We start from the raw sequence: 57,671 nt of genomic DNA on the forward strand, positions 1-57,671 counted from the left end.
TTAATAAAGCTAATGTTAATGACGCTGGTGTTAATGACGCTGGTGTTAATGAAGTAGATGCTACTGACATAAACCTTAAAGCAGATGAAGCAGTCACAGAGGCCGCAGCCAATATCGTGTCCTTTAGCCTGTATCATCGACAATGCCAAGGAGGCGCCAATGCAAGTCAGTTTATTGCAATGTCAAAGCAGCACAGATGTCAAAGCCAATCTGGCCTTTATCGACTCGCAGCTTAGTGTATTACCTCGAAAGGCTAATGAACCGCAACTGGTAGTACTGCCTGAGTGCAGTTTGCTATTTGGTGGTCACGAGCAGCAGCAATTAGCTGTTGCTGCTGTGGAAGAATCCAGCAAACTTAAACAGCAACTGGCCGCATTAGCTCAGCGTCATCATGTTTATATGGTGGCCGGAACTATCCCGATTTCTGCAGATGCAGCTAGGGTCTATAGTCGCAGTTACTTATTTGATGATGAAGGCAATACCTTAGGCAGCTATGATAAGTTACACTTATTTGATGTTGAGGTTGCCGATAAAACGCAATCCTATCGAGAAAGTGATACTTTTTGCCCAGGGGATCGTATCACTGTCATTGACACCCCATTTGGCAAGATAGGCTTAGCCATTTGCTACGATATACGTTTTGCTGACTTATTCAGGGCATTAAGGTTAGCGGGGGCAGAAATTATTGCCTTGCCATCTGCATTTACTAAGGTAACAGGCGCAGCCCATTGGCAAACCTTGATCCAAGCAAGGGCGATTGAAACCCAGTGTTATTTTCTGGCTGCCGATCAATGGGGTCAGCATAACCAAGGTAGCCGAGAAACCTGGGGCCAAAGTATGATAGTAGACCCTTGGGGCAAGATTATCGCTGAGAAAAAGACCGGTCTAGGTTGGGTGCAAGCCCAGCTTGATTTAGCCGCCTTAGCGACCATAAGACAACAAATTCCAGTGGCGGCGCACAATCGCTTTATTGCGCCCCAATTAAAATAAATACTGAATTAGCTAACATACCGAGCGATGAATTAAGTTCGGTGAGACAAGAATCCACATACAGGCCATGGGGCTTAAAGAGAGAATTAATGCCATTTTTAGCTCAAGTAGAACAAAGTTTATTACAAGGCGCACTCACCCTTGACGGGCTGCAAGATTATCTGAACATTATTCATCAGCATAATATTGATTTTTCAGATTTATATTTTCAAGGCAGCCGCCATGAAACCTGGGCGCTTGAAGATGGCATTATCAAAGAAGGTAGCTTTCATATTGAGCGCGGAGTCGGTGTTCGTGCCATTACTGGCGAGAAAACCGGTTTCGCTTATGCTGATGAAATTAATCCAGCAGCATTACGCGCAGCAGCAGAAGCGGCAAGAGGCATTGCCTTGGCGGGCCAAGAGCACAAAGTACATGCCTTTAAACGTCATGACACCCATAAGCTTTACAGTAGTGATGACCCAATAGCGGCCATGGAAGAAGCGCCAAAAATTAATTTGCTCAAGCAAACTGATGCCTATATTCGTAGCCTAGATAGCCGCATTATTCAAGTGGTAGTGAGCTTGTCTGGCGTACATGAAGAAATTTTAGTGGCTGCCAGTGATGGCACCTTAGCGGCGGATATTCGTCCGTTAGTGCGCTTTAATTGTAGTGTTATTTTAGAAGATAACGGTAAGCGTGAGCGCGGCAGTGCCGGTGGCGGCGGTCGTCATGATTACAGCGTATTTATGGCAACTGATGACGCCGGTTTACCTGTGTGTTTTGACTTTGCCCGTGAAGCGGTGCGTCAAGCCCAAGTGAATATCAATGCTATTGATGCCCCAGCAGGTGAAATGGCCGTAGTACTGGGTAACGGCTGGCCTGGCGTATTGCTGCATGAAGCAGTAGGTCACGGTTTAGAAGGTGACTTTAACCGTAAAGGCAGCAGTGCCTTTAGCGGTAAAGTCGGTCAGCAAGTAGCCTCAGAATTAGTTACCGTAGTGGATGATGGCACCATTGTTAATCGCCGTGGTTCATTAAGTATTGATGATGAAGGGGTGCCAACCCAAAAGACCACCTTAATCGAAAATGGTATTTTAAAGGGCTATATGCAAGATAAGCTTAATGCGCGTCTAATGGGCGAGCCGACAACCGGTAACGGCCGCCGTGAATCTTATGCGCACCTGCCAATGCCACGTATGACTAATACCTATATGGAAGCTGGCACTTCAACGCCTGAAGAAATGATCAAGTCAGTAGAGAAAGGCATTTATGCGCCTAATTTTGGTGGCGGCCAAGTGGATATTACCTCAGGCAAATTTGTGTTCTCAGCCTCAGAAGCCTACCTGATTGAAAATGGCGAAGTCACCCAAGCAATTAAAGGGGCTACGCTTATTGGCAACGGTCCAGAAGCCATGAGCCAAATATCTATGGTGGGTAATGATCTGGCCTTAGATCAAGGTGTCGGCGTGTGCGGTAAAGATGGTCAAAGTGTACCAGTTGGGGTGGGGCAACCTACCTTGAAGTTAGACAGTTTAACCGTTGGCGGCACTGCTTAACAATGAAACCAAGGTGCCTTAATAGCACCTTAGTTATTTAGGCCATTCTAATCGACATTGCTTTATATTTAGCTACACTTAACTAACTGTTGTTGATGTAAAAAGTAAAGTTAGTCACGACTTGCTAATAACATAGAGTAAAAAATCTAATCAGGGTGGTGTAATGGGCTATTTGGTCATTTGTAATCGTATTATGTGCAGTCGTTTTGCCGCATTTTTAGTTGTGGGGATCAGCGTTATTAGCGCAGCTCAGGCTGAGCCCTTGGCTTTTAATCAGGCTTGGCAACAACTGCTAACGGTCAGTGATAAGTTAAAGGCGCAATCTCAAGAAGTCAGCCGCGCTGAAGCGGAGCAAGATGCGGGCAAAGACTTAAGTTTGCCCTCGCTTGATCTATCAGGAAGTTATACCCGCTTAGAAAAACCCGTAGAACTTGATTTACGGGATCTTAATCCCATTGCATCATTAGATCCCGCTGCTCTGCCGCCAGCCCTTGGCAATATCATTGGTGCGATCCCCGGCTCACTGTTTGTGACCCCGTTTACCGAGCAAGACGTTTTTCGAGCCAGTTTAAAAGCCATGTGGCCAATTTATACTGGTGGACAAATTACTGCGGCTCAAGGTATTCAAGCCGCCCAAGTGGAAGAAAAAAAGCATCAGTACGCCTTAGTCAGCCGCGAGCTGTTTACCCAGCTTGTCGATCGCTACTTTGCAGTAGCAGTGACCAAAACCTTAGTGCAAACGAATCAACAGTTGGTTGATTCGTTAACCGAGCACGCGTCACACGCGCAGAAATTAGAGCGCGAAGGGCAGATTGCCAAAGTTGAGCGCTTAAATGCCCAAGTGGCGCTAGAAAATGCCAAAGTTAATTTAGGCAGCTCCCAACGCCAATATGAAATGTCGACCATTGCTTTATCGAGAATGTTGCAGCTGAGCAATGCTACTCCTACATCGGGGTTATTCTCACTGGCGCAGCCGCCATCATTGCCGCGCTTAAGCCAGTTAACCATCAGCCAGCACCCTGCGCTAAAACTGCTGGAGGCTAAAGAAACCCAAGCGAATGGGCTAATTAAACTCGAAAAGGGTAAGTATCATCCCACCGTATTTTTATACGGTAATTACACCCTTTACGAGGACGATAGTTTATTTTCGCAAATTGAACCCGACTGGATGGTTGGATTAGGCGTAAATGTGCCAATATTTAGCCGTGATGGCCGCAGCGGTAAAGTCAAAGCCGCCCAAAGCGCCTTGTTGCAAGCTAAGCATACTAAGGCGCAAACTCAGCAAGACTTAAGCCTGCTGGTGGATCAAAGCTATCGCCAACTCCAGCAAGCAGATGAAGAAGTTAACGCCCTTAATGCCTCTTTAGCTCTCGCTACCGAAAACCTGAGATTACGTGAACTTGCCTTTAATCAAGGTCTATCAACCTCAATCGATCGGGTGGATGCAGAGCTTAAACTCAGCGCTGTTAAAACCCAGCAACTGGGGGCGCAATATCGCTATGTACAAGCATATGCCAGATTAATGGCCATCAGCGGTCAAGTGGATGAATTTATCGGTCGAACCCAATTACAGGAGAGCCAGCATGCGGGCTAATAAGATTATTGCAGTTATCGCCATTATTTTTTTGGTGGGCATATTAGCTAACGGCTTGAGATTGGCATTTGAGCCTAAACCCAGTGTATTGCAGGGGCAAATAGAGGCCAGAGAATACAATATCTCCTCTAAAGTGCCCGGCCGCGTTGAGCAAGTCATGGTTAGGCGCGGCGACGAAGTGGCCATTGGCGACTTATTATTTGCCATTAATAGCCCGGAATTAGCCGCTAAATTAATGCAAGCGGAGGGCGGTCGTGACGCCGCCAATGCCATGCAACAAGAGGCGGATAACGGCGCAAGACAACAGCAAGTTACCGCAGCAAAGGAGCAATGGCTCAAAGCTAAGGCGGCGACAGAGTTAATGCAAACCACCTATCAGCGAGTTGAAAACTTGTTTAATGAAGGAGTGGTTGCCAGACAAAAGCGCGATGAAGCCTTTACCCAATGGCAAGCAGCTAAATACACTGAGCAAGCGGCGTTAGCTATGTATGAAATGGCCGATGAAGGCGCGCGAGTCGAGACTAAAGCTGCTGCGGCGGGTAATGCCCGTATGGCAGAAGGTGCAGTCAAAGAAGTGAATGCCATTTTAGCCGACAGCCAAATGCGCTCGCCTAAAGTGGCTGAGGTCAGTGACGTGTTATTACAAGCTGGCGAGTTAGCCCCAAGTGGTTTTCCTGTGGTCAGTTTAATTGATATGTCGGATGCCTGGGCCGTATTGCAACTACGTGAAGACCAATTGGCTGAGTTTAAAGTGGGCAATGTTGTGTCGCTAACCATTCCGGCATTAAAACTGACCACGGACTTTACAGTGGCGCACATCAGTGTGATGGGAAGCTTTGCGACTTGGCGCTCCACTGAAAGTGGTCACGACTTTGATATGCGTACTTTTCAAGTCGAGCTGCGCCCCAATGAAGCCATTGATGATCTTAGAGTGGGCATGTCAGTATTACTGACATTAGATTAATCTCAGCATTTACAAGCCAGTAGAGGCTAGAGGCGCTCATGGGAGCTTTATTACAGAAAGAACTCAAGACACTGTGGAACTCACCTTGGCAATTAGCCTTGGTGACTTACATTCCCATCATCAGCATGTTGTGTTTATGGTGGCTATTTAGTGCAGGTTTACCACGACAATTACCCGTAGCAGTGGTTGATTTAGATAACAGCCAGCTAACGCGAACATTGACTCGCAACCTCAGTGCTAACTCCGTTATCAGCCCTAAAACTTATCCTAATCTGGCACTGGCTCAAGAAGCTATGAGTACTGCAGAGGTCTATGCGCTGGTAGTGTACCCCCATCAGTTTAAGCATGGCTTATTAACAGGCGCTAGCCCGACCATAGATATTCGTTATAACAGCCAGTTCTTATTAGTCGGTAAGTTGTTATCCAGTCAATTACAATTAAGCCTTGGCTCAGGGTTAATGCAAGTGGCGGGGCTAAAACAACTTTTAGGCGGTGCCAATAAAGCATCTGTTGCAGTAAATTTATCCCCAGTGACCAGTCAAACCACGGCTTTATTTAATCGTAATAATAACTACGTCGGATTTTTAGTGCCGCCAGTATTAATTGCATTGCTGCAGTTATTATCAATGATGGTGTTCGTGAATAGCTTAAATGCTAGTTTGATCAAAGGTGAAGATAAATGCTTATTGCCTGATAATTTTTGGCAATTAGTGGCCACTAAAGTCATGCTCTACACGCCAATCATGTTGCTCCATGGCGGCTTTATTTTAGTTTGGTTATATGGCTATTTAGGCTTACCCATTGCTGGCAGCTTAGGCTTGTTAGTACTGACTCAGGCCATGATGCTAGGGGCCTTGTGGCTATTGGTCATATTAGTGGTGGTGGTTATGCGCGAGCCTGCTGGCAGTATCAGTATGGGCTCGGCGATGTTTGCGCCAGCATTTGCCTTTATGGGGATTACATTTCCAGTTAATGATATGCCGCAATTGGCGCAGTGGTGGCGATTGTTAATGCCTTCAAGTCATTATATGGACACCCATGTGACTGTGGTCAGCTATGGCGCCGAGGCTGGGCAGGTATTATTGCAATCTAGCTCCTTGTTATATTTTCTCGTGTTACTGCCTATTGCTTGGCTATTAGTAAAAATTATTCGTCAAAAACAAGCGCCGGTAAATAGTGCTGAGTCGTTAGCTGTTGTGAGCCAACAGCAGGAGGCTCGATGAATTGGTTGCAACTTGTTATCGCTGATTTTAAAGCGCTGTTAAGTGATAAAGATATTGTACTGACGGTTTTTGGCGGCTTACTGTTTTACTCGGTGTTATACCCTCTGCCTTATTTACATCAAGTCCCTACCGAGCAAAAAATTGTCGTGGTAGATCATGATAACTCTTCATTGAGCAGACAGTTAGTGCGTCATGCCGATGCCAGCCCCAAAATCAAAATAGTCAGCCAAGTGGCCAGCATCAATGAGGCGCAGCAGTGGATTGCTAACGGCGATGCCTTTGGTTTATTGGTTATTCCAGAAGGCTTTAGGCGTAACCTACTGCTGGGTAAAGGGGCAACCTTAAGTTACGGTGGTGATGCCAGTTACTTCTTAATTTATTCTGCGGTAGCAGAAGGGTTAGTGGCAGCAGGCATGGATGCCAGTAAACAAGTGAAAATGATAGGCTTACTGGCGCGGGGCGAGAATCCGCAGCAAATTCAACAAGATCTTAATTCAGTCAATTTAAATAGTGTGCCGGCATTTAATCCAAGTTTAGGCTATACCCCTTATGTGGTGCCGGGATTATTTTTACTGATCTTGCATCAAACCCTCTTGATAGGTGCCAGTATTTTAGGCGCAGGCCAATGGCGTAAACAGGGCTATTGGCAGCAGGTATCGCCACTGGCGTTGATCACCGCACGAATAGCCGTTTTCAGTTTAATTTATAGCTTTTTTTCATGTTTTTATTTGGGCTATTGCTACTACTTTTACGGCGTTAGTGTGCAAGCGAGTTTAGGCCAAGTGTTGCTGTTTATGGTGCCATTTATATTATCGACTGCGGCGTGCGGGGTTGCATTAAGCTGTTTGTTTGTCAGGCGTGACTTACCCACTCAAGTATTATTATTGGTCTCAATGCCGATTTTATTTGTCTCAGGCTTTGTGTGGCCGCTGGCATTAATTCCTGAGCCGTTAGTGCAAGCTTCGCAAATTATCCCTGCTGTACCTGCCATTATGGGTATGTTGCAGTTAAATCAAATGGGCGCCTCATGGGATGCCATCATGCCAATGTGGCTGCAAATGTGGGGCTTATTTTTACTGTTTAGCTTGCTGGCTTATATTGGCGTAAGACGTCGATTATTTAGTAAGGAAGGGGCCAGTGTTTAGTTTTGAGTGGCGGCCTTTAGGGCTGTGAATTAGCTGGTTAATCATGGCGTATTGAGCTTAATTATCCAGTGATCGTGATATTGATATTTTTTTGATAAATAAAAATAGGTATATTCAGATGAAATATACCTATTTTGTTTTTCATGTCTTTGAGCTTAATCATTAAGCTTTGCTGTCGCTGTTGATCGTCTTCCAAATTATAACGTTCCTGTTTCAGAGCGACTTAATTCCGCTTCTAAGCGACTTAAGTTATGTTGGTAAATTGGCTCATGGTTGGCTTTTGCTGCTTTCTTAAAATCAGCCAGTGCGCCTAGATTATCATTAGCCATTAACTTCATAACACCACGGTTATTGTAGGCATAAGCTCGCATTTGCATTGAGGGTAACTTAGCAGCCTTATTGGCCATTTCTACCGCTTCAGTACAAGCTGTTTCAGCAATATCAAACTTTGAAAGCTTAGTGTAGCCAACACAAAGACTCAAACTGCGAGTGTATTTGTCAATGACAGTGGCGGTGGCAGCTTCTGTTAGGGCGATGCCTTCACTGATGTCACCAGATTGAATGGCATCAACTCCAGGTGTGTCTTCAATAAGTACCATTTTATATTTGCTCGTTTCGATGGCATTGGCCATCACAGCAGAGCTTGAAAGTAATAGGCCTGCAGCGGTGATAATAGAGAGTGTTGATTTTTTCATGGTTATATTCCTTTATAGGTAGTAGCTAGTTGCTACAGGGCTAATTTAGGAAAAAAGCCTGAGGCTGACAAACGAGATAAATCAATTTGATAAGTGAGATTTATTCACTCATGCAGTGGTTAACCTATTAGTCAGCCCTGGTGAGGTGGTTTAAAAATGGAAGCGGGCGACAACCCAATCAATAAGTAACTGCACTTCAGGCTTGGTGACATTGTTATGGTTGATCAGATAATAGCGGTCGTGACTGGTTAAAGATTGCTCAAACAATGAAATTAACTGATTGTTTTCAAACCATGATTTACTGATAGGCAGCGGGATTAATGCGATGCCTAAACCTTGCTCAGCAGCTCTTGCGACGCTAAACATACTATCTAATTGAATTATTTGTTTGGGTTTGAAATGATCAAGGCCAACACTTTCAGCCCATTGATGCCAGGCATAGGGTCTTGCCTGATGCATGATTAACGGGACTTCTAACAGGGCGCTAAAGCCTTTATGTTCAAGCCTGTTAAACAGTGCTGGGTTACAGGCTGGAACATAATTAAGCGGAAATAAATCATACGATTTATCAGGGTCTTGGCGACTACCAGATAACACGATCGACAGATCTGTATTGGCCGTTTGTTTGGCGCGGGTTTTAACGGTTTCGAGCTTTAAATTAATATTAGGGTATTCGTTTGACCAACCCACCAGTTGCGGTACAAACAGCTCACTGGCAAAAAATTCTGGCATGGAAATACTGACTTCATGCATGGTGTGGGCATTATTGAAGTTATTGACTGTTTCGGTCAGCTGCAGCATTAACGGGGTAATTTGTTGATAAAAGCGCATTCCTGTTTCTGTCAAAGTGATTGAGCGAGTTTGGCGAATAAATAATTGCTGTTGTAGGTTTTCTTCTAGCTGTTTAATTTGATGGCTCACCGCTGAAGGGGTGAGAAATAATTTTTGAGCAGTCTCTTTAAAACTGAGACATTCGGCTGCAACACAAAAACAACGCAAACCTCGTAATGAGGTATGTAAAGGTAGCATTTAAAATCCTTTTTACTAAAGTCGATGCAGGCTAAGCAAAGACTAGACCAACTAAATATTGTAAATAAAACAGATATTTAAAAGTTTAATTATGAGTCGCAGTTACCAATAGTGCTTCTTTAAGCACTTATTTGGTGCATTAGCTTGATGTGCTAACTCTTCCTGAATAAGGCTAAGGGAACATAAAATTAAGGCCTGCATTAGCAGGCCTTAATAGTTTCAGATCGTAATGGGGTTTTAGCAGTGCTACTGCACTGTAACCGTAATTGATGCTTCTGTCTTAATTCCGCGCGGAGTGGTAACGGTTAAGGTAATTATGTCTTCACCAGTTTCATCTGCTGCGGTATAGCTAAACTGAGTCGCTTCTACATCACATGACAATGGAGGCGTAATACTTTTGTAACTGAAACAAGTCGCATTGGGTACGGCGTAGCCACTAAAGGTGATAGATCCATTGACTGCTGCAACCGTTAAAGTTGAACCTGCTGGCATCATTTGATTGGCACTGTCATACAGTTCAACTTTCACCGTAGTCATGCTCTCAGGTGAGACGGTGAGTTTTGTGAATGGTGTGCGATCAGTATCAGTGGTGATAATGGTCGCTTTAGAACCTGATAGCGTTAATACCGTTGCGGCACGAATGTAAGTTTTATTGGCTTGTTCGATTCCGCAAAACTTATCATCTTCACCTTCAGAAGTATCATCACACTGTGGGCCATTGAACATACCATCACCGCTGAAGGGATTTTCACAGTCAATCTCATCACAATGTGAGTTATATGACTTTCCTGATGTATTGAAATAAGGTTCACCATCACGGCGAATACCAGTTTCATCATCATCCCTAAAGGCATCGCCTAAGTCACTAAAACCACCTTGATGATAGGTTTCTTTGTCCATACCGTTACCAGTACAAGCTGTTTTTACGCCTTCGGTATCTAAACACGCCTCTGCGATTGCGCCGCCATCGGCATCATCATAGATATTATTACCATTGGTATCAAAGAAGGTCTCATGACCTAAGGCATAAGCCAATACGGTCACGCGATGATCTGTAGGACGTGGGTCGGTTGAAGTCCAAACCACTGAACAGCTGCCATTTACAGTTAAACAAGATGGCTGAATTTGGCCACCTTCTGTGGTGAAGTTAATGGTGGTGTCATCGGGCGCAGGATTGCCAAAGCTATCAGAGGCATAGGCGGTCATGGTGACTTCAACACCATTAACATCAGCAGCTTCTGGGTTGAACAAAGAAGGGGAAATGTTAAAGCCCAGTTGTTGAGGCAGGCCTGTGTTAACCGTTAACTGCTCTGATTGAGTGGTAATGATGATGCCCGAATCTGTATCTTCTGCAGATGCTGACACTCTCACTGGTGTAGGCACTGTGCCTGATTGCACTGTAACGCTAACTAATCCGTTGGCATTACTAATAGCCTCATCACCATTGGCAAACTTTAAGCCGCCGATAACGGTGTCTAAACCAAAGGTCACCTTTTGCTGCGCTGCAGGTTGACCATTAGCGCTACTGATTAAGAAAGTCACTAATGAGCTTTCAGTAGAACCTGTACCGCCAGCGCCTTTAATGCGAATTTGGTTTGGCTCTGCAGAGATAAAGCTCAAGCTACCTAAAGTTTGGCGCTCTAAAGAGAAATCGAAGTTGGCGTTGTAGGTGTCATTACCAATAACGGCTGCAGCGATAATTCGTTGGCTGCGAATACTGTTGCCACTGCAACTGCTATCTTGAAAGGTTGAGTTGGCTCTGCCTGAGGATGTCGTAACCGGGGTATCAAGACTCGCATCGCCATTGGCGACACAATCAGAACTAAACGATACGCTTACGGGGGTCTGTAATGGCTCGAATGTACCGTCAGCCGCTTCAATAATCACATCAGCATAAACGCCAAAACTTGCCCCTGCACCGATGGTGTAGGTTAGAGGATCTGCGTCGGGGTCATCAGCGATTAAGGTTGAACCAAGCTTACTTTCAATGAATGTCTCAGGGTCAACAATATAACCAAACTTAATTGTACCTTCAGGGATTACTTCATCGCCACTTAGCACTTCATAAGCACTGCTGCCTGAAATCGTGGTGCCATCAAAGTCGGTGCTGGCAATTAAGTTATAAGCGCCAAGTTCACTGCTGGTTGGGGTATAACTGACACTGGCAATACCATCAGCAGAGGTTAAGGCGGTATTTGGCGATAAACTGGCGCTGCCAGCCTGGAAGCTCACTAATTGATTAGCTAATGGTTGATTGCTGCCATCTAAAACTGCTGCCGTAAGCAACACGGCTTGATCAATCTTAAAACGGGTAACCGTTTGCCCTGCCTGGGTAATACTGGCATTGACTGTGATAGTTTCAGGTGTTGGCGTGGTCGCTGAATTGATAAATTCAAAATTACGCGAGGCAGAAACACTGTCATCAGTTTCGGTTTCAGTATCTGTAGGGGTATGAGACACCACTAAGGTACCTGCGCCGACAGTATTATCTGTGGTGCTGATGAATACGCTGGCGATACCACTGCTGTTTGTTAGTGTGCTATCGACACTGGCTTGACCAAAACTTGGGGCAAAGCTGACAATGGCGCCACTGACATTACTATTGGATTGCTTTAACTGGGCTACTGCGCAAAAACTCTCAGTTACATCAAAGCGTAATTCATCAGTGGTTTCAGCGCATTGACCATTAACAACGCTTTGGTAGCTTAGGCTAATGCTGTAACTGCCTTCGCCTCCACTGCCAGTATCGTTATCATCAGAAGGCCCATTACAAGCGGTCATTAAAAATAGAGAAGCAATAGAAAAAGGCAGTGCGCGTATTATTGTTTTTAGCAGCATCAGCAACATCCTTGTAAGTGGTGTTTATTCGGTTATTCCAGCACGTAAATATTTAAACAACTCGATAAATGATTTTGAGTCAGGGCCTTTAGCGAGTTCTTTATTGGTTTGTCTGATTAATTGACGTAACTTTTGACGCTCAAAACTTGCGTATTCAGCCAGTAAAGCTTCAACTTCTTCGTTTGGATTTTCCAATAAGCGTGCACGTAATTTCTCAATTTTATGAACCTGTGCAGATTCATTATTGTTTTTATTCAATACATTATCGATTGATTTAATGATTGGCTCATGATCATAGCCACGCATTAGTTTGCCAATGTATTGTAAATGACGACGATAGGCTTCTGTTTTTTGCTTAATATTTTTGGCTTTTAATACTGCATCGTATAAAAACTCTTCTAGCTCGACTTTATCAAGCTGCGTTTTACTTAATGCAATTAAGCGCATGCCAAGCTCTTGAGCTTCTTCGCTTTCTTTTTTAAATTCTGTTCTGCTGACGTATTCATCGTCATTGTCGTATGGCTGTTTAAAGTGATCTGAATCGCCGACAATTTTCATAGTAATAAACCTCTCATAAATATCGGCGAATAATAGCACTTTCAGGGTGGTGTAGGCCACTGTATAACGGGTTTTCAAGCTTAAGCCGATGAATATTTTTTAAATATGTTAAGGCTGGTCAATCTTTGATGCTTACCATCGTCTTCAGCTTGCCAAAAGAGCAAGCCTGTAGAGACCGATTTATCAACCAGCTTCATAGAATCAATCTGCGAGAATTCAATATGATACTCACTGATTAACTTAAGGTTAGTTTATTTAGCGCCATTGTGGTGGGTAAATCCTTGTTTTGATGGTTATCAATACAGTTTTGAATTTGATATGCTAAGCCTAACAATGGAAACTAAAGAGTAAATTTGTGTCTACCAATAATATTGATACTGAATTAACGGCGTTACAAGATGCCGTTGCTGTCGCATTAGAGCATGCAAAAAAGTTAGGCACGAGTGCGGCTGAAGTTGCCATTAGCAAACAACAAGGTTTGTCGGTTTCAACCCGTGAAAAAGAAGTTGAAACCGTTGAATTTAATAAAGATGGTGCTTTAGGTATTACGGTTTATCGTGATGGTTGTAAGGGCAGCTCTTCAACTTCTGACCTTAGTCCTGAAGCCATTGCCGTTGCCGTTAAAGCCGCTGATGATATTGCCCGTTATACTTCATCAGACCCTTTTAGTGGCCTTGCTGATAAAGCGTTAATGGCGCAAACCATCCGCGATTTAGATTTATACCATCCTCAAGATATTACTCCTGATGAACTAGCTCAATTAGCCATTCGCGCCGAAGAAGCCAGTTTGTCAGTAGACAGTCGGGTGCAGCATTCTGATGGCGCGACCGCTAATGCTCATACTGCAGCCAAGGTCTATGGCAATAGTCACGGATTTTTAAAAGGCTATTGCAGCTCACGCTATAGCTTAAGTTGTGTGGTGATCGGTGAAGAAGACGATGGCAACATGCAGCGTGACTATGATTACACCATTGCACGTAAATATAATGAGTTAATGACGCCTGAGTCAGTGGGGATTTTAGCCGCTAACAAAACGGCTAGTCGTCTCAATGCCCGTAAAATTCCCACGGCTAAACTGCCTGTACTATTTTCGCCTGAAATCGCCACTGGTTTAATGGGTCATTTGATCGGTGCGATAAGTGGTAGCAGTCTGTACCGTAAATCGAGTTTTTTACAAGATTCGATTAATACGCAGCTGTTTCCTGAATGGTTTAACATCGAGGAAAACCCACATCTTATTGGCGCTTTAGCCAGTGCAAATTATGATAGTGAAGGTGTGGCTACCCAGCAGCGTAATATTATCGATGCTGGCCATTTATCCACTTACCTGCTAACCAGTTATTCAGCGCGCAAGTTAGATTTAGTCAATACAGGTCATGCTGGTGGCATTTATAACTGGACCTTAAGTCATAGCGGCCAAACCTTTGATGAATTAGTAAAAGCCATGGGCACAGGTCTTATCGTCACAGAAGTGATGGGCCAAGGTGTCAATATGGTCACAGGCGATTACTCTCGCGGCGCTGCTGGATTTTATGTTGAGAACGGTGAAATTCAGTTCCCAGTAGAAGAAATCACCATTGCAGGCAATTTAAGAGACATGTTCATGGGCATTCAAGGTGTGGCTAAGGATAGAGACTTACGTTCATCTATTCGCACTGGCGGTATCTTACTGAGTGAAATGAAAATAGCCGGTAGCTAAGCGCTGCACTGCAGTAATAAGTTTACTGTCTTAACCTTTAAAACACCGACTTGTCGGTGTTTTTTTGTTTTTGTCAGAGTAATGGAACCCTCTAATTTACATAGTCTTTATGAGCTTTACACTTCTTGACAATCGATTACGCTCAAGCTTAGTCCTATCCATTAATATGTAGTTAAATCGTTAATGGAGTTGTTATGTTTGATAAAAAAATGTGTGGATTAATGATGTTGGGACTGAGCTCCTTAACTCTGATGGGCTGTGATTCTTCTGATAGTGATGATAACAGTGAAACTGATAGTGCTTATATCCAGTTTTATAATGCGTCGGCTAACAGCACAGCCACATCATTGGTGATGGACGAGTATGAATACACTTCGGTGGCGTTTAGCGACAGTATGCCCCGCTATAGTTACGCTACTGGTAGTGTCACCATGGAGATCTATGGTTCAGATGAAAATGGTGATTCAAGCAGTATTTATTCTGAGGACATGGATCTAGATAAAGAAGAGAATCATTTATTTGTCCTTTATGGTGATTATCACTCGCCGGAGCTACTCAAGGTTATTTATGACCGCGCGGATATGGATGACCTCAATAGCGATGAAGATAATGAATACAGTAAAATGCAGGTGCTGGTTGCCAATGTTACTGCAGAGGAAATGGCATTTGATGCTTACATTTCCCTCGACACTGACTCATACGCCGATGCCACTATGATTGGTAGTGTCGATTACCGTGGGGTCACCTCAGAATTGATGCTCGACACTGATGACTATATTGTTTATCTCACCGACAAGGGTACAGATAATGTGGTCTACACCACAAGCAGTATGAGCTTAACCACAGAAACTGTTTATAAATTTATGATTAGAAACAGTTTTGGTTCAGGTGATTTAAAAGTGGTGATCGACAGTGTCGATTCAACCACAACGCCAACGTCTTACACTAACATCGATGCTACTGCAGATTTTCGGGTCTTTAACGGGCTAGAGCAACGTAGTTTAGATGTCGATGTGATCAGTAAAGCTGAGTCGCATTACTTACTGGATATCGCTCCTTTTACTGTAAGCGATTACCAACAAACCGGTTTTAATGATTATGGCGTCAGTGTCACAGATTCAGCCACTGCAGAAATACTGTTAGACAATGTACTAGTGACCTTTAATCAAGATGATGTCCGTACCTTATTGCTATACCAAGATGACACAATTAAAGGCATGGTCATTGAACATGATTTGCGCCCAAGAGCCTTTGAAAACAACGTTGATATCGTGAATTTATCGCAGGATTATGATGATTTAAGCGTGTATTTTGTTCGCAGCTCGGAGACGATTGAGTCGGCAGAATATAGCATCACGGATTTGGATTTTACCGATCAAGATAGCTTAGTATTACTCCATGATAATTATGAAGTTAATGTGGTTTATGAGTCAGATAACGGTACTAAAACCTTATTATATCAATCTGATTTTATTAGCTTTGACGGTGAAAGTAATTACAGCTTTGTATTAATGCCAGATAGCAGCAGCTCTTTTGGGTATAACTTGGTACAGCTTTAGTTATTGAGAGTCATAAAAACAGTAAATCAATCAAAATGCCGATAAATATTATCGGCATTTTTTTAAATTTGAGTCTCGCTGCGAGCTTTAACAGCAATTAATTATGTCGTTCAAGTTGCCGTTAACGCCATATTAAACAATCGCTTAAAGGCATTTTTAAAGGCCGTTTGTAAGTCTTGAATATGCTGCTGCGGCAAATGATTAATCATCTGGGCGTATGAGACTGCTTGATGGGCATAGCAAACGAATTTAGCGATATTCCATGCGTCATGTCATTGCTCTATTGAGAGTAAATGGCGCCATTGTGATAAGTACTGATGAACTACAGCCTGTTGTTCATTAGTGGCTTTCATTCGATATAAGTAAGTGCCAGGTTTGCTTTGCCACAGCGGCTTTAGCTGTGGTTATTTAATTGGTTAATTGCTTGGCTAAATCAGCGGTAGTGGGCTGGGTGGAGGGTGACATTATCTTATTCATTGTTATGGGGTTTTGTTTTTAGGGTAGCATGTGTCGCGGTTAAATAAAGGTGTACGTTTAGTTACGATTTATATAGATGTTAAAGTGCTTAATAAACAATTGCTTACCTTGGTTGTAACGAAAAGGCACAACTGTAATGTTGCACTTTAGCTGATATGTTAATTAAATAGGCTCCAATAATAAGATTTATGCTCTTTTTGCTTAAACAGAATGACGTGCAATAAAGCAAAGCCTAGCTTAAACCGAATGAGGTGCAGCTAAGCAAAATTTAGCTTAAACCGAATGACGTATAGCAAAGTAAAATCGTAAATCGTAAATCGTAAATCGTAAATCGTAAATCCTAAGTCCTCAATCTAGAACATTAATAATAAGAGAGAAGCTATGAACACCGCCAGTCGAACAGGCATTCTTGCCGCATTGTTATTTTGCTCTGTTTCCACCGCCGCGATTGCTGAAGAGCCCGTAGCGAGTAAAAAAACAGATTATGACCGTAACATTGCAGTGGATAGCACAGTGGTGACCAACCATAAAACCAAGGTGAACGGCAATAGCTTCTCCTATACCGCAACGGTTGGCACTCAGCCTGTATGGAATAAAAAAGGCGAGGCGGTTGCCACTTTAAGTTATACCTATTATCAGAGAGATAATGTAAAAGATACCGCCAAACGACCGCTGTTAATCTCTTTCAACGGTGGCCCAGGCTCAGCTTCTGTGTGGATGGATATTGGTTATACCGGCCCGCGTGCAATTAATGTTGATGATGAAGGTTACCCGCTACAACCTTATGGGGTGAAAACCAATCCATACTCGATTTTAGATATTGCCGACATTGTTTATGTAAACCCGGTCAATACCGGCTATTCAAGGGTATTAGCTAATAAAGACGGTGAAATGCCAAGCAAAGATGAGCAACAAGAGATGTTCTTTGGGGTTAACGCTGACATCAAATATTTAGCTGAATGGGTCAATACCTTTGTCAGTCGTACTGAACGCTGGCGCTCACCTAAATATCTGATTGGTGAAAGCTATGGCACCACCCGAGTTGCTGGGTTGGCACTTGAGTTACAAAATCGCCAATGGATGTATGTGAATGGGGTTATTTTAGTCTCACCGACTGACATGGGTATTGAGCGCAAAGGCCCGGTTAAATCAGCTAACCGCTTACCGTATTTCGCAGCAGCGGCTTGGTATCACAAAGCCTTAACTGCTGAACTTCAACAAGCCGACCTTGCTGATTTTTTGCCTGAAGTTGAAGCCTTTACCATTAATGAATATATCCCTGCACTAGCTATGGGCGGCTTTATCGCTCCAGATCATAAACAAAAAATTGCAGAGAAAGTGGCGCTGTATTCAGGCCTCAGTGTTGATGTTATTTTGAAATCAAACCTTGATGTGTCAACTCGATACTTTTGGAAAGAGTTACTGCGTGAGCGTGGGCAAACCATTGGCCGTTTAGACTCACGTTATATCGGCATAGATAAACAAGATGTCGGTGATAGCCCAGACTTTAACGCTGAACTTATGTCTTGGTTACACTCCTTTACCCCTGCAATTAATGCTTACATGCGTGAAGAGCTAAATTACAAAACCGATGTAAAATATTACATGCTGGGTGATGTACACCCGTGGGATCGCACCGAAAATAAAACCGGTGAAAACCTACGTCAGGCGATGGCGCAAAACCCATATTTAAATGTGTTATTTCAAGCGGGTTACTATGACGGCGCGACGAACTACTTCGATGCCAAATATAGCATGTGGCAATTAGATCCGAGCAGCAAAATGAAACAACGCCTTAGCTTTAAAGGCTACCGCAGCGGTCATATGATGTATTTACGTGCCGAAGATTTAAAGCAATCAAATCAAGACTTACGTGAGTTTATTGAGAACAGTTTGCCAAAAGAAGATGCGGCAGCAAAATATTAACTGCTAATGTTTAAAAATAGCAAAGTCGCACTCATTTTAGGTGGCTGAGCTATTGATTAAAGAGGAGCTTCGGCTCCTTTTTCGATATTAAACTCAGCGAAATGAATGCGAATAAATAGCTGTGTGCACAATGCCATTTTAAGATTGTAATTTAACCAATTAGCGATTAAATAGTCCGTTGTAATATGGCTTCAATAAGCATAAGAATAATAATTTGGAGTGTTAAATGAGAGTAAGCAAGTTATCTGCAATATCGTTAGCCATCACATTGGTTATGAGTATGCAGGCACAGGCCAAAGCCTTAACGACACAAGACGTGACAGCGAATGAGTTTTCATGTGAAGGCAAAACCACTGTTCCTATCTATGAGATCCAAGGCGCTGGTGAGATGAGTCCATTTATCGCTGCAGGCGCGGATGAATCCATTCATGAAGTGACCACTAAAGGTGTGGTTACTGCGCGGGCAGAAAGATTATATAAAGGTTTTTTTATTCAAGATCCCCAAGGTGACGGCTCGCCTTTGACATCTGATGGTATTTTTGTCCATTGGGGAGACACTGCGCCAGCAGAAATTGTCCCGGGGATGCAGATTTGCGTCACTGGTAAAGTACAAGAATATGCAGGCTTTACCCAAATCAATATTGCACAGCAGCAACAATTTCACTTAGGTAACTATGTTGGTGAGTTGCCCGCGACCCCGTTACATATTGCTGATGGTCAATCACTTGCCGAAGCGCTGGAGCGTGTTGAAGGCATGAAAGTGCTATTAGACACTGCAAGTGACATGAAAGTTACCCGTTCATTTAGCCTAGATTATGACTCATATCGCAACAACATGGTGTTATCACATAAAGCGCCACTGATGAAAGCCACGCAGGTTTATGCACCATTATCAGCAGAGGCGATAGCATTGAATCGCGCCAATATCGCCAACCAGCTGGTGGTTGAGTCAGACTATAAAGCTGAACATGGCGAGGTGCCGTATTTCCCAAGCTTTAATGCCGATAACGGCTATATTCGGGTTGGCGATCAGTTGACCAATATTGAAGGTGTGATTGGCTATAGTTATGAGCAATATCGCTTTATGCCAACCAATGACATTAGTGCCAGTGATTTTATTCGCCATCATGATCGCACCGTAGCGCCAGCCATTGCGGCCCAAGGTGACTTACGGGTAGCAAGTTTTAATGTACTGAACTTCTTTAATAGTGAGTTTGGCGGTGATAAAAACCCATTAGGCCACAATCGCGGGGCAAAGCTTGAGTCTGAAATGCTGCTGCAGCGCACAAAAATCGTGAATGCGATGGCGGCGATGAATGCCGATATTATTGGCTTAATGGAAGTTGAAAATAATGGCTTTGGTAAGTTAAGTGCCATTCAAAATCTAGTTGATGCCCTTAATGCCAAGCTGGCACCTGAGCAGGCTTATCAATTTGTTAAAGTCACTGACAATGACGGTTTCATCGGCACTGATGCTATCGCAGTTGGCATATTATATCGACCCGCCGTTGTTGCTTTAGCTGACGCAGCTCAAATAATCGCGACCCCTGAGCAACACGTGGCAGAAGGAGCGCTAACCCGTATCAATGAGGGCGTAACAGAAACAAATCCCGCCTACCATAAATATCAGCGCCACAGCCTAATGCAAAGCTTTAGCATTAATGGTAACAAGCTGACGATTGTGGTTAATCATTTTAAATCTAAAGGCTCAGGCTGTTTAGAAGATTGGTTAAGCTTTAATGAAGATTCAGAGCCTGTAGATTTACAGGGCAAGTGTAATGCCTTTCGCGTTTCTGCTGCTAAAGTGATCGGTGAGTCGGTAACCGGCTTAGACGGTGATGTGCTGGTGATTGGCGATTTAAATGCCTATGGCAAAGAAGATCCGTTAGCAGTACTCACTGACTATGATGCCAGCCTAACTGAACATGTGATAAAAATCGCCTCACACACCAGCTTAAATGGCGCAGAGCATGATGCACAAGGACGTGTGATTGATAAGGGCTATGGGCTAATCAACTTAAACACCCAAGCACATGGGCCTGCTACATACTCGTACAGTTATGGTGGTGAGTTAGGTAATTTAGACCATGCTTTAGGTAATACAAGCTTAGCGGCTCGGGTAGTGGCGATTGAAGACTGGCATATCAATGCGGTTGAATCGAGCTTGTTTGAATACAGTAGCAAATACACCGGCGATTTAGTTAAGTCTGACAATGGCTATTCATCATCAGATCACGATCCGGTGATCATCGCCCTGGCATATCCCGAAGTACAGGATACTAAAGATGCAGATGTTATAATGACAGCCAAAGATGATGGCGGTAGCTTAGGTTACTTAGGCTTATTGCTCTTGTCTGCTTTAGGTTTTCGCCCTAAAGCCTAATCGATGTATTATTTAATAGAAATTATTATCATTTAAAATCGGTGGTGGTTTGTAAATTTTTTGAGCGTATTTTATTGCGCTTTGTGCTTGCTTTACAGGCAATTTACTTTAAATCACCGTGATAAAAAAAACGCCTGTTATAGTGTTGTGCTAGTAATTGCACCATTTAATGGCTGTGTTTTTTGAGTGTTAAAGAGAGTCGAAAAGTTGAATACCGTAACCGCTCCAATGTTAAAAAAGCGAATTGATAGTATCGATATTATGCGCGGCATTGTAATGCTTATCATGCTGCTGGATCATGTTAGAGAGCGGTTTTTCTTTCATGAGCAAGTCACCGATCCGATGACACTGGATAGCACCAGTACCGGATTATTTATAAGCCGATTTGCTGCGCATTTTTGTGCGCCTACTTTTGTGTTTTTAACCGGAGTATCAGCGTGGTTATATAGCCATCCGCAATTTGGCCCACAGCGCTCCGCAAGGTCATTTTTAATCAAGCGTGGCCTGTTTATTATCGCATTAGAGTGCACAGTGATTACGTTTCAGTGGATGGGCAATTACGAGATGATTTGGCTGCAAGTCATGTGGGCAATTGGCATCAGTATGTTGGCGCTAGCGTTATTAATCGGCTTACCAAGATTTTGGCTTGGGCTTATTGGCTTAGTGATCGTATTTGGTCATAACATGCTTACGCCCATTAGCTTCTCGCCAGGGGAGTGGGGTTATACGTTATGGGCCATATTGCATGACCGCGGCAATATCTTAACCAATGACTTTATCGGCATTAGAGCCAGTTATCCGGTACTACCTTGGATTGGGGTGATTTTGTTAGGCTATGTGATAGCACCGATTTACAGTGCAAGCTTTGATGATAACAAACGTCATAACCTGCTCATTGGGCTTGGCTTAAGCTGCTTTGCGATTTTTGCAGTCTTACGCGGTTTTAATATTTACGGCGAAACACTTGATTGGCAGCAAGGTGAAACCCTAGTAATGACATTAAAGTCGGTATTTAACTTAACCAAATATCCACCTTCATTGGACTTTTTACTGGTGACTCTTGGCGGCACATTATTGTGTTTACGGACGCTTGAAAAGCTGAACCCGCGCTATGGTAAAGTGTTATCAACCTTTGGATCAGCGCCAATGTTTTTCTATATTGTGCACTTATATTTATTACTGTTTATGTACCGCTTTGCCGTTAATGTCATTGGGCCTAACTATGGCGATTTATATGGCTTTACCGATATAAGCTGGGTGTGGGCGGTGACGGTGATATTGGCGCTGCTGTTGTACTTTCCAACTAAGTGGTTTAGTCAGTACAAGCATCAAAGTAAACAGGGCTGGATTAAGTATTTCTAGACAATGGCGTTAACCAAAATGTTGTGGTTAATCAGTAGATAGTAAAAAGGCGCATTAAGCGCCTTTTTCGTTTTATGTGTGGATTTAGGATTAGTCGATTAAGTCATATTGCTCGGCTAAAACGTTAATAATATCCGCTTTTGGGTTGTCAGGTAGCGAGATGCTAGTGCCGGTTACCTTTTCTGCCACGCCAGTGTATGTGCGAGAGACATTCATCATCGCATCTAATGGTAAGTCGTTATCACGGGCGAGGGCTTCACGCTCAGGCATTCTATCTTTGTTAAGCAGAATATCGGCATCGTCAAAATGATTGAGCAGAAATTGACGAAAGCCTTCTTTGGAGTTTTCAACAATCTTGCTATCACGATACGCTGCGCCATCCCAAATACGTGACGAGTCTGGTGTGCCCACTTCATCCATGTAAATCAGTTTGGAGTTACCGTCTTTGTCATTGACGTAGCCAAATTCAAATTTAGTATCGACAAACATTTGGTCGTGGGTGGCTAGCGCATCTGAGATGACCTTAAAGCCTTGCTTTAATAATACTTCATATAAGTCGATATCGGCTGGTTTTTCAAAGCCAAAGGCTTGGTAGTTGGCTTCAATATCGGCGCGGCTAATGTTGACATCATCTTGCTCAGGCACACCTGGAATACCGGTTAAAATGCCTTTGGTTGAAGGGGTTATCAATAACTCTGGTAGTTTTTGATCTTTGGTTAACCCTTCAGGCAGTGTGATACCGCAAAATACGCGTTCGCCTTTGGCATAAGCGCGCCACATTGAACCGGTAATGTATTGACGACAAATCGCTTCAACTTTAATTGGACGCGCTTTTTGCACAATCCATACAAATGGGTGTGGGATATCAAGAATATGGCTATCGGCTAAACCATTTTCAGCAAACAACTTAAACCAATGATTAGAGATAGCGTTAAGTGCCGCCCCTTTACCTGGAATGCCCTGTAAATTACCTTCACCATGAAAAATACAATCAAATGCTGAAATGCGATCGCTGATCACCATTATCGCTAATGGGGTATCAGCTGGCACGTTATAGCCTTTATCGGCAATTAAGCGGCGGCTATCAGCCTCAGTTAACCAATATACACTGCGAACTTTACCGCTGTGTACTGGCTTATCGGTTCGGATCGGCAAATCGTTATTGATAGCGAGAACTGAATCAGCAAGACTCATGGCCAGTATTCCTTAAGAAATTGAGTGTAGGGAGATATCCTTTATTGATAAGGATAGTTAGGTATTTTTATGGCGGCTATTTTACCTGTATTAAGGCAGATTTCCATGCTTATCAGGCGGCTAAACTCTTAATCCTGTATAGCGAATACTGAGGCAAATTAAACTCGCTATTCGCCATTGGCTTTATTGGCATAGCTCTTTAGAATGAATTTTCTGCAGCTTTACCATTAAAGAGCGAATATCTTGTGAGCCATACCCGTTTAGGTCTTATGTTTGTCAGCGTTGCCGTTGTGTTTTGGGGGATATTACCCATAGCGCTTAAGTTATCCGGAGGGTTTATTGATCCGGTTACGTTAACTTGGTTTAGGTTTTTAGTGGCCTTTGTGGTGACCTTTATTCTGCTATGGCGCTTTGGTAATTTGAAGCAATTTAGTCAACTGCAGGGGGGTGATTGGCTAAAGCTTGCTGCTGCAGGTATTTTACTGATGCTCAATTACACCTCTTTTGTGTATTCACTGGATTACTTATCACCAGGTACTGCGCAACTTAACTTTCAAACTGCACCGTTCTTTTTAGCCTTTGGTGGCGCACTGTTTTTTAAAGAGCGGCTCACGGCGGTGCAGCTAAGCTGTTTTGCAGCTCTGGCATTAGGGGTGTTGCTGTTCTTTCACCCAAGCCTTGATGTGTCGGCAGAAAATAGCAGTCAAATTCTATTTGGGGTGCTGATTGTGCAGTTTTCAGTGTTGTCGTGGACGAGTTATGCCTTACTGCAAAAGTCATTGTTTACTAAGCTAACACCCAATAATGTGTTGCTATGTATCTATGGCTTAGGGATCCTTGTGATGGCGCCTTTTAGCGAGTTTAGTCACTTTGGGCTTATGGATAGCAGCCATTGGTTGATCGTCGGTTTTTGTGCCATCAATACCTTAATTGCTTATGGCTGTTTTGGTCAGGCGATGAAGTACTGGCCCACGGCGCAAGTGAGTGCCATGCTCGCGCTGACGCCAGTGCTCAGTTTTAGCGTTAACGCTTTAGTGGTGTATTTAGGCTGGTGGCCTGAGGTGTTTAAGGTTGATGTGATTGATCTGTGGTCGCTGCTGGGGATTGTATTGATTGTTGGCGCTGTGTTTACCATGCAACTATGGCCCTTGTATGTGGGCAACAAGCAAAAGCGGCAAGCCCATGTCGAAGGCGAAAGCGTTTAAGACCAAAGCGTTTATCGCAATAACTTTAGCGTTATTAGTGCTTGTAGGATGAGTTTTATTTCAGCCATAAAAAATGGAGCCACAAGGCTCCATTTTTATGCGTTAAACCAACGTTAGTTGGACTGCAAGTATTTACTCGCTGTCACGTGGCTTACGTGGACGGTCGCTACGAGGGCGGTCACTACGTGGACGATCACCACGAGGGCGGTCGCTACGAGGACGGTCACTACGTGGACGACGTGGTGCTTCAGCTGGGAAAGAGGCATCACTCGCTTCACGAATGTTTAATGCTTTACCACAAACACGTACTTTTCTTAAGTGGCCTAGTACATCTTTTGGCATGCCGTCTGGCAAGTCAATTGAAGTAACTTGATCAAATAATTGAATTTGACCAATGAACTGGCTGTCAATGTTTGCTTCGTTAGCGATGGCGCCAACGATATTACCTACACCAACACCGTTATCACGACCTACATCGATTACGTAACGGCACATTTTAACATCAGGCTTATCTTTCAGGCCTTCAGCGCTACCAAAGCTTGTTGGCAATGGACGGCTGCCGCGTGAATCACGACGAGGACGCTCACGACCAGCGTCGCGAGGACCACGATCATCACGGTCACGTGAATCACGTTGACGCTCTTGAATCGCAGGAAGTTGTAATGGACGCTCAGCCTGTACTTGTTGAAGTAATGCTGCTGCGAGTAAGTCAGTGTCAATTTCAAGCTGCTGACATAACTGAGCCACTGCATTTTTCATGAAATCTAAGTCACCGTTAACGGTTTCTTGGATTTGCTCACCTAAGCGTGATAAACGACGCTCAGCAACAGTTTCAGGGCTAGGTACTTTCATTGGCGAGATACGGCTGTTCGTTGCACGTTCGATAGTGCGAAGCATACGCATTTCACGGTTGGTAACGAAAAGAATTGCCATACCTGTACGACCAGCACGACCTGTACGGCCAATACGGTGTACATAAGCTTCTGAATCATATGGGATATCGTAGTTAACTACGTGACCAATACGTTCAACGTCAAGACCACGGGCCGCAACGTCAGTAGCAATTAGGATGTCTAACTTGCCGCGTTTAAGTTGGTCAACAGCACGTTCACGAGCTTGTTGGTTCATATCACCGTGTAATGGTGAAGATGCATAGCCACGCGCTTCAAGTTTTTCAGCAAGTTCAACACAGCTGTTACGGGTACGTACGAAGATGATAATACCTTCAGTATTTTCAACTTCTAAAACACGTACTAACGCTTCAAGTTTGTTGTGTTGTGATACTTGAACATAACGCTGATCAATTGACTCAACAGTAGTATGGCTAGCAGCAATACTAATGTGAACAGGGTTGTTTAAGTGCTTGTTCGCAACGCGCTTGATTTGCTCTGGCATAGTCGCAGAGAAAAGGGCAAGTTGACTGTCTTTTGGTTTGTGCTCAAGAACCCATTCGATATCATCGATGAAGCCCATTTTTAGCATTTCATCAGCTTCATCAAGAACAAGTGCTTGTAGTGCATCAAGTTTAAGAGTGCCACGACGCATGTGGTCCATTACACGACCTGGCGTACCAACAACAACTTGTGGGCCACGACGTAGCGCACTTAATTGTTGATGCATGCTTTGACCACCATAAATAGGTAGTACATGGAAGCCTTTCATGTGTTTAGCGTAGCTACCAAATGCTTCAGCAACCTGAACAGCAAGTTCACGTGTTGGTGCAAGCACTAGGATTTGAGGAGCATTCAGCTTTTGGTCAACATTACTTAGTAAAGGCAGTGCGAAAGCACCTGTTTTACCTGTACCTGTTTGAGCTTGGCCTAAAATATCTTTACCTTCCATTAAAGGATCGATACTAGCAGACTGAATTGGAGTTGGTTTTTCGTAACCTAGATCGTCAAGGGCACGAAGCAAATTCTCGGATAAACCAAGTTCGCGGAAAGTTCTTTCATCGGATGACATTGAGTTGTAGCCTTGTGGATGCGTACGAAGTTATTGGCATTCGTACTAGAGTTTCACAGACAGAAAATCAACCCCGTGTCGATTTCCCGCGTCAAAGGGGCGATATTATAGCAAGCTTTGGCCTCGTTGACTATCTAATTTTAACAAATAACTAAAATTGGCCTGATTATTGTAGCGCTTACTGAGCGATTAACTAAGTAACTTTTGACGTAATTAAATCAGAAACGGTTATTTTATGGCCGTGATTCATTTAATCCATTTTTTTATAGCGGATAAACAGCCTTTTCGCAAATGCAGTTGCAGTAATCGCCTTAGTGCTCAATTTCTAGCGCTTTACAATGATGCGCTGTTTATCCAGTTTAAGTAGCGTGAATGCCGTTTCAGTGACTGCTGCTAAAAAGTTAATATCGATAGTATCTAAGGTGTCTTCAACAGTGTGATATTGCTTATGGGTTGGCACGCCTAAATAGAGCCAAGGAATACCAGCTTTGTGGAACGGGTAATGATCTGATGCTCGCAGCCAATTAATTTTGAGCATACTGCCATCATTTAGCCTTGAACGACTCTGTCTCACACATAGATTATTATAGTCTTGGAGCTGGTGTTTTATCTGCTTAAATTGAGATACATTTTGCTCCCCTTCAATATAAATGGCTTTGGGTCTAGAAGGGTGGCCAATCATGTCTAAGTTTAGCGACATTTCTAGCTGCATATCTGGCAGTGTTAACAGTTGCTGAACTAGCGCGTATGAGCCAAATAACCCCGGCTCTTCAGCATCGGTGGCAACTAGCATTAAGTTAACCGCCGGATCGCCATCTTGCTGCCATTGCTTTGCAATCGCTAACATTGCAGCAATGCCTGAAGCATTATCATCAGCCCCAGCAAAGACTTTACTGCCACGACTGCCTAAATGGTCATAGTGGGCGGTAATAATGCGCCAGCGCTGGGATGCTTGCTTTGATTTAATCGTGGCAATGAGGTTAATACCCTGTTTATCAGCAAAGTTTTGCCGATAAACAAATGGCAGCATAAATTCTTTTTGCCAAGGTGATAACCCCAGTTCAATAAAGCGCGCACTTAGGTATTGGCGGGTTTTTTCTGCACCTATGGTATTGGTTTTACGGCCAGCCAAATCATCACTGGTTAATATGCGAATATCTTCGATGAGTTGATTTTTATCAGCCCATTGACTGGAAGTGTCATTTCCACAGTTTTGCGAAGCGCAGCCGCTTAGCAAAAAACACAATGCCACTGGCGTCAATCTAATCGACACAGTGAAACAGGGTGGTTTTTGAACATGATATTTTTGCAAAAATGATGCTAATACCGAGGATAAATAAGCCAGAGTATTTTGGTAAAATTCCATTTATATCCCTCTGGCTTGATGAGTAAACTAACTCAATGGTGCGCATACCGCAGCAGGTGTATTCTGTGCAATTACTAACAGTGTAATCGCTATTTGGCTTTAGTGGCCTTCTTTGCTGGAGTTTTCTTCACGCTACTTTTATTGGTGACACCTTTATTAGCGACACCTTTTGGGGCCGCAGCCTTCTTGGTCAATAGCGGCTTTAAAAAGCGTGCAGTATGGGAGGTTTTATGTTTTGCCACCTCTTCAGGGGTTCCGCTTGCCAAAATAGTGCCGCCGCCGGAGCCGCCTTCAGGGCCTAGATCCACTAGCCAATCTGCCGTTTTAATCACATCAAGATTATGCTCAATGACCACTATGGTGTTGCCTTTGGCTTTTAAGCGATGCAGTACATCTAGTAGCAGCTGAATATCAGCAAAGTGCAAGCCTGTAGTGGGCTCATCAAGAATGTATAAGGTTTTGCCGGTATCACGTTTGGATAACTCTTTTGCTAACTTCACTCGTTGAGCTTCACCACCGGACAGTGTTGTCGCACTTTGACCTAAACAAATATACGCCAAGCCTACATCCACTAAGGTTTGCAGTTTTCTTGCGATCGCAGGGATTGGATCAAAGAAAACACGCGCTTCTTCAATGGTCATTTGCAGCACTTCGTGAATATTTTTGCCCTTGTATTTAACATCTAAGGTTTCGCGGTTATAGCGTTTACCTTTACAGGAATCACAAGGCACATACACATCTGGTAAAAAGTGCATCTCAACCTTTATTAAGCCATCACCCTGACAGGCTTCACAGCGGCCACCTTTAACGTTAAAAGAGAAGCGACCCGGTAAGTAACCGCGGCTTCGAGACTCTTGAGTTGCAGCAAATAATTCACGAATAGGGGTAAATATGCCGGTGTAAGTAGCAGGATTTGAACGCGGTGTTCGCCCGATTGGGCTTTGATCAATATCAACCACCTTATCGCATTGCTCCATGCCGGTAATGCTTTTATGGGCTGCTGGCTCATCAATGGTAGCGCCGTTTAGCATTCTGTGGGCAATTTTATAAAAGGTGTCGTTAATTAAGGTTGATTTACCCGAACCTGATACCCCAGTAATACAGGTAAATAAACCAATAGGAATGGTTAAGTCGACATTTTTAAGGTTATTACCAGTGGCGCCGCATAGCTCAATGACTTTTTTCGGATCCATTGGGGTGCGTTTATCACTAATGTGGATTTGCTTGGTGCCAGAAATATATTGGCCAGTGACAGACTCTTTACAGTCGAGAATGGCCTGCAGAGGCCCAGAGCAAATGATTTCGCCGCCGTGAACGCCTGCGCCGGGGCCAATATCAATCACATGATCAGCCATGCGAATTGCGTCTTCATCATGCTCAACCACAATCACGGTATTACCGAGATCACGCAGGTGTATTAGCGTTTGCAGTAAACGTTCGTTATCGCGCTGATGCAAGCCAATTGAAGGTTCATCCAGCACGTACATTACGCCCACAAGGCCGGCACCAATTTGACTGGCTAAGCGAATACGCTGGGCTTCACCCCCTGATAAAGTATCTGCTGAGCGGTCTAAGCTTAGGTAGTTAAGACCGACATTGACCAAGAAGCCTAAACGATCGCCAACTTCTTTAAGAATTTTTTCAGCGATCTGCGCTTTTTGCCCTTCGAATTTAATCTCAGTGAAATAGCTCATGGCTTCACCGATGGACCACTGAGTCAGCTGCGGTAAGTTTAACTCGCCAATAAATACGTTACGGGCTTCTTCACGCAAACGCGAGCCGTCACAGCTTTTACAGGATTGGGTATTAATAAACTTTGATAGCTCTTCACGTACCGAATTACTTTCAGTTTCGCGGTAGCGGCGATCCATATTATTGAGGATCCCCTCAAATGGATGATTACGAATAACCACATCACCACGATCGTTAATGTACTTAAAGGCAATGTTTTGCTTACCTGAGCCAGATAGAATAATTTTTTGTACTTTAGCGCTTAACTGCTCAAAGGGGGTTTCGACATCAAATTTATAATGTTCAGCTAAGGAGCTGAGCATTTGAAAGTAATAGAAATTACGTTTATCCCAGCCTCTAATCGCCCCGCCTGCTAATGACAGCTCGCTATTGGCAATCACTCTTTCTGCATCAAAGTACTGCTGCACACCTAAACCATCACAGGTTTGACAAGCGCCAGCGGGATTATTGAATGAGAAAATACGTGGCTCAAGCTCTGCCATGGAGTAGCCACAATATGGACAGGCAAAGTTAGCCGAGAACATCAACTCGTCTGCTTCTCCGGCCATGTCGGCAATAATAGCAATACCGCCTGATAACTCTAACGTCGTTTCAAAAGACTCTGCTAAGCGCTGCTTTAAATCATCACGCACTTTAAAGCGATCAACCACCACTTCAATGGTGTGTTTAACATGTAGCTCAAGGGTTGGCGGATCGGATAAATCACAAACCTCACCGTCAATTCTGGCGCGCACATAACCTTGAGCAGCCAAACTTTCGAGTAATTTTACATGTTCACCTTTACGGGCTTTGACCACGGGAGCTAATAGCATTTGGCGACTGCCTTCAGGCAGTTCCAATACTTTATCTACCATTTGGCTGACCGTTTGCGCGGTTAATGCTTGGCCGTGGGTTGGGCAGCGCGGCTCACCAACACGGGCAAACAGCAGTCTAAGATAATCATAAATCTCAGTGATGGTACCCACGGTTGAGCGTGGATTATGGGATGTGGATTTTTGCTCAATTGAAATTGCAGGACTTAAGCCTTCGATATGATCCACATCAGGCTTTTCCATCAAACTTAAAAACTGGCGCGCATAGGCTGATAGTGACTCAACATAACGGCGCTGGCCTTCGGCATATAAGGTATCAAAGGCTAACGATGACTTACCTGAGCCAGATAAACCTGTGATGACAATAAGTTTGTCTCGGGGGATGGTTAAATCAAAGTTTTTAAGATTGTGGGTTCGTGCACCGCGAATTTCAATGGTATCCATTCATCACTCTAGAGGTTGTTTTAGCTACCTTGTCAAAGTAGCAAAATTTGAGTTAGCTTAGTAAATAGCCGTTAGTGTATCGTTAATTAACTAGCTTATACAGTGTTTTATACAGTGTTGGTGACACTAAATGTACCCAGGGAGCCAGACTAATAGCGGCTGAAACCATAAAAAAACGACTGGGATATAAAACACATTATAACCTGTTTGTTTAACCTTATTAACAAATACGACAAACAGTTGCCTGTTGGTTCATTATTCCTTTTGAGCTAAATTAGAACGCTGTGATAATATGCGCAACTCGCATTTTTCTATAGATACACAATTTAAGGGCAACTGAATGGCCAACAATGGATTATCAGGCATTGAGAAGAAAGTCGCGTTTTCGTTAGCCAGCGTGTTTGGTTTACGAATGATGGGCTTATTCATGATCATGCCCGTATTCGCGCTTTACGGCCAACATTTAGAGGGTTTTTCACCTCTATGGGTGGGTATCGCTATCGGTGCTTATGGCTTGACCCAAGCGGTGTTACAAATTCCCATGGGCATGTTGTCAGATAAATATGGCCGTAAGCCGATTATTTTGGCTGGGCTGGTGGTGTTTGCTATAGGTAGCGTGGTTGCTGCAATGTCAGATCATATTTATGGGGTTGTGCTTGGCCGAGCCATTCAAGGGATGGGTGCTATTGCCGCTGCAGTGTTAGCGCTGGCCGCCGATTTAACCCGCGATGAGCAACGCACTAAAGTGATGGCTATTATTGGCATGTGTATTGGTTTCTCGTTTGCATTGTCATTGCTTGCAGGGCCGATAGTGGCCCAATATGCAGGTTTAGAAGGGCTATTCTTTTTAACCGCTATCTTAGCGGTAGTGGGCATGATCATTGTGCAGGTGTTGGTACCTAACCCAGTCTCACAAGCGCCCAAAGGCGATACTGTTGCTACGCCCACTAAATTAAAGCGTATGTTAATGGACCCGCAACTGTTCAGACTCGATGCAGGGATTTTTATTTTGCATTTAGTGCTTACCGCCGTATTTGTGGCCTTGCCATTAGATTTAGTGGATGCAGGTTTAGTAAAAGAAAAACACTGGATGCTGTATTTCCCTGCCTTTATCGGCGCGTTTTTCTTAATGGTGCCGTTAATTATTATTGGTGTTAAACGTAACAACACTAAAACCATGTTCCAAATATCACTAATGATCATGATGCTGGCATTGGCAGCTATGGGATCTTATGCTGATAACCTCTGGGTATTAAGTGCCGCTGTGGTGTTATTTTTCACTGGTTTTAATTATCTTGAGGCGTCACTGCCTAGTTTAATTGCTAAATTTTGTCCGGTGGGCGATAAAGGCTCAGCTATGGGCGTTTATTCCACTAGCCAATTTTTAGGGGCATTTTGTGGCGGTATGCTAGGTGGCGGAGCTTATCAGCTGGTTGGCGCTGCAGGGGTATTTTATGTGGCACTTGGACTGATGTTTATTTGGTTATTATTAACCATCGGCATGGAAAAACCCGTACTGCTAAAAAGCTATACCCTTGAGGCACAAGTTAAAGATAGAAATCAGGCGAAAGACATGGCAACCCAGCTATCACTGCTATCTGGGGTAGCAGAAGCCATTGTCGTCATGGAAGAGAGAGCAGCTTATTTGAAAGTTGATGATCAATTCGATTTGAGTGAAGCGCGAGCTGTGTTAGGCTCTGTCAATTAGATCGTTTTGATCGCTCAGTTTTGTAATTTAGATTAGATAATAGATAAAATCGCAGGAGATTTTCGATGGCCAGTCGTGGTGTAAATAAAGTAATATTGGTTGGTAATTTAGGTAAAGATCCTGAAGTTCGTTACATGCCAAACGGTAATGCCGTAGCCAACTTTACTGTAGCTACAAGTGAAACTTGGAAAGACCAACAGGGTCAGCAGCAAGAGCGCACCGAGTGGCACAATATCGTCATGTACCGTCGTTTAGCTGAAGTTGCTGGCGAATACCTAAAGAAAGGTTCTAAAGTTTATTTAGAAGGCAAATTGCAAACCAGTAAATGGCAAGATCAGACTACAGGTCAAGATCGCTATAAAACTGAAATCAATGCGATGGAAATGCAAATGCTTGATAGCCGCGGTCAAGGTGGTGGTCAGCAAGGTGGCATGAACCAAGGTTACGGTAACGCGCCGCAACAAAGTGCTCCTCAGCAAGCTCAAGGTGGTTATGGTCAGCAGCAACAAGCTCAAGGTGGTTTCCAACAACCAGCTCAAGCGCAAAAGCCTGCTTACACGCCTAAGCCTCAAGCGCCAGCTCAGCAGCCTGCCCAACAAGCACAAGGTGGCTTCCAACAAGCGCCAGCTCACCAACCTGCACAAGGTGGATATCAGCAAGCTGCTCCTGCGCAGCAGCAAGGTGGTTTTCAACAACCAGCTCCAGCACAGCGCCCAGCGCCAACGCCACAGCCACAAAATACTACACCTGATTTAGGCGGTGATTGGGATGATGATATCCCGTTCTAGATCACGTTAAATGTAAAAGTGTTAAATTAAACACGTATTTTACGAATTATTATGAGGAACCCAGCATTTTTGCTGGGTTTTTTATTGGCTGCGATAGCTATTTAGAGGTGACGAGTCACGATCTTGAGTGATCAACTGGCATTGTTAACCATGCCTTTTAAGACAATATTGTTATAGGTGACAAAGCCAATAATATTGCCTTGTTCAATGACAGGAGCTTTGTTGATCTGGAATTGATCAAATAAGCGGGCGGTATAGCGAATATCCATATCTGGGCATACTGACATCACAGGCTTTATCATGATTTCATAAACATTAACCCGCTCTGGTGACTTATCAGTGGCTAATACTTTTCTGGCAATATCACTGAGTAACAATATGCCGTATTCATCATGCTCATGGCGTTTGTTAATCACTAAAATAGTGACGTTTTTTGCCATCGCAATATTAATGGCTTCACTGACGGTAAGTAGGCCATCAATCATGGCGTAATCATTCATCAAAATATCACGGTTTTTTATTGGCGTTGATGGTTTCATATTTGATCCTTTATATCATCAGTGAGTTTTGCAACTTGGTGAGCAACACCAACGGCATCTTCAACATCAATTTGAATTGCTATTCCTTGACCTGGGTGAGTATTAAAGCCGCCCACCTCACAGATCGTTTCTAAAATATGTCGGCTCATATGCTCTTCAACTAGCCATAAAATGACGTCCCGTTGTACATCTAAGCCTAGCCCCATGAAGGTTTTCTTTTTAGTTAGTCCTTCACCGCGAGCATGGTTAATTACAGTGGCACCTGTGGCACCAGCTTCTCTGGCGGCATCCAGTACCGCTTCAGTACTAATATCATCAACAAAAGCGACAATTAATTTAAATCGCATGGGTTACTCCTTGGCGGATTTTCGTTGGTCAACAAAGGCTACGATTTGGGCGTAGCTCATGACGGCAATGATTGGAAATAAGCTAGCAAAGGCAATTAAGCCAAAACCATCAATAAGGGGATTGCGGCCTTCAACATTAGATGCAAGCCCTAAACCGAGTGCGGCCACGAGGGGCACAGTCACGGTAGAAGTGGTGACGCCGCCGGAATCATAAGCTAAAGGAATAATCGATTTCGGCGCGAAAAATGTTTGAATTACAACTACCACATAGCCAGCCATGATGTAGTAGTGAATCGGATCACCAACCACAATACGAAAACAACCTAGTGAGATCCCAAAAGCGACCCCAATGGCCACAGAAATTCTCAAGCCTTGAATACTAATGGTGCCACCAGAGACTTCATTGGCTTTTATCGCCACCGCAATTAATGACGGCTCAGCAATGGTGGTACTAAAGCCAATGGCAGCTGCAAACACATAAACCCACAGGTAATCTTGCCAAATGAACGGTCCAGCGGAGCCATCAGGGTGCAAAATACTGGGGGAGGTGAGTTGATCCGCTAAGTTTTCACCAATGGGAAATAGCGCTAACTCTAAGCCGACCAGGAAAAAGCTTAAGCCTAAGATCACATACACAAAACCTAAGACCACGGTTTTCCAATTGGCAATGGGACGCTTGAGTACACCCAGTTGAAAGCCAAATAAAATTGTCGCAATTGGCACCACATCACGCATGGTAAGCAGTAAGGTTGCCAATAGCTGGTTAATCCACTCCATAATACTCCTTGTAGGCGCAGCTTTGATTTATTACAACGTCAGCTAAAACAGGGCTGTTGCGGAATGTCATTACAGGATCATCCCGTAAAGCAGTACAAAAATAACTGGGGTTAAACTGGCAAAGGCAATCAGCCCAAAGCCATCAAGCATGGGATTACGTCCTTTAATCACAGTGGCTAAGCCAACGCCGAGAGCCGTTACCAGCGGTACAGTAATGGTTGACGTGGTGACGCCACCAGAGTCATAGGCGATACCAATAATATTCTCAGGGGCAAAGCTGGTGAGCACCATCACTATGATGTAGCCGCCAATGATCAAATAATGAATTGGCCAGCCTTTTACAATGCGAATAACCCCTAATAAAATCGCTAAACCTACTGACACCGCTACGGTTAATCTCAGTCCCATCGCATAGCTGTCCATGGCAGCCTCAGTGGCCTTGATGGCGCCACCATCTGCTGCAACTTGGGCTGCTTCAGCGGCGACAGCGGTTAAGGCGGGTTCTGCTAAGGTGGTGCCAAAACCTAATGAAAAGGAGAAGGTCACCAGCCAGAAGGTACTGCCTTTACGGGCGAGTGCGTGTGCCAATGATTCACCAATGGGGAATAAGCCCATTTCTAAACCAAAGACAAAAAAGGTTAGCCCAAGAACAATAAATACTAAGCCTACAAGAATGGAAAATAAGTTATCGGGTGCTTGTTGGAGGATAAATATTTCAAAGAAACTCACCACGACTATGATGGGAATAAGATCTTTAAAACTGCCGAGCATGGATTGTAAAAGCTTAACTAACCCTGTCATTCCTTCTCCTTTGATTGCTAAATACTAACCGCCAAACAGCGTGTTAACTTGCTAGCCTAAAAGGTTTATTTATTGTTTTTAGCTAGTTCCAGTTTGCCTGTTTATAGTTGTAAGGCAACATTAAATTAACACAAGTTACAATATCTTTGAGCTAGATCAATTTGTCTAAAAAAGATCCTAGTAGGAGAGGATTAAAGAGGGACTTTTTAAGGGTTATAAACTTTTTTAAGGCTAAAGAGTTTCTTTTCTACCAATAAAAAAGAGACCATATAGTCTCTTTTGTCAGCGATTAATATGTCAGTGTTGCGTGCTGCATAAGGCCTAGCAGATCCACTTAGGCGACATCTGTGTCTAATGCTAAGTGTTGCCATTTGTTATCGGTGCTGATATGCATTACTTTGACTTGTTTGTTGTGCTCAACATTAATATTGCTCAATTGGCTGGGACACAATGTTAACTGATTGGCGATTTTGATGTAAAAGCCCACCGACTTGGGATCGTTGCCGATAACGCTTTTTGCTAGCGTGGTTTGTTGGTAAAGCCATAGGTAGTCACCTTTGATTTCACAATTTAGGTATTCAAGCTGCAATAATTGCTGATTGTTATCTGCAATGTGAAAGTTTGTCTGCACGTAGTCAGCAAACGCTTTTCTGCTTTGTGGGTTTTTGACTAAATCGCTATCAGCCCCAATGATGCGTTTAGCTGTTTGCTGGGCATCAGCTAAATAAAAGCAGTGTTGAAGAGCGACATTCCCGCTTTTGGCATTAAACAGCACATTGGTATAGCTTTCTTTTTTTCTATTAGCAGAAGCCTGAAAATTAAATAATAACAAGCCTGCAAGGGTGATAAACCATATTAGAGCAATAATTATCCAAAACATTATTATATTCCTTTATTGCTAGCTGTTTAAAAAGCAGTGTTGAGCTGCTGCATGATTTGAGCCTGTTGGTAATTAATAAATATTGATACGCGGAAAATAAGCTGGCATTAACAGCAAATACTAATTAAATACCATAGGTCAATATATAGTATTAGTAAAATCTATTATCAAAGTTTTCAATGTTAAATAGGAGGTTAGGCACAGCTTGAACGCGGTTATCGCGAATTGATTATCTGACTATGATTGAGGCTCATGGCCGGTATTGACTCGGGCTAATATAAGCTGAATGCTTATTGGTGAATGTCTAAGTATATGGTTTATAAAGTATGTTGTTTAAATGGCTTTGGTTAAATTTAATCATTAAAGGCCTAATGGCGGCATATTTTCAGGTGCTTTAATTTGGTATTTATCTAAAATTTGTTGAAACTCACCAGAGCGCTTTAATTTAGCAATACCTTGAGCATACACATCTGCGATACGGCTTTGATTAGGATTAAAGCCTACATATAAAGGCGTTGGCTCACCATATGAACCGGCGTATTTGATTTGATTAGCTACATCATTTTTGTATGCAGTATATTCAATAGCGACTTTATTACCCAGTATCACATCAAATCGACCATTTACGAGGCGCTTAATGTTCAACATCATGGGTTGCTCTCCCGTGGCGGCGTAAAAGTCGGTTGAACGGCTAATTTTATCATTGAGCTGCTCGCCGTAGTCATAACCTCCGATAATCCCCACTAGCGCACCATCAAGACTGTCTAATTGCTGAAATGACCATGAAGCGTCTGCGCGAGTATAAAAATCCGTGCTGGTATAGCCAACAATCAGTGTGTCGGTATATAAATTAAATTGTTCAATATGGGTTGGTGTAACTGCAAGAATGGCATCGATATTACCAATTTTAACTTCCTTTAAAGCGCGATTAAAAGGTACCGCAATAAAATGCACCTGTTGATCCATGACTTCAAATGAGCGCCGAGTCAGTTCAGTGACATAACCGGTGTGATCTTGGCAAATATAAGGGCACCAAATATCCGATGCGATCAATACAGGCTTGGCTGCAAGGGATGAAGAAACCAGTAGTAGTAGAGAGATAATATATTTCACGGTAGTGTTGGCCTCAATAGAATAAGTGCTAATGGCGCAGCCTTACTTAGCTAGTTTTCACCGCACTATGCTCCGCTATTAAACCTAGTGCTTGCTTAAATTCAGTTAGTTGAATTAAATCTAGCCACTTTCAGTAAATATAGTAACCTAAAACGACAGTTTGCTAGCGAAAAGTTAATTTTTTTGTGACGCAATAAATAATATGGACGGGCCAAATGATCGTAAACAGCATAAAGCATGTGATTTACAATGAAACGGGCGCAGCTGAAGTGATGCGCTTTAACCATTCAGCATTACCTAGGCTTAAAGCTGGGCAAGTGATCATAAAAGTACATGCTGCAGGGGTTAATGGCCCAGACATTAAGCAGCGAGAAGGCGCATATCCGCCGCCAAAAGGTGCTAGCCCGATATTAGGCTTGGAAGTGGCAGGGGAAGTCATTGCAATGGCTAAAGATGTCACGCAATGGCAAATCGGCGACAAGATCTGTGCCTTAGTGCCTGGCGGTGGCTATGCAGAGCAAGTGATCACTTACGCCTCACATTGCTTACCGCTCCCCAAAGGCTACAGTTTTGTACAAGCGGCGGCCTTACCGGAAACCTGTTTCACGGTTTGGGGAAACTTGGTTAATCGCGCCAAGCTTAAAGCCGGTGAAACAGTGCTGATCCACGGCGCCTCTGGCGGTATTGGCACCACCGCCATACAAGTTGCCAAAGCCCTAGGCGCTAAAGTGTTTGTTACCTCAGGTAGCGATGAAAAATGCCAATATTGTCTCGACCAAGGGGCGAGTATGGCGGTTAATTACCATAAAGATGATTTTGTTGAGCCTATCCTTGCAGCAACACAAGCTGAAGGGGTCAATGTGGTGCTAGATATTGCGGGTGGTGATTTCATCAACCGCAATTTAAAGGTATTGGCTTTTGATGGCCGCATGGTATCAGTGGCAACCCAGCGCGGCGCTAAAGCAGAAGTGAATATTTTTAGCATTATGGCCAAACGCATTCAATGGACTGGCTCAACGCTTAGGCCGCAAAGTGTCGAGGCTAAGGCTGACATCGCCGCTGGATTATTAGCACAGCTATGGCCATTACTGGATGCTAAACAAGTGCAGATCCGGGTTGATAAAGTGTTCCCGTTTGATGAGGTCGTAAAAGCGCATCAATATATGGAGTCAGGTCAGCATAGAGGCAAGATTATTCTGCAGCTAGGCGAAGCCTAAACCTAAATGAGCAAAACCTAAACAAGTAAGATGTAAACAAACAAGACCTAAGCAAGAATTAGGCAATAGTAAGGCATCAAATTCAAAACAGTCTTTTTATCATAGCTGACTTGAAGGCTGTCATATTTGAACTAAATTAGAGCTTGCAGCGCCGCTAAATTACACTGGGTGCATAACACCTTGGGAAAATCATAACTCAGATGATTTGCAGCATAAGACGATGGCGATATGGCACTGGCAAAAAATGGCAAAAATATAAAAAACTTCATTAATAATATATTGATTTTTTCATAAGTTTTTGATTAATTATCCTCAATAATCATGCGCGTTGCGTAGAGGTTAGTAAATAAACTGTGTGCTGCTAAAATGCACATTTTTTAGGTATGTGTTGATTTAAGGGCATTAGCATATATGTATAACACTGCAAAAAAACAAGTTTGGTATGGTGAGCTTCGTACTCCACGTGGCACCTCAATTGTCGTCCATGACAACCGACTCCCCGATGCGTCTCCCGGTCGGATCTACTTATTTAATGTTAGTCGTAACACGATTGGCGAGTACGTAGAGGATATCGTTAAGGTTAACCTGCATGAGCTGGAACCCCAGCAGTTAACAGCCGCCAAAGCTGAGCATGAAGCAGCATGGCTTGCTGCTAGAGCTGAGTTTATGGCAAAACATGAAGCGCATATCGAATTATCTTCAGTGCCAGACTCTGCGCCAGCCTCAAAAGCCAAAAAAGTTGCAGCGGTGGATGAGATTATCGATGTCGATGTCGATGACAGTGAAATGGAATTTGAAGATGCTGATGCCGACTTCGGTATCAGTGATGACAGTGACGATTAGCATAAAGTGCTAAAGACAAAAAATGGAGCATGATAATAAATCATAGCTCCATTTTTATTGGCTGTTTATTAGTAAATCAATCGCTCAACAGTAATCGCTTAGGCTTAAATCACCCCAAACTCGTAACGGCTCACATGGCGATAAACTTGTCCTGGCTCTATCCAAGGCTTACCGGGTAAAACGGCTTGATTAGGTGAGTCTGGCAGCATTTGTGGTTCAATACATACCGCTTGGTGAGACTGGTAAATACGGCCGTCAAAGCCTTTTACGCCTTCAAGGAAGTTAGCGCCATACAGCTGCACCCCAGGTTGATTGGTGTAAATCGTCATGGTGCGGCCAGTTTTAGGGCTTGAAAGACAACCAAATCGACAGACTTGCTCAGCATTGTTAAGCACATAACAATGATCAAAACCATTGGTGGCAGCAAGAGCAGGTCGATGAGTTTGCACAGCAAATGCAGTGGCTTGGGCTAAATCTAAATCGCTGCCAGTGGTCGCAGCAATTGAAGTTGGAATACCCACTTCATTCATTGGCAAATATTGCTTGGCATCCACTTGGATCAAATGCGCTGCATTAGTTAAGCTATCAGCGCCTTCTAAATTAAAATAACTGTGCTGGGTGAGGCTAATAGGGCAGGCCTTATCGACACTTGCTTGCATTTCAATGAGTAAACTATTGTCAGCCAAGCGATAATCTAATTGCACCGTACAATTACCCGGAAAGCCCATATCACCATCTGGGCTATCAAGGGTTAATCTCACCCCGTCTTCAAGGGCTTGCATATGCCAATGCTTTAAATGAAAACCTTCAGCGCCACCGTGTAAGCAATTGGTCGCTTGGTTTATATCGAGCTGATAGTGGTTGCCTTGATACTGCAACTGACCATTAGCAATGCGGTTAGAGTATCGCCCTGCAATGGCGCCTAAATAAGCCGGCTGGTTTAAATAATCGCTGACGCTATCACAGCCTAAAACGATGTTATCTCGCTGGCCTTGGTTATCTTCAGTCCATAAGGCGTTTATAATTCCCCCTAGACTTAACACTTCAATAGCAACCTTGCCGTTGTCGACTCGAATACGTTCTACCCATCCTCCGCGAGGATCTTGCCATGGTTCAAGTGTGGTGATTTGTAACATTAATGCCTCTTATAGCAATAGAATTGCTTATTCAATTCTGCCTGCGCCGCCACTGGCAGAGCATAAATAGATAATTGGTTCTAAGGATGTTTGTTGTGGATATAGCTGCTCAACGGCATTGACCACAGCATCGGTTAGCTCATGATCAATAAGCGCTACCACGCAACCATCACTCATTCTTACGCCGCCTTTGGTGCCAATGATATCTTTAATTATTTTCACTAAGGCATCAATCTCAGGGGTGCTGATGTCAAAATCATCGCGCATGGATTGTTGTGATTGGGCCATTAATTGGCCGAAACGGGCAGTATCTTGTTGCTCTAGAGCGCGGGCGGCATTCACAGTGCGTTGGTTTTCAGTTAGTACATGCTTAGCTCGATGATAAAGTTCATCACCTAAGCTAGCTTTAGCACTGTTTAGCTGGCCAAGGCTGACTTCCCTTAGTGACTCAACTCCAAGCAATTCATTAATCTGATGACATTGCAGTTTACGGGCATCAAAGCGGTCAATTAACAGCTGGCGATCGATGCTAGGATCGACAATCAGCAAACTTAAGCTGTCAGGAATCGCTATTGCGCGGCCGTCTAACTCTAAGCAGTCAATCAATAAGGCGTGATCGGCCACCGCCAGTGCGCTAATGGTTTGATCCATAATGCCAGATTCTGACTTTATGAACCTGTGCTCTCCACGTTGGGCAATTTGTGCAATGGCTAATGGCGATAAATGCAGTTGGCTGGCGTAGCTAATGGCAGTGCCAAAGGCCACCTCAAGAGCTGCTGATGACGACATGCCTGCGCCCAGTGGCACATTGCCGACAATGGCAATATCCATGCCTTTAGCTTTAAGCCCAGATTGAGCCATTGAGGCGGTAAAGCCTTTTAGGTAATTTCCCCAACTGCCTTTATCTTCAATGGCGTTTTCTTCAATGGCGTTTTCTTCACCAAAACGCCATTGTTCGATTTGCCCAGCAAAGGCATCAGTCACGGCTCTAAAGGTGTTATCACTACGATGTTTAACCGCAATAACAGTGTGAAAATTAATTGCAGCGGGTAAAACGAATCCTTCGTTATAATCCGTGTGTTCGCCAATAATATTGACACGACCTGGTGCTTGATACAGGTCGTCAGCCGTAGTTCCAAATGTTTGTACAAACAACTTCATGGCTTTTTGAGCAGGATTTGACATACAGTTACAGTTCCAAAGAATGTCGAGTTACGAAGTTACCTAAGCGGTATAAAAGTATTAAATTTTAAATTGATAATGTGATTTATATCACGACTTGCCAGTGGCTGTAACTACTGAAAACTCGATTGATACAATTTGCAGCTTAAGAGTAGTCGGTTTTGTGGAAATAACAGTAATTTCAATGCCTTTGTACTACTAAAGAGGTATGTTAATGTAAGGGTTTACGTTGACTGTTTTATTGGCAGAACAAATTTGAGGTATAAACTGGCTTTATAACCACCCAAATAGCGACGCTGGCTAACCTTGGCTGATTGATATAAAAGCGCATTTTAAACAATAAAAAAGCGCCTTAATGTTAATAAGGCGCTTATCGGTTTAGCATAGCGAATAGAGGATATCGCTAACTATTTACGCTTATGGCTTGCTCAAGTTAGGGGTGATTTCAGTGGCTGCGCTGGCTTTATCAACGCTCGCTTCTGATTCTTCCTCTGTGTTTGGCTCAAGTAATTCATGAATAACATTGTCCACAAAACCAGCACCTGCAGCTTCGTAAAGGTTATAAACGCTGTTAACCCCTTGCTCTTTCAGTGACTCTGCATCTTCAGAATATTGCACAATGGCGCTGATCTTACCTTGGTAATCGAGCTTTTTAAGTTGCTCTACCGCAAACATATTACCAATATGGTGTGGCATGGCTAATAGCACCAATTCAAGCCCCGGTGCCCGCTCAAGCTTTTCCCAAAAATCGGTATCGCTAGCATCGCCTTGCACCACATTGCGGCCTTCAGAGCGATGAAAATCCACCAGTTCTTGCTTGTGTTCAATCCCCAGTATTTCGCCTGAGTATTTAGCGCGCAGCTCATCGTAAGCACCTGAGCCAATCCGGCCCATCCCTAAAATCAAAAAGCGCGGATTACCCACAGGAATTTGTCTATCCTCAGGGTGTAGCGGGTGTTTTTCAAGGGTGATAAAGGTTTTATGGTAGCGCTGATAGAACTTGTTGACCGCCGCATTAAGGGGCGCAGCAATTAAGAAACTGATGCTCAAGGCTACTGCTAAAATGATTAACCACTCGGCAGGTAACCAGCCTTTTGATGCGGCTACCGCAGCAACAATCAAGCCAAACTCACTGTAGTTACCTAGATTGAATGAGGCAAATAGCGAGGTACGAGAACGCAACTTAAAGCGGGTCAATAATATAAAGAACAGCATGATTTTAAACGGCACTAATAGCACCAGTAACCCAGCTAGGCCCACATCGGCAATGGTTGGCAAACCATTTAAACCAATGGTTAAGAAAAACGCGACTAAAAACAGCTCTTTAAAGTAGTAAATTGATTTAGAAAGCTCGGACGCTTTAGCGTGGCCTGCCAGTAAAATACCAATAATCAATGCGCCTAGATCCGGCTTTAAGCCAACGGCTTCAAACAGCCAAGCGCCCATGACTAATGCCATAGTCAGGCCAAATAAAATCAACATTTCGCCGTGGCCAACGCGGTCGAATATTTTATAAATTAGTGGTTTAACTAGTGGTAACAGCAATAAACCTAAGGCGTAAATGGAGGGGAAATCACCCTTTGAAATGGTGAGGAATAGCACTGCGAAGATATCTTGCATAATCAAGATACCAATGGCGATACGGCCATACAAGGCTTGGCTATCACCGTTTTCATCCAGCACTTTGACGGCAAATACGGTACTTGAAAAACTTAAGGCAAAGCTCAGTAGTAACAGCTGATCAATATCTAAATCAACTAGCCTGTCTAGCCCTACTAATCCCAGCAATTTTAAGATGGGTAAAAAGAATAATATCGAGCCAATTAAGTGCAAACTGGAACTGGCCCACACCTCAGATTTGAGTAAACTTTTGACATCTAATTTAAGCCCAATAGCAAACAGCAGTAACATGACGCCGAGGTCAGCTAGTTCCTGCAGCAGTGGCAAGCTTTCATCTTGGATCCCAAAAATAAACAGTAAAAAACCTGCTGCAAGATAACCAATTAGTGGTGGTAAACCGACTCGACTAACAAGCATGCCACATAATAGCGTAACAATGAGAATTGCGGGTTCCATAAGGCCTTATTCGATTTGTTGAAACTAGGTTGTAGGTAAGTAGATTGTATAAGAAAAGAATCAACTTGGTATTAAAAAATAGCTCAGGATTAAAAAAATGGCCAATCTAATAAATAAATTGACCATTTTCAATATCTTAGTTGAGAATAAATTTATTTATTCAGCAATAAATCCAAGTGATCAGCAAAGGGTTTAGGCCCCATAAAGCCGGTTACGCGTAAATCTTCACGCTGATTGCCATTTTCATCGAACATTAATAGGGTCGGTAAGCCTAATACGTTGAAGTGCTCAAGCAGTTCAATATCAATGGCATCACTTTTAGTGACATCGGCTTGCAGTAACACCATTTGATCTAAACGCTCTAATACTATTGGATTAGCAAAGGTAATCGCCTCAAACTCTTTACAGGCCACACACCAGTCAGCGTATAAATCTAGCATCACGGTTTTACCGCTAAGGCTGGCTTTATCTAGCTCAACTTCTAAGTCTTCTAGTGACTTAATTTGAATGAATAACTCACCATGGCTAATTTGCTTGCTTTGGTTAGTCTCATTGCTGATTGATGGCGCCTGATGGCCCAATGCAGTCATTACCGCTTGGAAACCATAAGAGAAACTGGCGAGTAAAGTCAGCGTCAGTATGATGCCACGGGTGGTTTGCTTCCAGTTAAACTCTGATAGTTTGTTCTGGTGTATGAGGTAGCCCGTTAAGCAAATCCCCCAAATTGACCACAATACATCAGATACCAGTCCTGGCCAGATGCGGCCAATCATCACGATTGAGACAGAAATCAGCAAGAAGCCAAAAATGGTCTTAATGATATCCATCCATGCACCGGCGCGCGGCAGTAATTTACCACCAGAAGTACCAATGATCAGTAATGGCACCCCCATACCCATGCTTAATACATACAGCGCCAAGAAGCCCTGTAGTAAGTCGCCACTTTGGGCCACATAAATCAGCGCACCAGACAGCGGCGCAGTGGTACAAGGCGACGCCACTAAACCTGAAATAACGCCCATAAAGAACACCCCAACAAGGTTGCCACCTTTTTGGTTATTCGACAGGGTATTCATCTTGTCTTGGAATTTGCCCGGCAGGCGTAATTCATACATACCAAACATAGATAAACTCAGCAGTACAAACATTACCGCTAAGAAAATCAAAATAGCAGGATGTTGCAATGCCGCTTGAAATTTCATGCCCGCAGAGGCAACCACTAAACCTAATAATGAATAGGTAATCGCCATACCTTGAACGTAGGCCATTGATAGTGTGAAGGCTTTAGCGGTAGATAACTTTTTCCCTTGCCCCACAATAATCCCTGACAAAATCGGGTACATAGGAAACACACAAGGGGTTAAGGCTAAACCAATACCTAAACCAAAGAAGATAACTAAGGTCCACATTAAGCTATCGTTGGCCAGCATTTGGCTTAAGCTGTCTTGTTGGGTGATAGGCGTTGTCGCATTGCTTGCGGTTGCTGGTTCAGCTTGAGCTGGCACATCACCAATAATGGCTTTTTTGCCCTTTACCTTGCCATCGTTAGCAGCAACAGCATCTAGCTTAACATCACGTTTGGTAGGCGGATAACACAGCTTGCCTTCAGCGCAACCCATAAAGGTCACTTGTACTAGGCTGCCTTGGGCGGCTTCTTTAAGGGCTAACGGCAGCTCAACAAAGGTGTAATACACTTCTTGTTCGCCAAAATATTCATCGTTATGAACCTTGCCTCGGGGTAGGTCTATATCGCCAATCACTGCGCCGTCGGCAGAAAACTGCAACTTGTCACGGTACATGTAATAACCATCGGCAATCACAAAGCTAATGGCTAATTGATTATCTTTTTGCTGATAATCAAATACAAAAGCCTCTTCAACAGGCATTAACTCTGGCTCGCCCTGAAGGAAGCTGAACTTATTACTGCTAAAAATGCCTTCACTGTGAGCTAATGGCGTTAGCAGGAGTAAAGAGGTAAAAATAAGCGCAAATATTTTTTTCATGATTGGGAAGTTTCTTCTATCCATTTTAAATAATTTGGCAAGCCTTGAGTAATAGGCATAGCGATTAATTCAGGTACTTCATAGGGATGCTGTTGGATCACTATTTGTTGAATTGCATCATAATTTTTAGCAATACATTTTATGTGTAAAGCGACTTCACTACTATGACAGACCTCATCATCCCACACATAAACTGACTCTATTTGTGGAATTAATTGCACACAAGCAGCCGCTTTAGTTTCCACTAGCGTTGATGCAATGCGTTTTGCACTGGCGTTATCAGGGCAAGTTGTTATAACTAATAAGTAAGTTGCTGGCATTGGAATGCTATCATCTATTGGTTGCCTTAAAGTTAGCTTAAGCTTAATAACATAAACTGCGGTTTATCTTTATTGTTGTTGCTAATGTTATGTTTATCGCGATTTCAATAGTGCAATACTGTACGTTTTTTCGTAAGCGCTTGCATTAGTCATTGATGATAATCGTGACACGTCTTGAATTAAGACCGGATAACCCCCATTTAGTTTTCATAGCCAGTGAAAAAATTGAGGCCCACATGTTATTTATTTTATTGTTTGTATTTATTATCGTTCCGACCATTGAGTTGTCAGTATTAATTTCTGTGGGCGATGTGCTTGGCACCTGGAATACCATCGCATTAGTGTTTTTCACTGCGATTGTGGGAGTATCACTAGTGCGCAGCCAAGGCTTAAGCACCTTAATGTCAGTGCAATCTAAGCTTGAGCGCGGTGAAGCGCCGGGTAAAGAAATTGTCGAAGGCATGATGCTCGCCGCGGCAGGCTTACTGTTATTGTTTCCGGGCTTTGTGACTGACTTTATCGGTTTGTTATTGCTAACCCCAATCACTCGCTCACCGATTGCCAGCTATATCTTTAAACGTATGCAAATGCGCGTGGTTGCTGGTGGCGGTTTTCAGGGCGGCTTTGGTCCACAAGGTCAACCAGGCCAAAATCCATTTGGGCAAAATGGCCCATTTAACCAAGGCGGCAATACCTTTGACGGTGATTTTGAACGCAAATTTGATCCAAATGATTTAACCCCTGAAACCCATCAGGTAGAAATTAAAGATATCACCCCACAGGATGAGCCTCGCGCAGATAGTGAGCAAAAGGGCGAGCAAGATAAGCCCAAAAAAGACTAATTGTTAGCTTGGTGACTCAATGAAAAAACGCTAGCAAGGCTAGCGTTTTTTATGGCTCAAATAATTCAGCTGCTTGTTTACGGCATTAACTTAAGGTGCGAGAGTCGAATCCTTTGAAGGTTTGTCTAGCTGCTCAGCCATCCAATACGCGCTAACCGTACTCCCAACCCAGCAAATAAATAACACCCAAGTGGCCATCGATACTGAAGGGGGTAAATCAAGGGTCACGCTGTCGTGCACTGCGGCATAAAGACTGTTGAAGTCCAGCGCAATATTTCCCGCGACAATATCATCAGCCACCGCTTGAGCGCGCTGCATCAGCACGGTCATGATGGCGCATAAACTGATAAAACAAGCCAGAATAATGCCCCAACCTATGGCTTTTTTACCTATGTATAAGTGCCCTGTACCCGGGCACACAAAAGCTGACAATAGCGCGGCGTTGATTGATCTTTTCATTGTGTATTAACCCTTGTGCATCCCTGTTAATTTATGGTGTTAATTGACTTAGTGGCCGTTGACGCGGTAACGGACTCTGGCTCAGTGATCCGACTGGCCATCACATAGCAGGCAATGCCCATAATGGTATTGGTTATTGGCAGCGCAATTAATAAACCTTTTACCCCGCCAAAGTATAAGCCAATGGCCGCCAATGGCAGCATTAAAATAAACAGCCTGACTAAGTTAATCACTAACGACTGGATCGGTCTATGGTAGGCATTTAAACAAGTGGCGAAGATAATCACCACTGCTAATGGCCCATAGGCTGCGGGTAAGGCTTTAATATAAAAGCTCAACCAATCGATCACCACAGCATCATTACTGAATAACTGCGCAATAAAATCAGCACTCAAAAAGATAGGCAGATACAGTAAGGTTTGCAGCACAAGGGCAAACCGCAGTGACAGCATCATGGCATCTTTAGCCCGCTGATGTTGCCCCGCCCCCAAGTTTTGCCCCACAAACGGCATTAAACTGGAGTTAAGGGCCATGATCCCCAAAATAAATAAGGTTTCTAAGCGCACCCCTGCACCATAAGCCGCCACCGCAGCTTGATCGACTCTGGCAAGCATGGCCAAAATAATGCCGTTGGCAATAGGGTTAATCATATTCATTAAAGCCGCAGGGCGGGCAATATGCCCCAGCTTGCACCAGTTTTTGATAATCCGGTGCTTACTTAATTTGGTGAAGACCAAAATTTGTTTTTTGAATACCAAGATATACACAGCCACAGAGGCTGAAAATAACCAGGATATTGAAGTGGCAATGGCTGCGCCTTGAATACCCAGCTCAGGGAAAGGCCCAAGACCAAAAATAAGTAAAGGGTCGAGTATAAGGTTGATAATTGCTGCCACCGACATAATGATCGCAGGGGAGTAAGTATCACCGGTGGCGCGAATGCCTTGATTGCCCACCATCAATAACACCAATAATGGCGCCCCTAAAAACCACACCAGCATATAATCATGAATAAGTGGCAAACTTAACTCATTAGCGCCCAGTAGGGTGAATAGCGGGTCAATGGCCATAATCCCGATGCACACTAACGCGCTCACCAATAAAAATGTTAGCAACAAGGCATCAAACAAAAACGCTTTAGCTTGGGGTTGATTACCTGCGCCAATTAAGCGGGCGAGGTTAGTGGAAACCGCCGCGCCAATGCCAATGGCAATACTGGAAAAAATAATCGCCACCGGAAACGTAAAACTTACCGCAGCTAATGATTCAGTGCCCAAAAGACTGATGAAATATGTATCTATAAGGCTGCCACCATAAATGGTGAGAATACCGATAAGGTTGGGGAGGCTCATATTGAATAGCACACGACCTATTGGTGCGTTAAGCAACCCATGTTTATCTTTCATCTATCTCGACTTAAACACGAAAACGGGAGCCAAATTCTAGCAGCATTCAAGATGGTTTAAATATTAGCAGCCACAAATTTTACAATTAAATCGCAGTTTTTTTTAAAATACACTTGGAACTGTCAACATCGACCCCCATATATCATTCATCAAAGGGGTAATGCCCTTATCATTTTGTTAAAACCGCCTCGTTTTAGGGCACCAAATCATTAGGAGAGTCCGTAGATGAATATTCGTCCATTACATGACCGCGTAATCGTTAAACGTTTAGAAGTTGAATCAAAATCAGCTGGTGGCATTGTATTAACTGGTAGCGCTGCAGAAGTATCAACTCGTGGTGAAATCCTAGCAGTAGGCAATGGTCGCATTTTAGAAAACGGTGAAGTTAAAGCCCTTGACGTTAAAGTTGGCGACGTAGTGATTTTCAACGAAGGTTACGGCGTGAAGAAAGAAAAGATTGATGGTGAAGAAGTCCTTATCTTATCTGAGTCAGACCTAATGGCTGTTGTAGGTTAATTTTAAACATTAACCCTTTGCAATCATCAACAAATTTGAAGGAACATAACAATGTCAGCAAAAGAAGTATTATTTGGTAGTGACGGTCGCGTTAAAATGCTTAACGGCGTCAACATTCTTGCTAACGCAGTAAAAGTAACATTAGGCCCAAAAGGTCGTAACGTCGTTTTAGACAAAAGCTTTGGCTCACCGCTAATCACTAAAGATGGTGTATCGGTAGCGAAAGAAATCGAACTAGAAGACAAGTTCGAAAACATGGGCGCACAAATGGTGAAAGAAGTTGCTTCTAAAGCCAATGATGCGGCTGGTGACGGTACAACTACTGCAACCGTATTAGCACAATCAATTGTGGTTGAAGGCCTTAAAGCAGTCGCTGCTGGCATGAACCCAATGGATCTTAAGCGTGGTATCGACAAAGCAGTTATTGCAGCCGTTGCTGAGCTTAAAGCACTTTCGCAAGAATGTGCAGATTCTAAAGCCATTGCTCAAGTAGGTACTATCTCTGCTAACTCTGATGAATCAATCGGTGAAATCATTGCAACAGCAATGGAAAAAGTAGGCAAAGAAGGCGTTATTACCGTTGAAGAAGGCCAAGCCCTTGAAAACGAATTAGACGTTGTAGAAGGTATGCAGTTTGACCGCGGTTACCTTTCTCCTTACTTCATCAACAAAGCTGAAACAGGCAGCGTTGAGTTAGATTCTCCTTTCATCTTATTAGTTGATAAGAAAATCTCTAACATCCGTGAATTATTACCAATCCTTGAAGGTCTAGCTAAAACAGGTAAGCCACTGCTTATTGTTGCAGAAGACGTTGAAGGCGAAGCATTAGCAACATTAGTTGTCAACAACATGCGCGGTATCGTTAAAGTAGCTGCTGTTAAAGCACCTGGCTTTGGTGACCGTCGTAAAGCAATGCTACAAGATATCGCTATCCTAACTGGCGGTACTGTTATCGCTGAAGAAATCGGTCTAGAACTTGAAAAAGCAGCCCTAGAAGACTTAGGTACAGCAAAACGTGTTGTTATCACTAAAGACAGCACCACCATCATCGATGGTAACGGCGAGCAAGCGCAAATCTCTGGCCGTGTTTCGCAAATCAAACAACAAGTTGAAGAGTCAACATCTGACTACGACAAAGAAAAACTTCAAGAGCGTATGGCAAAACTTGCTGGCGGTGTTGCAGTAATCAAAGTTGGCGCAGCAACAGAAGTTGAAATGAAAGAGAAAAAAGCCCGTGTTGAAGATGCATTACATGCAACACGTGCAGCCGTTGAAGAAGGTGTGGTTCCTGGCGGTGGGGTTGCACTAGTACGTGTAGCGTCTAAGATTTCTGAAGTTGAAGTGATCAACGAAGACCAAAAGCACGGCGTAATCATCGCACTACGTGCAATGGAAGCACCACTTCGTCAAATCGCAACCAACGCAGGTGAAGAAGCCTCAGTTGTGGCGAACACAGTTAAAAACGGCAGCGGCAACTACGGTTACAACGCTGGCAACGACACTTACGGTGACATGTTAGAAATGGGTATTCTTGACCCAACTAAAGTAACTCGTAGTGCACTACAGTTTGCCGCATCAATTGCAGGTCTAATGATCACAACTGAAGCAATGGTAGCGGAGCTTCCACAAGATTCATCTGCACCAGATATGGGCGGAATGGGCGGTGGTATGGGTGGTATGGGCGGCATGATGTAATCTAGCTTGTCTAAATTGGTGATAACTGCGTTGCTTCACCACTCGTTTAAGAAAGCTAAACGTCGTGGTAAAGCGCCTTGTTCTAACCTATTTATACAGCGCTATATGCACTGCTGGTCTAAAGCCTAAAAGCTTCAAACCGAACTTCTTGTAAAAGAAAATGAAAGCCCCGATACCTAACGGTATCGGGGCTTTCTTATTTAGAGGACAAAAGCGCTATTTCATTTAAGTTTACTCTGACCCCACTTATCTTCTGGGGGTTAAACTTGAAAGCTTAACAAAGGTGCTGTCTAAAAGGGATTACGTGCTTAAACAGAGGTTTAAACGGATCTTAAACACTAAAGTATTCTTGTGTGCAGGGTGTTAAATGGAATAAGATGCATCATCTTTCAATGCCTTCGAACTTTAATAATGACTAATACAACGCGAACCCTGACCTTCTCTTTTGATGGATCTGAACACGAAGATCATCATATTAATTTAGCTACTTACATAGAATCATTGGAAGGCTTGGTTGATTTAGTGACACAGGCAAATAAAATTGTTAATGGAGAGAGCTCAGAGGTTGAGATGGAAGTTGTTGCTGAGCAACCAGGATCTTTTGAGACTGTTGTTAATTTTGTTCAAAGTGGTGGGGTTGATGTCTTAAGTCAAATCGGGCTAATGGGAGGCGCAGCTGCCGCGGGATCATTATTTGGAGTTCTGGATTGGCTTAAAGGAAGGCCGATGCAGGAAATCAATATAAAAACGGATGGGACGGGCGAAGCTAAGCAAAAAATTGCTACTATTAACGTAGAAGGTGATACGCTTGATTGCTCGGAGATCACCGCTAAACTTCTTAAAAACCCAAAGATAAGATTAGGCATCGATAAATTGGTACATACGCCATTATCTAGTGATGGAACATCTAAAGTCACAGTGAAAAACGGCGACGATATCACATTGCAAATCGAAAATGAAAACGCAAATATTTATAAGAAACCCGAGTCATTAATGGTTGTTGAAACCGTGACTGATGATGTAGAAGGTAATGTTAATTTTACTAAAATTAACTTTAATGGTGCAGCAGGTTGGGAAATGCAATACGGACCTTTAGGCCGATTTGCAATTCGAATGGAAGATATAGATTTTCTAGCAAAAATAAATGAAAGCGATGAGAATGGTAAGTTCGTTGATATTTCTTCTACAGATCTGTTTTCAGTTGACATGACTAGGACTGAAGAAGAGGTCAATGGTCGGAAACGTAAAGCTAAGTATGTTGTAACTAAAGTTAAAAGACATCGTAAGCACGTTGGAAAAATAGTGTGAGACTAAAATGAATGCTTTAAGTTGGATTGTAACAATTGGTTTGATGGTGGTGTTGTTTCAACTATTTCGAGTTGGGACTCGTCTACTGTTGGATTGGATTTTGCCATCAAAACAGTTAAAGATTACCTATGTAGATGAGCAAGGAACGTCACATTCAGTTTTTGTTGATTCAGATGACGATATAGGCCCTTTGTTAGTAGAGGCAAAGAAGGTCTCTCGCCGTAATCAGGTGAGAGCAAAATAATGGGAAAGAAACAATTCGGTTTTGCGTTTTTTCTATCCTTATATGTTCAGCTATTAGAGCAAGTAAAACCGGCCACTGATTGGCCTGTGATTCCAGAGTTTTGTAACGCTGTTTCTCCTGCCGCCGCAGCATTTTTTGCCCATCTAACAGTATTGCTGCTTGTATTATTGCAGCTTCCTAGTGAGACAGAGCTTCGCACTAAGGTACAAATCTGGAAAAAAAGAAGAAAAATCAATAAAAAGCTAAAAGACCCTACTGTAGGAGAGAGTGTCAAAGATAACCTTAGAACTCAGCTCGATGAATTACATCTTGATGAATTAAAAAATTATAATATTACGGTAACTCCGGTCTTAGCCGAAGAAAAGGTTGTGGAAAATAACGAGCAAGATAAAACATCCGTTTAAGCCCGATATTTTTCCAAGCCGCTAGGTAGACCACTAAGCCAGAATAGGCACTCCAATGTTATTGAGAGTGCCTTTTTTATGCCTGCTACATCGACCGCTTTTGGCTTTGCCGCCTTAAGCTATCAACTTAATGTCAACACTGATGTTGCCTTTACGGTCGCTGAAGATGGTTATTTTCAGGCGCTGCCTGATGGCCTGTTTGCGTCGGTAGATGGTCATCTGGTGATGCTGAAGCTGGCAAGTAGTTGATGGATACCACTACTTCTGTGAAATTAGTCCAGAGTAAAATTTAACTAAAAAGGATACTTAGTCCCGAGCGAATTAGAGGTTTAGAATAAAATTAGTTACTTTTCCTAATGAATTAAAGGGTCACCTGTAGTGGTACGGTTAATTTGGCCACCTAATTAGAGGTGTTATTATTCACCTCATCAAACTTAGGTGACCTTATGACAAAAAGAAATAGACCCAATTTCACGCCCGAATTCAGACTTGAATGTGCTCAATTAGTCGTAGATAAAGGCTACTCAGTTCTTGAAGCATCACAAGCAATGAATGTGGGTAAATCATCCCTCGACAAATGGGTTCGTCAGTTAAAAGGCGAGCGTAATGGCATTACAAGTAAAGCAACGCCATTAACACCTGACCAACTTGAAATTCGTCAATTAAAAAAGCGTATTGCACGTATCGAGGAAGAAAAGGAAATTCTAAAAAAGGCTACTGCTCTCTTAATGTCGGACTCGCTGAACAGTTCACGATAATCAAAGCCCTTAAAGGGAGTCATGCTGTTAAACGTTGTTGTGAAGTATTCGAAATACACCGTAGCAGCTATAAGTATTGGGCAAAACAAGCCAGAGGTATTAAGCCTGCAGAGGTTGAAGTATTGGCGATGGTGAAAAGCATTTACGCTGAAAGTAATAGCTCCGCAGGTGCTAGAACTATCGCAGGTATTGCGACTCGTAGAGGCTTGCCCTTAAGCCGCTACGTAGCGACTCGTTTAATGAAAGAACAGAACCTAGTGAGCTGTCAGCGTCCTAGTCATAAATATAAGAAAGCGAAGCAAGAGCATATAGCCATACCAAACACGCTTGAACGTCAATTTGCAGTGATAAAGCCCAATCAAGTTTGGTGTGGTGATATCACCTTTATTTGGACAGGTAACCGCTGGTGTTATCTTGCTGTTGTTATGGATTTATTTGCACGTAAACCTGTTGGTTGGGCAATGTCTCACTCACCAGATACGAAGTTAGCAGCGAAAGCGTTAACCATGGCATTTGAGTCCAGAGGCCGACCAAAAGGTGTCATGTTTCACTCTGATCAAGGTAGTACTTATACGAGTCGACATTATCGTCAATTATTGTGGCGTTATCAGATAGAACAAAGCATGAGTCGTCGCGGTAATTGTTGGGATAACAGTCCGATGGAGCGATTCTTCAGGAGTTTAAAAACAGAATGGATGCCGACAATAGGCTATCGTTCATTTACTGAAGCAGAAGCTTCGGTTGTTAAATACATTATTGGATATTACAGCCAGGTTAGGCCTCACAGCTATAATGGTGGACTAACACCCAATGAGTCAGAGAAAATATACTGGTTAGAATACAAATCCGTGGCCAAAATTAATTGACCACTACAGAGTAAATAAGTGGGTCAGAGTAAACTTTTCTTAATTTATACCTACAGAATACTAGCTGAATGAAAATTAAAAGCCCCGATACCTAACGGTATCGGGGCTTTTAAGTGGCTTTAAATTTTGTTATAAAATACTTATTTTTTGCAGGCAACTACACGCATCCACAGTTAATGGCTTTGCGTAAAAGCCGTGAGAGTTATACCAAGGTTTATGGCATACTGGTTTTCATGCTATGGATCATTCTAATTATTGTCATTGCGGGCTGCGTATTCTTGCCTGGCTTGTGGGTCAAGCACATCATGAGCAAGTACCAACAGCCCGCTGATCGCTACCGTCATCAAGGTAGCGGTGGTGAACTTGCTCGTCATCTTCTAGATCGTTTTGGCCTAAATGACGTCAAGGTTGAAGAGACGCCTGACGGCGATCATTATGATCCCGCGGCTAAGGCTGTTCGCCTTACGCCGGATAACTATGCCGGTTATTCTCTGACAGCTGTGACGGTAGCTGCCCACGAGGTTGGGCATGCGCTACAGGATTCTCGCGGCGAGTCTTTGTTTTTGATGCGACAGAAGCTGGCTAGAACCGCTATGGTCGGTGAGCGTATTGCCGGCATAATGATGTTCGCGGCGCCAGTGGTCCTTATGCTCACTCGTATACCGCAGGCGGGCGCGTTGACCATTTTGATCGGCGTGCTGTCGATGGGGTTGAGCACCATTGTGCATCTGGTGACCTTGCCGGTGGAGTTTGACGCCAGTTATGGCAAGGCGCTGCCCATACTCAAAGAGGGCAATTACCTGCACGACGGTGACCTAAAGCATGCGGAGAAGATTCTCAAAGCGGCGGCGCTGACCTACGTGGCTGGCTCGCTAGCCAGCTTGCTCAATCTTGGCCGCTGGATAGCGGTACTGCGTCGCTAATAGAATCACTGGGGTTTTGTTAGGGGCAGAGTAAACTTTTTCTATTTCCTCAATCAAATTATTAAACACAACCATAATCTTGGCTGTTCGGGGCTTTGTGCTTACTGACTTTGGTATTTTTGCTGAACGTGTTAAAAGGCTGAGGATTAAACTGATATTCAATAGGTGAACCATGAGTATTAGCGAGACGACCGTTCATCCCATGGATGGGATGTTCGAGCCCTCATGGATGAGTTTACGGCGTGTCGGTGAGTGAATGTCATGGTGAGCTGATACAAATCAAATTAATTGGATTAGTCTCGACTCTTTAAGCGATTTCAAATCGGGTGACTGATTAAATTCTTTCTTTGCTTCATAGCCTACACTCAATCGCTAATTGAGCAATTAGATACAAAAAATAGCCGAATTATGGCTTAATAATCAATAACGCAACTGCTGGTTGACAGATTAACAAGCTGGCTTGCTAGTGAGCAACTGGCTGATTTCTTATGCTTGTGGCTCAATTATTGATTAAAAGGACTCACTAATGATACTTGCAGATAAGATTATTAGATTAAGGAAAAAACTGGGCTGGTCGCAGGAAGAGTTGGCAGAGAAAATGAATGTTTCTCGTCAGTCTGTTTCTAAATGGGAAGGGGCCAATAGCATTCCTGATTTGAATAAAATCATTATGCTTTCACAGATTTTTGATGTGTCTACAGACTTCTTACTCAAGGATGAGAATGAGCAGTTTGAGTTTGCGACAGAAGCCAAAGAACCAGGCATTAATCATATCAGCCTAGAGCAAGCGACTGAGTATGTTGAGCATAAAATCGCAATGACCAATGTGGTCACTAAAGGCGTGGTTTTGTGTGTGTGTTCTGCAATGCCGTTGTTTTTCTTTATGGCTATGGCGGAAACGAATCGATTTAACATGACGGGTGATATAGCAGCGGCATTGGGTATTGTGAGTGTGTTGATTTTGGTGTCAGTTGGAGTGAGCTTTTTTATCAAGACAAACCAATATCAAGATGAAATAGCGGCGATAGAAGATGAACCATTTGAACTCGCTTATGGTGTTCACAGCGTGTTTCATGAAAAGCGTAAACAGTTTAGGCCAGCTTATAATTTGCGCTTATCTGTAGGTATTTTCTGTTTTATTGTTAGCTTTGTTCCGCTGCTGTGCGTGAGTATTTTTTCTTTTGAGCAAGACATTGTTTTATTAATGATAGATGTACTGCTTTTTATTATTGCGGTTGGTCTATTCATTATTTTACCGGTTTCTGCAAAATATGATGCCTATAGCAATGTATTGAAAGAAACAGTGAAAGAGACAGAAACAACTAGACGTACTAAACGAGCCGAGAAGTTGGCTGGATTTTATTGGCCCTTGCTCATTGCTATCTATCTTGGCTGGAGCTTTTGGACAATGGCTTGGGGCATCACTTGGATTATTTGGCCTGTTGGCGCCGTGCTGTTTGCCGCACTCGTTGGCTTGATGGAATTACTTCACAAAGACACGCCTTAATTAATACGTGGGAAATAAGACGTGTGAAATCAGGGTGCGAAGTTAATGCGCCCAAAGAAACTCGGAGTAAATCGCCAAGCGATTTTTTTGCGAACAAAGAGTGCTTAGATTGCTAGGCGGCAATTCACTCGCCGCGCTTAATCGGTTTTATCTCGAACAAAACTCAACCCGCAATGAACAACACGCCCTAGTTAACACTTCCGGTTTTTTATTCTGTTAGTTGAGGTTTTATTGATTTAATCATCCATTGCTTATATTGGTTTTGCAGTAAAGTGCGCGCAATTATGGCTTGGGAGGA

The 57,671-nt window shown here is 43.3% G+C and carries 48 protein-coding genes; 27 read left to right on the forward strand and 21 right to left on the reverse strand.

The window, feature by feature from the left end:
- The 7 genes from BCU94_RS19640 to BCU94_RS01850 form a co-directional block, all read left to right on the forward strand.
- On the forward strand, positions 1–236 hold a 236-nt coding region (locus tag BCU94_RS19640; protein WP_198590839.1), incomplete at its 5' end, for a hypothetical protein.
- Positions 160–990 (forward strand): carbon-nitrogen hydrolase family protein, encoded by an 831-nt coding sequence (locus BCU94_RS01825; protein WP_102475462.1) that lies wholly within the window; start codon positions 160–162, stop codon positions 988–990. The genes BCU94_RS19640 and BCU94_RS01825, both read left to right, overlap by 77 nt.
- An 89-nt stretch (positions 991–1,079) precedes the next feature.
- Positions 1,080–2,528: a metalloprotease TldD gene (gene tldD / locus BCU94_RS01830; protein ID WP_102439992.1), complete on the forward strand. Its 1,449-nt coding sequence runs from the start codon at positions 1,080–1,082 to the stop codon at positions 2,526–2,528.
- Between the two features lie 193 nt (positions 2,529–2,721).
- A complete protein-coding gene (locus tag BCU94_RS01835; protein ID WP_102475501.1) occupies positions 2,722–4,122 on the forward strand; it encodes a TolC family protein in 1,401 nt (466 codons plus the stop codon).
- Positions 4,112–5,086, forward strand: a complete 975-nt coding sequence (locus BCU94_RS01840) for a biotin/lipoyl-binding protein (protein ID WP_102475463.1) — start codon at positions 4,112–4,114, stop codon at positions 5,084–5,086. Before BCU94_RS01835 ends, BCU94_RS01840 begins: the two co-directional genes overlap by 11 nt.
- A gap of 38 nt (positions 5,087–5,124) precedes the next feature.
- Entirely contained in the window at positions 5,125–6,309 is a 1,185-nt protein-coding gene (locus BCU94_RS01845) for an ABC transporter permease (RefSeq protein WP_102475464.1), read from the forward strand.
- A complete protein-coding gene (locus BCU94_RS01850; protein WP_102475465.1) occupies positions 6,306–7,454 on the forward strand; it encodes an ABC transporter permease in 1,149 nt (382 codons plus the stop codon). Before BCU94_RS01845 ends, BCU94_RS01850 begins: the two co-directional genes overlap by 4 nt.
- A 197-nt stretch (positions 7,455–7,651) precedes the next feature.
- Here the strand turns inward: BCU94_RS01850 and BCU94_RS01855 are convergent, their stop codons facing one another.
- From BCU94_RS01855 to yjgA, 4 genes are all read right to left on the reverse strand, one after another.
- Positions 7,652–8,149: a hypothetical protein gene (locus BCU94_RS01855; protein ID WP_102475466.1), complete on the reverse strand. Its 498-nt coding sequence runs from the start codon at positions 8,147–8,149 to the stop codon at positions 7,652–7,654.
- A gap of 150 nt (positions 8,150–8,299) precedes the next feature.
- Complete coding sequence (locus BCU94_RS01860; protein ID WP_102439987.1) at positions 8,300–9,178, reverse strand: LysR substrate-binding domain-containing protein; 879 nt, start codon at positions 9,176–9,178, stop codon at positions 8,300–8,302.
- Positions 9,179–9,424: 246 nt separating this feature from the next.
- A complete protein-coding gene (locus tag BCU94_RS01865) occupies positions 9,425–12,016 on the reverse strand; it encodes an Ig-like domain-containing protein (RefSeq protein ID WP_102475467.1) in 2,592 nt (863 codons plus the stop codon).
- A gap of 24 nt (positions 12,017–12,040) precedes the next feature.
- Positions 12,041–12,574, reverse strand: a complete 534-nt coding sequence (yjgA, locus tag BCU94_RS01870) for a ribosome biogenesis factor YjgA (RefSeq protein WP_102475502.1) — start codon at positions 12,572–12,574, stop codon at positions 12,041–12,043.
- 355 nt (positions 12,575–12,929) lie between these two features.
- Between yjgA and pmbA the strand changes: the two genes are divergently transcribed.
- From pmbA to BCU94_RS01895, 5 genes are all read left to right on the forward strand, one after another.
- Entirely contained in the window at positions 12,930–14,273 is a 1,344-nt protein-coding gene (gene pmbA, locus BCU94_RS01875) for a metalloprotease PmbA (protein ID WP_102439985.1), read from the forward strand.
- A 194-nt stretch (positions 14,274–14,467) separates the two neighbouring features.
- Positions 14,468–15,832 (forward strand): hypothetical protein, encoded by a 1,365-nt coding sequence (locus BCU94_RS01880; protein WP_102439984.1) that lies wholly within the window; start codon positions 14,468–14,470, stop codon positions 15,830–15,832.
- An 858-nt stretch (positions 15,833–16,690) separates the two neighbouring features.
- Positions 16,691–18,235, forward strand: coding sequence for a carboxypeptidase (locus BCU94_RS01885; RefSeq protein WP_102475468.1), 1,545 nt, complete (start codon positions 16,691–16,693; stop codon positions 18,233–18,235).
- Positions 18,236–18,461: 226 nt separating this feature from the next.
- The gene (locus tag BCU94_RS01890) at positions 18,462–20,618 is read left to right on the forward strand and encodes an ExeM/NucH family extracellular endonuclease (protein WP_102475469.1); all 2,157 of its coding nucleotides are present in this window, start codon (positions 18,462–18,464) and stop codon (positions 20,616–20,618) included.
- 228 nt (positions 20,619–20,846) lie between these two features.
- Positions 20,847–21,980 carry a heparan-alpha-glucosaminide N-acetyltransferase domain-containing protein gene (locus BCU94_RS01895; RefSeq protein ID WP_102439980.1) on the forward strand — a complete coding sequence of 378 codons (1,134 nt, stop codon included), beginning with the start codon at positions 20,847–20,849 and terminating at the stop codon, positions 21,978–21,980.
- A gap of 90 nt (positions 21,981–22,070) precedes the next feature.
- On the opposite strand, the gene BCU94_RS01900 is transcribed toward BCU94_RS01895, so the two are convergent.
- Complete coding sequence (locus BCU94_RS01900; protein WP_102475470.1) at positions 22,071–23,174, reverse strand: phosphoribosylaminoimidazolesuccinocarboxamide synthase; 1,104 nt, start codon at positions 23,172–23,174, stop codon at positions 22,071–22,073.
- A gap of 269 nt (positions 23,175–23,443) precedes the next feature.
- Between BCU94_RS01900 and BCU94_RS01905 the strand changes: the two genes are divergently transcribed.
- Positions 23,444–24,379: a DMT family transporter gene (locus tag BCU94_RS01905; protein WP_102475503.1), complete on the forward strand. Its 936-nt coding sequence runs from the start codon at positions 23,444–23,446 to the stop codon at positions 24,377–24,379.
- Positions 24,380–24,511: 132 nt separating this feature from the next.
- Here the strand turns inward: BCU94_RS01905 and BCU94_RS01910 are convergent, their stop codons facing one another.
- The 3 genes from BCU94_RS01910 to uvrA form a co-directional block, all read right to left on the reverse strand.
- A complete protein-coding gene (locus BCU94_RS01910; RefSeq protein WP_102439978.1) occupies positions 24,512–26,341 on the reverse strand; it encodes a DEAD/DEAH box helicase in 1,830 nt (609 codons plus the stop codon).
- Positions 26,342–26,666: 325 nt separating this feature from the next.
- Complete coding sequence (locus BCU94_RS01915; RefSeq protein ID WP_102475471.1) at positions 26,667–27,707, reverse strand: M20/M25/M40 family metallo-hydrolase; 1,041 nt, start codon at positions 27,705–27,707, stop codon at positions 26,667–26,669.
- An 89-nt stretch (positions 27,708–27,796) separates the two neighbouring features.
- Positions 27,797–30,715: an excinuclease ABC subunit UvrA gene (gene uvrA, locus BCU94_RS01920; RefSeq protein WP_102439976.1), complete on the reverse strand. Its 2,919-nt coding sequence runs from the start codon at positions 30,713–30,715 to the stop codon at positions 27,797–27,799.
- A gap of 340 nt (positions 30,716–31,055) precedes the next feature.
- On the opposite strand from uvrA, the gene BCU94_RS01925 reads away from it, so the two are divergent.
- Together BCU94_RS01925 and BCU94_RS01930 are read left to right on the forward strand one after the other, a co-directional pair.
- Entirely contained in the window at positions 31,056–32,423 is a 1,368-nt protein-coding gene (locus BCU94_RS01925; RefSeq protein ID WP_102475472.1) for an MFS transporter, read from the forward strand.
- 65 nt (positions 32,424–32,488) lie between these two features.
- Complete coding sequence (locus BCU94_RS01930) at positions 32,489–33,211, forward strand: single-stranded DNA-binding protein (RefSeq protein WP_102439974.1); 723 nt, start codon at positions 32,489–32,491, stop codon at positions 33,209–33,211.
- Between the two features lie 131 nt (positions 33,212–33,342).
- Here BCU94_RS01930 and BCU94_RS01935 read toward each other — a convergent pair whose 3' ends face one another.
- The 6 genes from BCU94_RS01935 to BCU94_RS01960 form a co-directional block, all read right to left on the reverse strand.
- Positions 33,343–33,750: a CBS domain-containing protein gene (locus BCU94_RS01935; protein ID WP_102439578.1), complete on the reverse strand. Its 408-nt coding sequence runs from the start codon at positions 33,748–33,750 to the stop codon at positions 33,343–33,345.
- A complete protein-coding gene (locus tag BCU94_RS01940) occupies positions 33,747–34,097 on the reverse strand; it encodes a P-II family nitrogen regulator (protein WP_076538613.1) in 351 nt (116 codons plus the stop codon). The genes BCU94_RS01935 and BCU94_RS01940 overlap by 4 nt, the downstream gene beginning before the upstream one ends.
- 3 nt (positions 34,098–34,100) lie before the next feature.
- Positions 34,101–34,874, reverse strand: coding sequence for a DUF1538 domain-containing protein (locus BCU94_RS01945; RefSeq protein ID WP_102439577.1), 774 nt, complete (start codon positions 34,872–34,874; stop codon positions 34,101–34,103).
- A gap of 69 nt (positions 34,875–34,943) precedes the next feature.
- Positions 34,944–35,675: a DUF1538 domain-containing protein gene (locus BCU94_RS01950; protein WP_076538618.1), complete on the reverse strand. Its 732-nt coding sequence runs from the start codon at positions 35,673–35,675 to the stop codon at positions 34,944–34,946.
- A 334-nt stretch (positions 35,676–36,009) separates the two neighbouring features.
- Positions 36,010–36,555, reverse strand: coding sequence for a DUF6702 family protein (locus BCU94_RS01955; RefSeq protein ID WP_102475473.1), 546 nt, complete (start codon positions 36,553–36,555; stop codon positions 36,010–36,012).
- A 360-nt stretch (positions 36,556–36,915) separates the two neighbouring features.
- Complete coding sequence (locus tag BCU94_RS01960; RefSeq protein WP_102475474.1) at positions 36,916–37,668, reverse strand: transporter substrate-binding domain-containing protein; 753 nt, start codon at positions 37,666–37,668, stop codon at positions 36,916–36,918.
- A 215-nt stretch (positions 37,669–37,883) separates the two neighbouring features.
- On the opposite strand from BCU94_RS01960, the gene BCU94_RS01965 reads away from it, so the two are divergent.
- Both BCU94_RS01965 and BCU94_RS01970 read left to right on the forward strand, forming a co-directional pair.
- On the forward strand, positions 37,884–38,885 hold the full coding sequence (locus tag BCU94_RS01965; RefSeq protein ID WP_102439574.1) for an NAD(P)H-quinone oxidoreductase: 1,002 nt from the start codon (positions 37,884–37,886) through the stop codon (positions 38,883–38,885).
- 411 nt (positions 38,886–39,296) lie between these two features.
- Entirely contained in the window at positions 39,297–39,728 is a 432-nt protein-coding gene (locus tag BCU94_RS01970) for a hypothetical protein (RefSeq protein WP_102475475.1), read from the forward strand.
- Positions 39,729–39,832: 104 nt separating this feature from the next.
- Here the strand turns inward: BCU94_RS01970 and BCU94_RS01975 are convergent, their stop codons facing one another.
- From BCU94_RS01975 to cutA, 5 genes are all read right to left on the reverse strand, one after another.
- Entirely contained in the window at positions 39,833–40,864 is a 1,032-nt protein-coding gene (locus tag BCU94_RS01975) for an aldose epimerase family protein (protein ID WP_102475476.1), read from the reverse strand.
- 27 nt (positions 40,865–40,891) lie between these two features.
- On the reverse strand, positions 40,892–42,049 hold the full coding sequence (galK, locus tag BCU94_RS01980; RefSeq protein ID WP_102475477.1) for a galactokinase: 1,158 nt from the start codon (positions 42,047–42,049) through the stop codon (positions 40,892–40,894).
- Between the two features lie 414 nt (positions 42,050–42,463).
- Positions 42,464–44,122, reverse strand: a complete 1,659-nt coding sequence (locus BCU94_RS01985) for a cation:proton antiporter family protein (RefSeq protein WP_102439570.1) — start codon at positions 44,120–44,122, stop codon at positions 42,464–42,466.
- A 152-nt stretch (positions 44,123–44,274) separates the two neighbouring features.
- Positions 44,275–46,125: a protein-disulfide reductase DsbD gene (locus BCU94_RS01990; RefSeq protein ID WP_102475478.1), complete on the reverse strand. Its 1,851-nt coding sequence runs from the start codon at positions 46,123–46,125 to the stop codon at positions 44,275–44,277.
- Complete coding sequence (gene cutA / locus BCU94_RS01995; RefSeq protein ID WP_102439568.1) at positions 46,122–46,445, reverse strand: divalent-cation tolerance protein CutA; 324 nt, start codon at positions 46,443–46,445, stop codon at positions 46,122–46,124. Before cutA ends, BCU94_RS01990 begins: the two co-directional genes overlap by 4 nt.
- 236 nt (positions 46,446–46,681) lie before the next feature.
- On the opposite strand from cutA, the gene BCU94_RS02000 reads away from it, so the two are divergent.
- A complete protein-coding gene (locus tag BCU94_RS02000) occupies positions 46,682–47,287 on the forward strand; it encodes an FxsA family protein (RefSeq protein ID WP_102439583.1) in 606 nt (201 codons plus the stop codon).
- 90 nt (positions 47,288–47,377) lie between these two features.
- Here the strand turns inward: BCU94_RS02000 and BCU94_RS02005 are convergent, their stop codons facing one another.
- Together BCU94_RS02005 and BCU94_RS02010 are read right to left on the reverse strand one after the other, a co-directional pair.
- Positions 47,378–47,746 (reverse strand): hypothetical protein, encoded by a 369-nt coding sequence (locus BCU94_RS02005; protein WP_102475479.1) that lies wholly within the window; start codon positions 47,744–47,746, stop codon positions 47,378–47,380.
- Between the two features lie 26 nt (positions 47,747–47,772).
- On the reverse strand, positions 47,773–49,152 hold the full coding sequence (locus BCU94_RS02010) for an MATE family efflux transporter (RefSeq protein ID WP_102475480.1): 1,380 nt from the start codon (positions 49,150–49,152) through the stop codon (positions 47,773–47,775).
- A gap of 225 nt (positions 49,153–49,377) precedes the next feature.
- Between BCU94_RS02010 and BCU94_RS02015 the strand changes: the two genes are divergently transcribed.
- The 9 genes from BCU94_RS02015 (at position 49,378) to BCU94_RS02050 (ending at position 57,373) form a co-directional block, all read left to right on the forward strand.
- Entirely contained in the window at positions 49,378–49,668 is a 291-nt protein-coding gene (locus BCU94_RS02015) for a co-chaperone GroES (RefSeq protein WP_076538652.1), read from the forward strand.
- Positions 49,669–49,719: 51 nt separating this feature from the next.
- Positions 49,720–51,363, forward strand: a complete 1,644-nt coding sequence (groL, locus tag BCU94_RS02020) for a chaperonin GroEL (RefSeq protein ID WP_102475481.1) — start codon at positions 49,720–49,722, stop codon at positions 51,361–51,363.
- 411 nt (positions 51,364–51,774) lie between these two features.
- The gene (locus BCU94_RS02025; RefSeq protein ID WP_102475482.1) at positions 51,775–52,671 is read left to right on the forward strand and encodes a hypothetical protein; all 897 of its coding nucleotides are present in this window, start codon (positions 51,775–51,777) and stop codon (positions 52,669–52,671) included.
- A 7-nt stretch (positions 52,672–52,678) separates the two neighbouring features.
- Positions 52,679–52,915, forward strand: coding sequence for a hypothetical protein (locus BCU94_RS02030; protein WP_102475483.1), 237 nt, complete (start codon positions 52,679–52,681; stop codon positions 52,913–52,915).
- Positions 52,915–53,319 carry a hypothetical protein gene (locus BCU94_RS02035; RefSeq protein WP_102475484.1) on the forward strand — a complete coding sequence of 135 codons (405 nt, stop codon included), beginning with the start codon at positions 52,915–52,917 and terminating at the stop codon, positions 53,317–53,319. The genes BCU94_RS02030 and BCU94_RS02035 overlap by 1 nt, the downstream gene beginning before the upstream one ends.
- 78 nt (positions 53,320–53,397) lie before the next feature.
- Positions 53,398–53,568: a hypothetical protein gene (locus BCU94_RS19645; RefSeq protein WP_198590840.1), complete on the forward strand. Its 171-nt coding sequence runs from the start codon at positions 53,398–53,400 to the stop codon at positions 53,566–53,568.
- 197 nt (positions 53,569–53,765) lie between these two features.
- Positions 53,766–54,943 (forward strand): IS3 family transposase gene (locus BCU94_RS02040; RefSeq protein WP_102475485.1). Its coding sequence is split into 2 segments (ribosomal slippage): positions 53,766–54,033 and positions 54,033–54,943, totalling 1,179 coding nucleotides; the frame shifts between segments, so codons are not numbered across the junction.
- Positions 54,944–55,056: 113 nt separating this feature from the next.
- Positions 55,057–55,866 (forward strand): zinc metallopeptidase, encoded by an 810-nt coding sequence (locus BCU94_RS02045; protein ID WP_241904944.1) that lies wholly within the window; start codon positions 55,057–55,059, stop codon positions 55,864–55,866.
- 526 nt (positions 55,867–56,392) lie between these two features.
- Entirely contained in the window at positions 56,393–57,373 is a 981-nt protein-coding gene (locus tag BCU94_RS02050; protein ID WP_102475486.1) for a helix-turn-helix transcriptional regulator, read from the forward strand.
- Positions 57,374–57,671: the final 298 nt, after the last annotated feature.

The organism is Shewanella sp. 10N.286.52.C2, from assembly GCF_002874545.1.
In the GTDB taxonomy this organism is placed as follows: domain Bacteria; phylum Pseudomonadota; class Gammaproteobacteria; order Enterobacterales; family Shewanellaceae; genus Shewanella.

Bases quoted from the DNA above. Each gene is read 5' to 3' on its own strand.
- galK (WP_102475477.1), bottom strand. From the start codon at position 42,049: ATGTCAAATCCTGCTCAAAAAGCCATGAAGTTGTTTGTACAAACATTT.
- BCU94_RS01970 (WP_102475475.1), top strand. From the start codon at position 39,297: ATGTATAACACTGCAAAAAAACAAGTTTGGTATGGTGAGCTTCGTACT.
- BCU94_RS02010 (WP_102475480.1), bottom strand. From the start codon at position 49,152: ATGAAAGATAAACATGGGTTGCTTAACGCACCAATAGGTCGTGTGCTA.
- BCU94_RS01845 (WP_102475464.1), top strand. From the start codon at position 5,125: ATGGGAGCTTTATTACAGAAAGAACTCAAGACACTGTGGAACTCACCT.
- BCU94_RS02000 (WP_102439583.1), top strand. From the start codon at position 46,682: ATGTTATTTATTTTATTGTTTGTATTTATTATCGTTCCGACCATTGAG.
- cutA (WP_102439568.1), bottom strand. From the start codon at position 46,445: ATGCCAGCAACTTACTTATTAGTTATAACAACTTGCCCTGATAACGCC.
- BCU94_RS01940 (WP_076538613.1), bottom strand. From the start codon at position 34,097: ATGCGATTTAAATTAATTGTCGCTTTTGTTGATGATATTAGTACTGAA.
- groL (WP_102475481.1), top strand. From the start codon at position 49,720: ATGTCAGCAAAAGAAGTATTATTTGGTAGTGACGGTCGCGTTAAAATG.
- BCU94_RS01880 (WP_102439984.1), top strand. From the start codon at position 14,468: ATGTTTGATAAAAAAATGTGTGGATTAATGATGTTGGGACTGAGCTCC.
- BCU94_RS01840 (WP_102475463.1), top strand. From the start codon at position 4,112: ATGCGGGCTAATAAGATTATTGCAGTTATCGCCATTATTTTTTTGGTG.
- BCU94_RS02050 (WP_102475486.1), top strand. From the start codon at position 56,393: ATGATACTTGCAGATAAGATTATTAGATTAAGGAAAAAACTGGGCTGG.
- BCU94_RS01975 (WP_102475476.1), bottom strand. From the start codon at position 40,864: ATGTTACAAATCACCACACTTGAACCATGGCAAGATCCTCGCGGAGGA.
- BCU94_RS01965 (WP_102439574.1), top strand. From the start codon at position 37,884: ATGATCGTAAACAGCATAAAGCATGTGATTTACAATGAAACGGGCGCA.
- BCU94_RS02025 (WP_102475482.1), top strand. From the start codon at position 51,775: ATGACTAATACAACGCGAACCCTGACCTTCTCTTTTGATGGATCTGAA.
- BCU94_RS01850 (WP_102475465.1), top strand. From the start codon at position 6,306: ATGAATTGGTTGCAACTTGTTATCGCTGATTTTAAAGCGCTGTTAAGT.
- BCU94_RS01935 (WP_102439578.1), bottom strand. From the start codon at position 33,750: ATGAAACCATCAACGCCAATAAAAAACCGTGATATTTTGATGAATGAT.
- BCU94_RS01910 (WP_102439978.1), bottom strand. From the start codon at position 26,341: ATGTCATCCGATGAAAGAACTTTCCGCGAACTTGGTTTATCCGAGAAT.
- BCU94_RS01890 (WP_102475469.1), top strand. From the start codon at position 18,462: ATGAGAGTAAGCAAGTTATCTGCAATATCGTTAGCCATCACATTGGTT.
- BCU94_RS19645 (WP_198590840.1), top strand. From the start codon at position 53,398: ATGCCTGCTACATCGACCGCTTTTGGCTTTGCCGCCTTAAGCTATCAA.
- BCU94_RS02005 (WP_102475479.1), bottom strand. From the start codon at position 47,746: ATGAAAAGATCAATCAACGCCGCGCTATTGTCAGCTTTTGTGTGCCCG.
- BCU94_RS01950 (WP_076538618.1), bottom strand. From the start codon at position 35,675: ATGACAGGGTTAGTTAAGCTTTTACAATCCATGCTCGGCAGTTTTAAA.
- BCU94_RS01900 (WP_102475470.1), bottom strand. From the start codon at position 23,174: ATGAGTCTTGCTGATTCAGTTCTCGCTATCAATAACGATTTGCCGATC.
- BCU94_RS01925 (WP_102475472.1), top strand. From the start codon at position 31,056: ATGGCCAACAATGGATTATCAGGCATTGAGAAGAAAGTCGCGTTTTCG.
- BCU94_RS01945 (WP_102439577.1), bottom strand. From the start codon at position 34,874: ATGGAGTGGATTAACCAGCTATTGGCAACCTTACTGCTTACCATGCGT.
- BCU94_RS01885 (WP_102475468.1), top strand. From the start codon at position 16,691: ATGAACACCGCCAGTCGAACAGGCATTCTTGCCGCATTGTTATTTTGC.
- BCU94_RS01915 (WP_102475471.1), bottom strand. From the start codon at position 27,707: ATGGAATTTTACCAAAATACTCTGGCTTATTTATCCTCGGTATTAGCA.
- BCU94_RS01905 (WP_102475503.1), top strand. From the start codon at position 23,444: ATGTTTGTCAGCGTTGCCGTTGTGTTTTGGGGGATATTACCCATAGCG.
- BCU94_RS01865 (WP_102475467.1), bottom strand. From the start codon at position 12,016: ATGCTGCTAAAAACAATAATACGCGCACTGCCTTTTTCTATTGCTTCT.
- BCU94_RS01930 (WP_102439974.1), top strand. From the start codon at position 32,489: ATGGCCAGTCGTGGTGTAAATAAAGTAATATTGGTTGGTAATTTAGGT.
- tldD (WP_102439992.1), top strand. From the start codon at position 1,080: ATGCCATTTTTAGCTCAAGTAGAACAAAGTTTATTACAAGGCGCACTC.
- BCU94_RS02035 (WP_102475484.1), top strand. From the start codon at position 52,915: ATGGGAAAGAAACAATTCGGTTTTGCGTTTTTTCTATCCTTATATGTT.
- BCU94_RS01990 (WP_102475478.1), bottom strand. From the start codon at position 46,125: ATGAAAAAAATATTTGCGCTTATTTTTACCTCTTTACTCCTGCTAACG.
- BCU94_RS02030 (WP_102475483.1), top strand. From the start codon at position 52,679: ATGAATGCTTTAAGTTGGATTGTAACAATTGGTTTGATGGTGGTGTTG.
- uvrA (WP_102439976.1), bottom strand. From the start codon at position 30,715: ATGGATACCATTGAAATTCGCGGTGCACGAACCCACAATCTTAAAAAC.
- BCU94_RS01855 (WP_102475466.1), bottom strand. From the start codon at position 8,149: ATGAAAAAATCAACACTCTCTATTATCACCGCTGCAGGCCTATTACTT.
- BCU94_RS01895 (WP_102439980.1), top strand. From the start codon at position 20,847: ATGTTAAAAAAGCGAATTGATAGTATCGATATTATGCGCGGCATTGTA.
- BCU94_RS02015 (WP_076538652.1), top strand. From the start codon at position 49,378: ATGAATATTCGTCCATTACATGACCGCGTAATCGTTAAACGTTTAGAA.
- BCU94_RS01825 (WP_102475462.1), top strand. From the start codon at position 160: ATGCAAGTCAGTTTATTGCAATGTCAAAGCAGCACAGATGTCAAAGCC.
- BCU94_RS01985 (WP_102439570.1), bottom strand. From the start codon at position 44,122: ATGGAACCCGCAATTCTCATTGTTACGCTATTATGTGGCATGCTTGTT.
- BCU94_RS01955 (WP_102475473.1), bottom strand. From the start codon at position 36,555: ATGTTTTGGATAATTATTGCTCTAATATGGTTTATCACCCTTGCAGGC.
- BCU94_RS01860 (WP_102439987.1), bottom strand. From the start codon at position 9,178: ATGCTACCTTTACATACCTCATTACGAGGTTTGCGTTGTTTTTGTGTT.
- yjgA (WP_102475502.1), bottom strand. From the start codon at position 12,574: ATGAAAATTGTCGGCGATTCAGATCACTTTAAACAGCCATACGACAAT.
- BCU94_RS01835 (WP_102475501.1), top strand. From the start codon at position 2,722: ATGTGCAGTCGTTTTGCCGCATTTTTAGTTGTGGGGATCAGCGTTATT.